General features: G+C 64.7%; 44 protein-coding genes. 10 read left to right on the top strand and 34 right to left on the bottom strand.

Annotated elements, in window-relative coordinates:
- The 19 genes from FNJ47_RS12065 to hutI form a co-directional block, all read right to left on the bottom strand.
- Positions 1-2,398, bottom strand: a 2,398-nt coding sequence (locus FNJ47_RS12065; RefSeq protein WP_235999839.1) for a two-partner secretion domain-containing protein, incomplete at its 3' end; no start/stop codon positions are given.
- 297 nt (positions 2,399-2,695) lie between these two features.
- Entirely contained in the window at positions 2,696-3,691 is a 996-nt protein-coding gene (locus tag FNJ47_RS12060) for a FecR family protein (RefSeq protein ID WP_163153291.1), read from the bottom strand.
- 94 nt (positions 3,692-3,785) lie between these two features.
- The gene (locus FNJ47_RS12055) at positions 3,786-4,289 is read right to left on the bottom strand and encodes an RNA polymerase sigma factor (protein WP_163153290.1); all 504 of its coding nucleotides are present in this window, start codon (positions 4,287-4,289) and stop codon (positions 3,786-3,788) included.
- Positions 4,286-4,975 carry a TonB C-terminal domain-containing protein gene (locus FNJ47_RS12050; protein ID WP_163153289.1) on the bottom strand — a complete coding sequence of 230 codons (690 nt, stop codon included), beginning with the start codon at positions 4,973-4,975 and terminating at the stop codon, positions 4,286-4,288. Before FNJ47_RS12050 ends, FNJ47_RS12055 begins: the two co-directional genes overlap by 4 nt.
- 210 nt (positions 4,976-5,185) lie before the next feature.
- Positions 5,186-7,474, bottom strand: a complete 2,289-nt coding sequence (locus FNJ47_RS53905; RefSeq protein ID WP_163153288.1) for a VWA domain-containing protein — start codon at positions 7,472-7,474, stop codon at positions 5,186-5,188.
- 14 nt (positions 7,475-7,488) lie between these two features.
- Positions 7,489-8,301, bottom strand: a complete 813-nt coding sequence (locus FNJ47_RS12040) for a CbbQ/NirQ/NorQ/GpvN family protein (protein WP_274613199.1) — start codon at positions 8,299-8,301, stop codon at positions 7,489-7,491.
- 49 nt (positions 8,302-8,350) lie between these two features.
- Complete coding sequence (locus FNJ47_RS12035; protein ID WP_163153286.1) at positions 8,351-9,370, bottom strand: alpha/beta fold hydrolase; 1,020 nt, start codon at positions 9,368-9,370, stop codon at positions 8,351-8,353.
- Between the two features lie 34 nt (positions 9,371-9,404).
- On the bottom strand, positions 9,405-10,739 hold the full coding sequence (locus FNJ47_RS12030) for a purine-cytosine permease family protein (protein WP_163153285.1): 1,335 nt from the start codon (positions 10,737-10,739) through the stop codon (positions 9,405-9,407).
- Positions 10,740-10,820: 81 nt separating this feature from the next.
- Entirely contained in the window at positions 10,821-11,858 is a 1,038-nt protein-coding gene (locus FNJ47_RS12025; RefSeq protein WP_163153284.1) for an aliphatic amidase, read from the bottom strand.
- Between the two features lie 29 nt (positions 11,859-11,887).
- Positions 11,888-12,580 (bottom strand): urea ABC transporter ATP-binding subunit UrtE, encoded by a 693-nt coding sequence (gene urtE, locus FNJ47_RS12020; RefSeq protein WP_163153283.1) that lies wholly within the window; start codon positions 12,578-12,580, stop codon positions 11,888-11,890.
- Complete coding sequence (urtD, locus tag FNJ47_RS12015) at positions 12,573-13,325, bottom strand: urea ABC transporter ATP-binding protein UrtD (RefSeq protein WP_163153282.1); 753 nt, start codon at positions 13,323-13,325, stop codon at positions 12,573-12,575. The genes urtE (FNJ47_RS12020) and urtD (FNJ47_RS12015) overlap by 8 nt, the downstream gene beginning before the upstream one ends.
- Positions 13,322-14,461, bottom strand: coding sequence for an urea ABC transporter permease subunit UrtC (urtC, locus tag FNJ47_RS12010; protein WP_163153281.1), 1,140 nt, complete (start codon positions 14,459-14,461; stop codon positions 13,322-13,324). Before urtC (FNJ47_RS12010) ends, urtD (FNJ47_RS12015) begins: the two co-directional genes overlap by 4 nt.
- Positions 14,462-14,477: 16 nt before the next feature.
- Positions 14,478-15,347, bottom strand: a complete 870-nt coding sequence (urtB, locus tag FNJ47_RS12005; protein WP_076866843.1) for an urea ABC transporter permease subunit UrtB — start codon at positions 15,345-15,347, stop codon at positions 14,478-14,480.
- A gap of 127 nt (positions 15,348-15,474) precedes the next feature.
- Positions 15,475-16,725 (bottom strand): transporter substrate-binding domain-containing protein, encoded by a 1,251-nt coding sequence (locus FNJ47_RS12000; protein ID WP_175068368.1) that lies wholly within the window; start codon positions 16,723-16,725, stop codon positions 15,475-15,477.
- A 128-nt stretch (positions 16,726-16,853) separates the two neighbouring features.
- Complete coding sequence (locus FNJ47_RS11995) at positions 16,854-17,495, bottom strand: ANTAR domain-containing response regulator (protein WP_163153280.1); 642 nt, start codon at positions 17,493-17,495, stop codon at positions 16,854-16,856.
- On the bottom strand, positions 17,492-18,646 hold the full coding sequence (locus FNJ47_RS11990) for a transporter substrate-binding domain-containing protein (protein WP_206685311.1): 1,155 nt from the start codon (positions 18,644-18,646) through the stop codon (positions 17,492-17,494). Before FNJ47_RS11990 ends, FNJ47_RS11995 begins: the two co-directional genes overlap by 4 nt.
- Positions 18,647-19,018: 372 nt before the next feature.
- Positions 19,019-20,686, bottom strand: coding sequence for a urocanate hydratase (gene hutU, locus FNJ47_RS11985; protein WP_163153278.1), 1,668 nt, complete (start codon positions 20,684-20,686; stop codon positions 19,019-19,021).
- Between the two features lie 17 nt (positions 20,687-20,703).
- Positions 20,704-22,263, bottom strand: a complete 1,560-nt coding sequence (hutH, locus tag FNJ47_RS11980) for a histidine ammonia-lyase (RefSeq protein ID WP_163153277.1) — start codon at positions 22,261-22,263, stop codon at positions 20,704-20,706.
- Positions 22,260-23,474 carry an imidazolonepropionase gene (hutI, locus tag FNJ47_RS11975; protein WP_163153276.1) on the bottom strand — a complete coding sequence of 405 codons (1,215 nt, stop codon included), beginning with the start codon at positions 23,472-23,474 and terminating at the stop codon, positions 22,260-22,262. Before hutI ends, hutH begins: the two co-directional genes overlap by 4 nt.
- 85 nt (positions 23,475-23,559) lie before the next feature.
- On the opposite strand from hutI, the gene FNJ47_RS11970 reads away from it, so the two are divergent.
- The 5 genes from FNJ47_RS11970 (at position 23,560) to FNJ47_RS11950 (ending at position 28,388) form a co-directional block, all read left to right on the top strand.
- The gene (locus FNJ47_RS11970) at positions 23,560-24,918 is read left to right on the top strand and encodes a formimidoylglutamate deiminase (RefSeq protein ID WP_163153275.1); all 1,359 of its coding nucleotides are present in this window, start codon (positions 23,560-23,562) and stop codon (positions 24,916-24,918) included.
- Positions 24,915-25,658 (top strand): histidine utilization transcriptional repressor HutC, encoded by a 744-nt coding sequence (gene hutC, locus FNJ47_RS11965; RefSeq protein ID WP_163153274.1) that lies wholly within the window; start codon positions 24,915-24,917, stop codon positions 25,656-25,658. The genes FNJ47_RS11970 and hutC overlap by 4 nt, the downstream gene beginning before the upstream one ends.
- Positions 25,659-25,809: 151 nt before the next feature.
- Positions 25,810-26,754 (top strand): ABC transporter substrate-binding protein, encoded by a 945-nt coding sequence (locus FNJ47_RS11960; protein WP_163153273.1) that lies wholly within the window; start codon positions 25,810-25,812, stop codon positions 26,752-26,754.
- A 78-nt stretch (positions 26,755-26,832) separates the two neighbouring features.
- The gene (locus FNJ47_RS11955) at positions 26,833-27,606 is read left to right on the top strand and encodes an ABC transporter permease (protein WP_163153272.1); all 774 of its coding nucleotides are present in this window, start codon (positions 26,833-26,835) and stop codon (positions 27,604-27,606) included.
- Positions 27,603-28,388 (top strand): ABC transporter ATP-binding protein, encoded by a 786-nt coding sequence (locus FNJ47_RS11950; protein WP_163153271.1) that lies wholly within the window; start codon positions 27,603-27,605, stop codon positions 28,386-28,388. The genes FNJ47_RS11955 and FNJ47_RS11950 overlap by 4 nt, the downstream gene beginning before the upstream one ends.
- Positions 28,389-28,403: 15 nt before the next feature.
- Here FNJ47_RS11950 and FNJ47_RS11945 read toward each other — a convergent pair whose 3' ends face one another.
- The 7 genes from FNJ47_RS11945 to urtA all read right to left on the bottom strand — a co-directional run bounded on the left by FNJ47_RS11945 (position 28,404) and on the right by urtA (position 35,023).
- Positions 28,404-28,754, bottom strand: coding sequence for an FmdB family zinc ribbon protein (locus FNJ47_RS11945; RefSeq protein WP_163153270.1), 351 nt, complete (start codon positions 28,752-28,754; stop codon positions 28,404-28,406).
- 86 nt (positions 28,755-28,840) lie between these two features.
- Positions 28,841-30,070, bottom strand: coding sequence for a formamidase (fmdA, locus tag FNJ47_RS11940; protein WP_163153269.1), 1,230 nt, complete (start codon positions 30,068-30,070; stop codon positions 28,841-28,843).
- Positions 30,071-30,096: 26 nt separating this feature from the next.
- The gene (gene urtE, locus FNJ47_RS11935; RefSeq protein ID WP_163153268.1) at positions 30,097-30,786 is read right to left on the bottom strand and encodes an urea ABC transporter ATP-binding subunit UrtE; all 690 of its coding nucleotides are present in this window, start codon (positions 30,784-30,786) and stop codon (positions 30,097-30,099) included.
- Between the two features lie 11 nt (positions 30,787-30,797).
- Positions 30,798-31,553 (bottom strand): urea ABC transporter ATP-binding protein UrtD, encoded by a 756-nt coding sequence (urtD, locus tag FNJ47_RS11930; RefSeq protein WP_163153267.1) that lies wholly within the window; start codon positions 31,551-31,553, stop codon positions 30,798-30,800.
- A gap of 12 nt (positions 31,554-31,565) precedes the next feature.
- Entirely contained in the window at positions 31,566-32,699 is a 1,134-nt protein-coding gene (gene urtC, locus FNJ47_RS11925) for an urea ABC transporter permease subunit UrtC (protein WP_163153266.1), read from the bottom strand.
- Between the two features lie 17 nt (positions 32,700-32,716).
- The gene (gene urtB / locus FNJ47_RS11920) at positions 32,717-33,643 is read right to left on the bottom strand and encodes an urea ABC transporter permease subunit UrtB (protein WP_163153265.1); all 927 of its coding nucleotides are present in this window, start codon (positions 33,641-33,643) and stop codon (positions 32,717-32,719) included.
- Between the two features lie 117 nt (positions 33,644-33,760).
- Positions 33,761-35,023 (bottom strand): urea ABC transporter substrate-binding protein, encoded by a 1,263-nt coding sequence (gene urtA / locus FNJ47_RS11915; protein ID WP_163153264.1) that lies wholly within the window; start codon positions 35,021-35,023, stop codon positions 33,761-33,763.
- Between the two features lie 169 nt (positions 35,024-35,192).
- Between urtA and FNJ47_RS11910 the strand changes: the two genes are divergently transcribed.
- Entirely contained in the window at positions 35,193-38,561 is a 3,369-nt protein-coding gene (locus FNJ47_RS11910; RefSeq protein ID WP_163153263.1) for an ATP-binding protein, read from the top strand.
- A complete protein-coding gene (locus tag FNJ47_RS11905; RefSeq protein WP_163153262.1) occupies positions 38,551-39,477 on the top strand; it encodes a response regulator transcription factor in 927 nt (308 codons plus the stop codon). Before FNJ47_RS11910 ends, FNJ47_RS11905 begins: the two co-directional genes overlap by 11 nt.
- 66 nt (positions 39,478-39,543) lie before the next feature.
- On the opposite strand, the gene FNJ47_RS11900 is transcribed toward FNJ47_RS11905, so the two are convergent.
- On the bottom strand, positions 39,544-40,536 hold the full coding sequence (locus FNJ47_RS11900; RefSeq protein ID WP_163153261.1) for an AraC family transcriptional regulator: 993 nt from the start codon (positions 40,534-40,536) through the stop codon (positions 39,544-39,546).
- 130 nt (positions 40,537-40,666) lie between these two features.
- On the opposite strand from FNJ47_RS11900, the gene FNJ47_RS11895 reads away from it, so the two are divergent.
- Positions 40,667-41,203, top strand: a complete 537-nt coding sequence (locus FNJ47_RS11895; RefSeq protein WP_163153260.1) for a carboxymuconolactone decarboxylase family protein — start codon at positions 40,667-40,669, stop codon at positions 41,201-41,203.
- A gap of 334 nt (positions 41,204-41,537) precedes the next feature.
- Positions 41,538-41,795, top strand: a complete 258-nt coding sequence (locus FNJ47_RS11890; RefSeq protein ID WP_235999838.1) for a hypothetical protein — start codon at positions 41,538-41,540, stop codon at positions 41,793-41,795.
- Between the two features lie 36 nt (positions 41,796-41,831).
- On the opposite strand, the gene cobF is transcribed toward FNJ47_RS11890, so the two are convergent.
- The 6 genes from cobF to cbiE are packed head-to-tail and all read right to left on the bottom strand — an operon-like array spanning position 41,832 to position 46,952.
- Complete coding sequence (cobF, locus tag FNJ47_RS11885; RefSeq protein WP_163153259.1) at positions 41,832-42,578, bottom strand: precorrin-6A synthase (deacetylating); 747 nt, start codon at positions 42,576-42,578, stop codon at positions 41,832-41,834.
- Positions 42,579-42,585: 7 nt separating this feature from the next.
- On the bottom strand, positions 42,586-43,314 hold the full coding sequence (gene cobA / locus FNJ47_RS11880) for a uroporphyrinogen-III C-methyltransferase (protein ID WP_163153258.1): 729 nt from the start codon (positions 43,312-43,314) through the stop codon (positions 42,586-42,588).
- The gene (locus FNJ47_RS11875) at positions 43,311-44,621 is read right to left on the bottom strand and encodes a cobyrinic acid a,c-diamide synthase CobB (protein WP_163153257.1); all 1,311 of its coding nucleotides are present in this window, start codon (positions 44,619-44,621) and stop codon (positions 43,311-43,313) included. Before FNJ47_RS11875 ends, cobA begins: the two co-directional genes overlap by 4 nt.
- The gene (gene cobM / locus FNJ47_RS11870; RefSeq protein ID WP_163153256.1) at positions 44,618-45,409 is read right to left on the bottom strand and encodes a precorrin-4 C(11)-methyltransferase; all 792 of its coding nucleotides are present in this window, start codon (positions 45,407-45,409) and stop codon (positions 44,618-44,620) included. Before cobM ends, FNJ47_RS11875 begins: the two co-directional genes overlap by 4 nt.
- Complete coding sequence (locus tag FNJ47_RS11865) at positions 45,406-45,774, bottom strand: cobalamin biosynthesis protein (RefSeq protein ID WP_163153255.1); 369 nt, start codon at positions 45,772-45,774, stop codon at positions 45,406-45,408. Before FNJ47_RS11865 ends, cobM begins: the two co-directional genes overlap by 4 nt.
- A complete protein-coding gene (gene cbiE, locus FNJ47_RS11860; protein WP_163153254.1) occupies positions 45,771-46,952 on the bottom strand; it encodes a precorrin-6y C5,15-methyltransferase (decarboxylating) subunit CbiE in 1,182 nt (393 codons plus the stop codon). Before cbiE ends, FNJ47_RS11865 begins: the two co-directional genes overlap by 4 nt.
- Between cbiE and FNJ47_RS11855 the strand changes: the two genes are divergently transcribed.
- Positions 46,951-47,700 carry a cobalt-precorrin-6A reductase gene (locus FNJ47_RS11855; RefSeq protein WP_163153253.1) on the top strand — a complete coding sequence of 250 codons (750 nt, stop codon included), beginning with the start codon at positions 46,951-46,953 and terminating at the stop codon, positions 47,698-47,700. The genes cbiE and FNJ47_RS11855 overlap by 2 nt on opposite strands.
- Here the strand turns inward: FNJ47_RS11855 and cobJ are convergent.
- Positions 47,676-48,431 (bottom strand): precorrin-3B C(17)-methyltransferase, encoded by a 756-nt coding sequence (gene cobJ / locus FNJ47_RS11850; protein WP_163153252.1) that lies wholly within the window; start codon positions 48,429-48,431, stop codon positions 47,676-47,678. The two genes, FNJ47_RS11855 and cobJ, sit on opposite strands and share 25 nt — an antisense overlap.
- Between the last annotated feature and the right edge of the window lie 63 nt (positions 48,432-48,494).

Genomic DNA, 48,494 nt, shown 5'->3' with positions numbered 1-48,494 from the left:
CCGGTACAGCCAGGTTCAACGGCGCCAAGGGCGGCGTCGACGGCACGCGGGCGGTCAGGCCGTCGACTCTCGATTCGTCGATCGTCGCGCTCGACATCACGGCGCCAGGCGCAAGCTCCAGCGGCGCCTCGACCAGAATTTCCTTGCTGCTCGCAAAGTTGAGACCGCCCAGCCTGGCGGCATTGAGCGCGTCGGAATTGAAGAATGCAGTCCCGATGCGATCGTCGGGCAGGACCGACGTGGCGTTCAGCGCCTCGGTGATCTCAGGCGTCTGGCCGAAGACGACCCGCGCGGTGGATGCAGCGGTGAGGCCAAGCCCGGAATAGCCCCCCAGCGCGAGCTTGCCCTGGAGCGGCGCAACATACTGCGACAGCTTGTAGCCGTCGGTGACGCCGTCCGGCCGAGCCGTCGTCTGGCGTGAGCCGGTGACGACGTCGGCAACGATGTTGGCCTCGAACGCCGCCGTCGGCGTCGACAGAATCAGAGAGCCGGCGTCGCGGCCGATGGTGTAGCCATCCTCCCAGCGGCTCGTCACGCGGCCCTTGCCGAACGGGCTGGTCCAGATTTCAGTCAGATTCGACGCAACCTTGCCGCCGAGCTTGTGCTCGTGAACAAAACCGCCGCCGAAGCCGTAGAACTGCACGTCGGCGCGTGCCTGCCCGACACCGTAGACCCGGCCGTCCGCCCCAAGGAAATTGGTGGTGCGGATATAGCCGCCTTGATAGCTCACCGAGCCGCCGGAGACGTCGAACACCGCCCCCTTCTGCGCCACGACTTCCTGTGCTGACAGCGCGACCGTGCCGCCAACCGCGGCCCATTCGCCGATCCGGTGGGCGGTATTGGCGAGATATCCCGAGATCTCGAGCAGGCCGCCCGGCGTGTAGTAGCGATCGGTCGCATAACCGCCGGTGCCTGCCGGCACCAGCACTAGGTCGCGCGCGTCGATCCAGACATCCGCGTTCTTCAGATTGCCCTGATCACGATTGGCGGGCGAGTCGCGCAGCTCATTGCCTTGTACGTTGATCAGCAGGTTATTGGCCGACATCGGCAGCAGCACGCCGCGCACGCCCGAGACGTCGACGATGGATCCACTCTCGGCGAAGACGCGATGGCTGGCGCTGACCGCCACCTGGCCGCCTTGCGCCTGCGTGGTCGAGCTATCCTTGAAGTTGACGGTGCCGCCGCTGACGATCTCGATCCGTCCCTGGTCGAGCCGGTCGGCGAGCTGTGATAGGTTATCGAACTGGGCGTTGGCGACCGGGGCGTGGATGAAGGCCTTGGAATCGGCGACCAGCTGGCTGCGCTGGCTGTCGAGCGCGGTGTCGCTGCTGTCGAGCTCGGGCAGGATTGCGGTCAGGCTGCCGCTGCCGAGCGTGATGTTGCCGGCAGAATCGGAGGCTGAGTTCAGCAGGTGGATCGTGCCGCGGGTGTTGACCGAGGTCGTGGCGACAAGCAGCCCGCCCTGGGTGATGCTGCGGCCCGCGAGCGTGATGTCGCCTTGCTGGGTGAAGATCAAACCTGAGTTGCCGACAGCCGCGATCGCGTCGCGGACGATCGGCGAGATTTCGTTGCCGCGCGTGGTCGAGGCCTGGTTGGCGTCGGTGCTATAGCCCGGGCGCAGCAGGAAGTCGTTGCCGGCGGCGAGTTGCACCTGGCCGCGCGGTGCGCTGATCGAGCCGGCGTTGCTGACCTCGGTTCCCATCAGCAGGACGAAGCCGCCGCCCTGCGTCACCGAGGATGGCGCGTTGGTCGCGATCAGCGCGCCAGCCTCGACCGTCACGGCACCGCGGGCCCCGGTGAAGCTCGGCACATATTGGCCGCCGGCTTGCTGCGCGTAGATGCCGTTGGTGAGGAACTGGGTATCGGCGATGTTTGCAGTCGAGGCGATCAGGGAGCCGACATTCACCTGGCTCGCGCCGCCGAAGATGATGCCGTTCTGGTTGATCACATAGACCGAGCCGTCGGCCTTGATATTGCCGAGGATCTGGCTCGGCGCCGTGCTGCCGACCACGCGGTTGAGCGCTACCCAATTCGCATTGCCTTGCTGGTCGAAGGTCAGCGTGGTGCGCGCGCCGACGCTGAACGAATTCCAGTTGAGGATCGCCTGCGCCCTGGTCTGCCGGATGCCGACCTGGGTCTGGCCGGCGGCATCGACCGCCTGCGTCGGCGCATTGGCGCCCTGCCATCCCGGCGCCGCCTGGAGGCCGCCGGGCGTGAGACCGTTGGGTACGGCGACCTGCGGCAGCGTCGCCGAGCGCTGCGAGGCCTGCGCGGAGCTCCGCGCCGCATTCTGCAAGGCCTGCATCGCCTGGATGGCGCGTGTGGCGCGCGCCATCGCATCCTGACCTTGCTTGGCCGCTGCTGCCGCATCCTGCGCAGCCGATTGCGAAGCTGCCATCGCCGCAGCCGATGGTGATGCTGTCCAGGCCGATCCAAACGGGCGCGCGGCGACCGGCGCATTGGCAAGAAGTGCCGCGACGCTGACGCTGCCAAACAATGCAGCGCGAACGGTTGCGCTGGATAGAGACCTGGAGAAGCGGGGAACCATGGAATCGCTTTCTTGCGCGGGGCGATGTCGAGCCGAACATTCGTGTCCCGGTGCCGGCACCGAGACCCTTGCGGCTGTGACGATCCCGAACGGGTCGACCCGCACGCCGGACTCGAACTTTTTTCGCAACCCTCGTTGGCCGCCTCCTCAGCTCAGCAGCACAATGCCGCCGGGCAGTGTTTTGGCTTTCACGCCAAAGGCTTGCTCGAGCTGTAGGAGAATCTCGTCGATCCGATCGATATGGAAGCGGCCGTTGATCAGATGCGCGTTCAGCTCGGCATTGACGATGAAGATCCGGCCCGATCGGTACCGGTTCACCTCTTCCACCACCTTGGGCAGCGGCGTGTAACGGAAGACGAGCAAGCCCTCTTGCCAGGCCGCTTCGACCGCCGGATCGATTGCGACGATGTCGCTCAAACGCCTCTCGTCATAGGCAATCTGCTGCCTCTCACGAACAGTGCGGGCATTCCCCTGATGCTCGACGCGAACCTCGCCCCCCAGACAGGTGACACGCACCTCGGCGCCGAGGTAACGCACGTCGAACGAGGCTTGCGTCGCAACCGTTTGACCGCTGGACGCGATCACAGTCACAGGTCTCGACAGCTGCGGAGTTGTCGCGATCGATGCCTGTCCGGTGATCAACTCGATCCGGCTGGTGTCACCGTGGTCCGGCCGCAGCGCGATGCTGGTTCGCGAGTCGAGGTTGATCGAGACGCTGTCGCTCAAGGCAAGCTTGCGCTGCTCTCCCGCACCCGTCCGGTAATCTGCCGCAAGCTCGGACCATGACGGCCAGAGCTCGAGCGGGGGACGCAGCGCGACTGCCCCGGCAGCTACCGCCGCGGTCGCAAGTCCGCCGCGAAGGACCAGCCTGCGGGTCATCACGCGCCTTGCTTCGCCATCAAGCAACGCGCCGAGCGATGCAGGGTCGTACCGGAGGTTATGACCGGCGTTGCCAACCGTCTCCCAAAGCTTGCTTGCGTTCGCAAAAGCAATCGCGTGGGCTGCGCTCTGCCGGCGCCACAGCTGGAACGTATCGGCGTCCTCGACCGTCGCGTCTCCGGACGTCAAGCGCCTCACCCAGGCGTGTGCTTCCCGCTCCATCGCGCCGAGCCCCATGGTCGATTTGCTGCCTTCGCTGGTCATTCGGACTTGCCTCGCAGCGCGCGCCATCGGCGGCCTCCGCAGCCGGGTCGTCCGCTTGTCCATTTGACGTTCGCCATAGCCACAAACCGCACAACTATTTTCCCAGCCTCAGCGCGCAGTGTTCCTGGGCGAGGCGGAGCTCCTTCTCGACCAGACGCAACGAGACCCCCAGCCGGCTGGCAATTTCCCGCTGCGGCATCCCCTGAAGCCGCGCCGCCAACAGGATGACCCGGCGCCGTGGCGTCAGTTCCGCAATCGCCTTCTCCAAGGCCTCGATCTCGAAGCGGGCCTCCGTAATCTGACCCGGCCCCGGCGCTTCGTCCACGATATGCAGCAGATCCTGGACCTCGTTGCGGGCCAGGCGCCGCTTCTCTGCCCGCTGCCGATCGATTGCAACATTGAAGGCCATGCGGAACAGATACGCGGCCGGGCTTTGGACCGAACCCACCACCTCCGCACGTCCGAGACGCACATAGGTGTCCTGCAACGCATCACTGGCCAGCTCCGCCGATCCCAGACGACGGCTAAGCCGCAGCTTGAGATCATCGTAACGGGCAGCCAGGAAGCTGCGGAGCATGGTCCGGGTTGCGTCACTCATTGCGGCACGCTCAGTTCGCCTGGCCGCTGGTACGGATTGCGTCGATGCCGGCGCAATCCTGCGCCTGTTCCGACAGGCGCGGCGCAACAACCATGGTGAGGGGCTGCGAGATTCCCCGACGGAGGCGCCTCCTTCATTCTCAATCCGCGAAGCGTGCTCTCGATCGCGCTATCGACGCGTCCATCGCCGGTCTTGCTCAGAAGCCTGGTCTGCTGGACGGTTCCGGTTGGAGCGATCCAGAACTGCACGGCGATCCGGTACCTGCCCGGCCTCAGCACAGCGTCCCTGCAGAAGGCCTCGCGAATTCGCTCCTGCACCACGGCGTAGTAACGCGCACGAACGACTGGATTGCCTTTTTGCGCATCAACTTCAGATGGGCTCGACTGCCCTGCGGACGGAGACGAGGGCACAATCACCACTGCATTCTCAGACGTCAGACGGCCGACAAGGCCGGTCCCATCGAGCAGGATCTGCAAGGCTTCAGATGGCGCGAAGACTCCCCTCACCTCGCCCGAGAGCCGGCCGGTCGCAAGCCGCGCATCATAAAGCACCTCGCGCTTCGATGTGACGCCATAGCTTTCCAGCGCGGACGTCAGGGACTGCGAGGGAATATCGAACGTGATGCGCGTTGCAGAGGCGCCTGGCTCCTCTTGTCCCACGGCGACATCGGTGCCGGCGCCCAGCATGCAAAGGCAGATCAAGACGCACAATCGACGAGGAGCGTCTGAGGGGCCTCCCGCCAAGCCCCTCGAAAGATATCGAATGCTCATCGTATCCGCGTCGATTGTTTCCCAAGCGGGCCGCTGTGTCCAATCTGCAACGTTAGCGCCGAAGTGTGACAGCGGTGCGTAGGCTCGCGGAGGAGGATCTGAACCGTCCCGGGGCGGCAGCACCCTCTATTTCTTCAGTTCGGCGTAAAGCTGCATCACCCTTTGCGGCAGCACCTCGATCCGCGGCACGCGGAGGGCACACCGTTCACCGAAAATGCGATCGAGCTGGGGAAACCTGTCCTCGCCGATACCAAAGGCGAAAATATCGGTGCCGCGCCGCCGCAGCTGCTGCGCGGCACGGCGTGCGTCCTCCACGAGATATTGCGGATCGGGCACGTCGACATCGGAAGGCTCGCCGTCGGTGAGGACCAGCAGCACCTTCCGGAACGCGCGCCGGCCTGCGAGGTAGCCGCCGGCATGGCGCAACGCCGCCCCAAGCCGGGTGGAATGGCTGCTGCCAAGCCCCGCGAGACGCGCACGAACGACGGCGTCCATCGGCTCCTCAAAGCCCTTGATGCGCAGATAGCGCACGCGCTCGCGGCCGTCGGAGCTGAAGCCATGCACCGCGATCGCGTCATTGGCAGCGTCGACCGCCGTCGCCAAGATCGCGGCCGCCTTGCGCTCGACATCGAGAACCGTCCGACCACGGCGATCACGATCGGCGGTTGATTGCGACAAGTCGAGCAGCAGCAGAATCGCGAGATCGCGCGGTCCCGGCGCATCACGTTGGTAGACCCTGGGCTCGCTGATGCTGCCGGCGCGCCGCTCGATCGTCAGCGCGATCGCCGCGTCGATGTCGAGCGCATCGCCATCACGCTGGCCTTTGTGGCGGACGCGGCGACCAATCGACGCGTCGCGGGTCAGCTCGGTGATCCAGCGCATCGCCTCGGTGTCCGTCGAAGGATCGAACGGCTGCGCGGAAACGTCGGCATCGGCTTCCAGAATCGTGGTCCAGTCCGCCCGTTCGGTACGCGCCGCATAATCCCATTCCGGGTAGGTCGCGACTGGAAATCCGTCCAGCAGCGTCACCGCGCTGGCCTTCGCGCGCAGCGTCTCGTCCGGCCTTGCGTTGTCGTCGGTGGATTGTCCGCTCGGATCGTCACGTCGTTCGATCCGCACCGAATCGATCGCAAGTTCGATCGTCTCGGTCGGGCTGTCCGGCTGGTCGCCGAAATCCCACAGTGCCAGATTGTCGTCGCGGTACGCGGGTTCGACGACGTAGCTCTTGGCGTTGAATTGCAGCCGCATCTGCCCGATGTCGTTGCCGAGCAATCCGCCGATCTCGCGGCTGATGGCCGGATCGGTCGAGCGGCCGGCGGCATCGGCAAACAGCTGACGTCCCTTGGTCACCCACGCATCCGGATCCTGATAATCCGGATCGATCAGCGCCCGCGCCAGCCGCACCATCAGTCCGGCTGCGGTTGCCTGGCCGGATGACGTCACAGTGTGGAACGGCAGCCACAGCCGGCGCAGGCCGGGCATCTCGCGCAGCGCCAGGGTCTCGACCCTGGCATCCTCGATCAGCGAGACCAGCGCAATCTGCAGCGCCTTCAGTCGCCCGACAGGAAAGCGGACGGTGGAATGCGCCAGATGCGCACCGGCATGCGCGACCGCCGCAAGATAGATGGCGTCCGCCGCCTCACCCTCGAAGCCGGGAAAGGTCTCGGGAAGGCCGATGAGTCCGGCGGCGAGCGACGTGCGCCGCGGTACCGGCGTCGGTGCAATGGCTAGCTTGCGGAAGCGTAGCTTCCTGTTCCACAAGGCGATCATTGTGGCAGCAAGGCGTTTCTCCAGCCGTGCGAAATCGTCGCCGGTCCGGCCGACGGCGAACAGCCGCGCCGAGAGCGGATCGTCGAGCGCGAAATAAGTGCGCCGCCGCGCCGCGCGGCCACCGCTTGCGCGCAAGCCGGCGGAAACCCAGGCGGAGAAATCCTCGCCGCCGGCATGCGCAAGCAGTTGCCCAAGGCGGCCGATCGCAAGGCCGACCGATTCCGGCCCCACATCGGCGAGCTCGCCAAGCGCGGCAAGAACGGTGGAGAGCTCTCCAGCCCCCGAGAGCCGGGGTAGCACCTTGGACATTTCGGCCAGCAGCGCATGGGCAGCGCGGCTGCCGGCGTTGCGGCCGATATCCCCAGCGGCGCGGCCGATCGCGATTAGGTCATAGGTCGATCGCGGCGCTCGCCATTGCTGCGACAGTTGCAGAAAGCCCAACAGCACGGCCTTGCCGAGATTGGCCTCGAACAGGTCGTGCACAGCCTCGTCCCAGGCCGCGAGATGATCGGGCGGAGCCATCCGGTACAATGCGGCCCGGGCCGCCTGCACGGCCGCGCCGACGTCATCGTGGCCACGCAAGAGCGCCGCAAGCCGGCGTCCGGATCGGAAGCTATCGAGCGAACTGATTTGCGCGACCGCCACCTCCGAGTTTCCATTCACGCACAGGCCGAGATCACGTCGCGCAACGTGTTCCTGGTGTCGGCGTCATCGGTCAGGGGAACGACGATCGTGGTCTCGCATGCCTTCTCGAGGCTAATGCCGCATCCGATCAAGCGGCCGGCATTGACCAGCATCCGGGTCGAGGCGCCCTCGTCGAGACCTTGGCCCTTCAGGTTGCGGCTGTGCTGGGCGATCTTCACCAGGAGATCGGCGAGGTTGGGTTCGATGCCGGCCTCGCGCGACACCACCTCGGTTTCGGCCGGCCGGTCGGGATAGCCGAAATCCAGCGCCGCGAAGCGCTGCTTGGTGGATTCCTTGAGGTCCTTGATCGCGCTCTGGTAGCCGGGATTGTAGGAAATCACGAGCTGGAAGTCGGAATGCGCATGGATCAGCTCGCCACGCTTTTCCAGCGGCAGCACGCGCCGATCATCCGTCAACGGATGGATCACGACCGTCGTGTCCTGCCGCGCCTCGACGATCTCGTCGAGATAGCAGATCGCGCCAAGACGTACCGCCGTCGTGAGCGGCCCGTCGCTCCACACCGTGCCCTCTGCGTCGAGCAGCCACCGCCCCACCAGGTCAGCCGCCGTCATGTCCTCGTGACAGGCCACCGTGATCAGCGGCCGGCCGAGCCGCCAGGCCATGTATTCGATGAAGCGGGTCTTGCCGCAGCCGGTGGGACCTTTCAGCATCACCGGCATGCGGTTCGCATAGGCTGCGCCGAACAGTTCGACCTCATCCTTGAGCGGCCGGTAATACGGCTCCTCGCGGATGCGGTACTGGTCGAGCAGCAAAGCGGGATTGGACAAGCTCACGCCTCCCATGATCGCGCAGGCAGTCGTTCGCAATCGTTTGAGATCACGATGCGAGCAATTCCTTGAGCTTGGTGTCGATGAAGGCGACATCGACCGGATTGGTGCCCGGCCCGCCCGCGAAGTGGCCCCAGATCGACGGCACCGGCACGAACTTGGCGTTCGGTATGTTCGCGACCTCGTTCTCGCTGTCCTCCGGCGGGAAGTAGAGATCTGTCTGACCCGGCATGACGTAGGTCTTGGCCTTGATTGCCCGCAGCGCCGCCTTGAAATCGCCGTTGTAGATCTCGTTGGCGCTGATGTCGCCATTCTGCCAGGTCCACAGCATGGTGAGCAGGTTATTGGCGTCCTTCGGCAGGAAGAAGCCCTCCCAGAACGCCACCAGGAAATCCTCCAGCGACGAATAGCCCATCGTCTTGATGTCGAGCTGCTCGCGATAGAACGCCTGCGAAAAGCCCCAGCCGGCATAGACCCGCGCGGCGGCGCGCAGGCCGCGGGCCGGCTTGTCGGTGTACCAGCCCTCCTTCCAGGCGGCATCTGCCGTGAGAGCGGCCTTGACGCCTTCGAGGAACACATAATTGTGCCGCGAGCATTTGGCCGAGCCGCAGAACGGCGCCAAGAGATCCATCATGTCGGGATAGAGCGCGCCCCAATGGAACGTCTGCAAGGCGCCCATCGACCAACCGACCACCAGGCGGATGTGCTTGATGCCGAACTTCTCGGTCACCAGCCGGTGCTGGGCGCGCACATTGTCATAGGCCGTCACCTGCGGAAACCGCGGCCCATTATACGGCTCAGGCGTGTTGCTCGGCGACGACGACAGACCATTGCCCAGCATGTTGGGAATGATGATGAAGTACTTCGCCGGATCGAGCGCCATGCCCGGCCCGATCAGCCATTCATTGTCGTAGTGCTGGCCCGAGTACCAGGTCGGATAGACGATCACATTGTCCTTGGCCGCGTTGAGCTGGCCAAACGTCTTGTAGGCGAGCTTGCAGTCGCGGATGGTCGCGCCGCGCTGCAAGGTCAGATTGCCGAGATCATAGATCTGATAGTCGACGCTCATTGATGTACCCTTCTTGCTTGATTGAGCTGATCGCTTACGCGGGACGCGCCACCTTCTCTGTCGACGACTCCACCCGCGCGATCGCCCCGTACACGATACCGGCGACCAGCGCGGCTGATATCGCAGTGGACAGCGCCGGCATGAGATTTTCAACCGCAAAGGCGCACAGCGACCCGATGCCCCAGGCAATGAACGGCTTCGCACGCCAGTCCACGTCCGCTCGCGCTCCGGCACGCAACAGATACTGATCGACCAGGATGATCGCGCCGATCGGCGGCACGAGGATGCCGAGCAGCGACAGGCACTGGATGAAGAACGCCCAGACATTGCCCGCGGCGACAACGATGCCGATGGCGCCGAGGATCACGGCCATCAGGCGCATATTGGTGCCGAGGATGCGCGACCAGCCGGTGGCCGCGTTGTACAGGCAGTGCGAGCAGACCGAGCCGAGATTGGCGTAGAGGAAGATGAACGCGAGGATGCTGAGCCAGGTGAGCTGCTTGCCGTTCATGTAACCGAACATGTTATCGACGCCGAACGGATTGGCGTTCGGCACCGCGAGCGCGGCCGTCATCACGCCGCCAACCAGCATCGCCACCAGATTGGCGAACGGAAACGCGCTGAACGTGGCGACCAGCGATGCCCGTGGACTCGGTGCCCAGCGGTTGAAGTCCGCAGTCACCGTGCCGGCGTCGATGAACAAAGCGAGCACCACCGTGAGACCGACACCCATCGACATGCTGGCTACGCCGTTATTGCCGGCATAACCGAAGATGGCCGCGGCTGTCGTAGTTGAGGCGGCATCTGCCGCGACCCAGAGGCCGAGAACGACGAACAGCGGAACCGACGCCAACCCGATATAGTGCAATCCCTTCACACCGACGAAGGTGATGGCGATATAGAGCACGCCTGCGACGATGGTCATCGCCACATAGTTGAGGCCGTAAGTCGAGGAGATCAGAGCGCCGGTGATGCCGGTCTGCACCGCGTACCAGCCCAGCAGCAAGGTCGACAGCAGACCCGACGCCAGCACATAGCCCTTCTTTCCGAACACGATGCTGGCGATCAGCGCGAAGTTCATGCCGCGCCGCGTGCCGATCAGGCCGAGCGCGCCGACATAGGCGAACATGATCAAATTGCCGACGATCATCGCCACCAGCGCATTCTTGAAGCCCATGCCGAGCACCAGCAGTGATCCGGTCATCGCGCCGGTAATGATCATGGGAAAGCCCAGCCATACCATCATGACCGAGAAGGCGCTGCGCCGGGCGCTGATCGGCACCGGCTCGTGTTCGAATTCATGGCCGAGAAGATCGTCGATCTGCCCCTCGGTCTGCTGAACCAGTCCGTTGTCCGTTTGGCTGCTCATGGTAACCCCCGTTTCCCTTTGCAACAGTTTCAGAGCCACGCCGGCGCAAACGATCGCGCCGGCGCAGCCCGGTTTTTCCGATCAGCGATGCGCGACCTTCTGGTTCGGAATGCCCTCGATCGGACATTCGTCGGTTCCGACGGTCGGCCGGGTCATGGCTTCGACCATCTCCCGCGTGCCCTCAGGGTCCGTGATCCAGTTCTTGTAGAATGTGTAGGGGCAAACCGCGTGACCGCGATCGCCTTCGCCTGAGTTGATCAGGCCGGTATAGCCGCGGTGCATCAGCTTGAAGAGATGGTTCTGCGACTGCATGTTGCGGCGGGCGTCGCGGATCAGCGACACCGAGAGCTGGGCGTACTGGATGCCGTTCTCCTCGGTGCCGCACTCGCCGAGCGTGCGGCCGTCGAAGCCGATCAGCGCGGAATGGCCGAAGTAGGAATAGACCCCGTCGAAACCCGAGGCGTTGGCGACCGCCACGTAGCAGTTGTTGGCCCAGGCCATCGACTTCGAGATCTGGATCTGCTGCTCCTTCGCCGGATACATGTAGCCTTGGCAACGGACGATCAATTCGGCGCCGCGCATCGCGCAGTCACGCCAGATCTCCGGATAATTGCCGTCGTCGCAGATGATCAGGCTGATCTTCAGCCCCTTCGGGCCATCAGAGACGTAGGTGCAATCGCCGGGATACCAGCCCTCGATCGGCACCCACGGCATGATCTTGCGATACTTCTGAACGATCTCGCCCTTGTCGTTCATCAGGATCAGGGTGTTGTACGGCGCCTTGTTCGGATGCTCCTCATGGCGCTCGCCGGTCAGCGAGAACACGCCCCAGACCTTGGCCTTGCGGCAGGCGTCGGCGAAGATGCGGGTTTCCTCGCCCGGCACGGACGAAGCCGTCTCGTACATTTCCTTGGAGTCGTACATGATGCCGTGGGTCGAGTATTCCGGGAAGATCACGAGATCCATGCCCGGCAGGCCGAGCTTCATGCCCTCGACCATCTTGGCGATGTTGCGCGCGTTATCCAGCACCTCGGCCTTGGTGTGCAGACGCGGCATCTTGTAATTGACCACGGCGACGCCGACCGTGTCCTTGCTGCTCGATATGTCTCCATGCAACATGTCTCGACTCCCTTTCTTGAATATTCCCGCTACACGGCCATGTGCAGCTGGATGAGATCATCGGTGAGCTCACCGATCGCACCCTTGGCGACGACGCGTCCCTTTTCGAGCAACGCGAAGCGGTGAGAGGCGCGCCGCGCGAACGCGACATTCTGTTCGACCAGCACGACCGTGATGCCGCGCTCGCGGTTGAGGCGGGTAATCACGTCCTCGATCTGCTCGACGATGTTGGGCTGGATGCCCTCGGTCGGCTCGTCCAGCAGGATGACCTTGGGCTGGGCGAGCAGCGCACGGGCGATCGCAAGCTGCTGCTGCTGGCCGCCGGAGAGATTGCCGCCGTAGCGATTGAGAAAATCCTTGAGCACCGGAAACAACTCGAGCACCCACTCCTCGATGCCGTTGGCCGATTTCGCGGCGAAGGTTCCGAGCGTCAGATTCTCCCGCACAGTGAAGCGCGGCAGGATTCCACGCCCCTGCGGCACGTAGGCGATACCGGCCTTGGCGCGCTGATGGGTGCGCAGCGGCGAGATGTCGGCGCCGTCGAGCGACAGCCGTCCCGTGCACCGGTCCATCAGGCCGAGGATGCTGCGCATCAGCGTGGTCTTACCGACGCCGTTACGGCCGAGCACCGCGAGGAATTCGCCGTTGCCAACCATCAGGTTGATGCCCTGCAGGGCGCGGCTGTTGCCGTAGAAGGCGTCGACGTCGGTCAGCTCAAGCATGGCTGATGCCTCCCGATCCCAAATAGGCGCGGCGGACTTCGGGGTGCGCCTCCACCTCCGCGGCGGTGCCTTCGGCGAGCATCTGGCCCATATGCATCACCGAGATGACGTCGCCGATCGCCTTGACGAAGCCCATGTCGTGCTCGACAACGATCAGCGTGTGCTTGCCCTTCAGCCGCGCGAACAGTTCGGCGGTCTTGCGGGTCTCCTGCGCCGTCATGCCCGCAGTGGGCTCATCCATCAGGATCAGCTCGGCGTCCTGGGCGACCAGCATGCCGATTTCGAGCCACTGGGTCTGGCCGTGCGACAGATAGGCGGCCGGGCGGTCGAGCTGGTCGGTGAGCCCGACCAGCTCTGCAAGACGTTCGACATCAGCGCGACCGGAATTGCCGATATTCCAGCGCAGATTGCCGAGCACGGAGGTGCGACGCGCCCGTGCCACTTCGAAATTCTCGCTCACCGAAAGCTCGCGGAATACGCTCGGCACCTGGAACTTGCGGCCGACGCCGGCGCGGGCGATCTCGTATTCCTCGAGATCCTGCAGCGCAGTGCCGTCAAAGCTGACGGTGCCCGCGCTCGGCTTGACCTTGCCGCAGATGATGTCCAGCGCCGTGGTCTTGCCGGCGCCGTTCGGGCCGATCAGGCAGCGCAGCTCGCCCTTGCGCACGCTCATGTTGAGCGCGTTGAGCGCCTTGAAGCCGTTGAAGCTGACCGAGACGTCGCGAAGATCTAGATGGGAGCTCATGTGCTGCCCTCCGTCTGGCCGACGCCTTGCGCAACGCCGCGACCGGCAGCATGGCGGCGCTGCACGATCCAGCGCAGGACGACCTGCGCTAGGCCGGCGAGCCCCTTCGGCAGGAACAGCACCACGAGCACGAACAGCGCGCCCATCACCAGTGTCCAGGTTTCCAGGAACGCTGCGGATTCCGACAGCGCGCCCTGCATGCCCGCCACCAGCACCGCGCCGAGGAATGCACCGACCAGGCTCTGCCTGCCGCCGACCGCACACCACACCACCACCGAAAGCGAAAGCTGCACGCCGAGGAAGGTCGGCGAGGCAAATTCCATCACCACCGTGTAGAGCATGCCGGCGAGGCCTGCGATCGCCGCCGACAGCGCGAACACGAAGATCTGGTAGAGCGCAACGTCGTAGCCGAAGTAACGCACCCTGCTCTCGTGGTCGCGGATCGCCTGCACGATCAGGCCGGCCTTGGTCCTTGTGAAGGCAAAGGCCACCAGCAGGCTGAGCAGGACACAACCGGCGACGAGATAGTAGGTAGCGCGGCCATAGGCATCGAACGCGACGCCGAAAATCTCGAGCTGGGCCAGATCGGTGATGCCGTTGAAGCCACCCGTGTAGCTCTGCTGATCGATGATCACGAGATTGATCACCACCATGGTGGCGAGCGTGATGATCGAGACATAGACGCCGGTGACACGTCCGCGAAACATGAACCAGCCGAGTGCCGCCGCGACCAGCGCCGGCACGATGAGGCCCGCGGCGATGGCGAAGGACAGCGAGCGGAACGGCTCCCAGAACCACGGCAGATGCTGGACGTTGTTCCAGACCATGAAGTCCGGCAGCCCGCTCGCGCCCGTATGCACAGGCACGGTCTTGAGCTTCAGCGCCATCGCCATGGCGTAGGAGCCGAGCCCGAAGCTCATCGCCTGGCCGAGGTTCAAGATGCCGCCGAAGCCCCAGGACATGCCGAGCGACACCGTGAGGATGCCGAGCACCAGATAGCGCGCGACCTTGTTGAGCAGAAAATCATTGTTGAGCAGCACCGGGAGCGCGAACACCACGGCGCAGACGATCAGCAACGGTGCAAGCTGCGCGATCAGGCGCTGCAATCCGCTGGAGTGAGGAACATGCGACGGCATAGATGAGCGATCTGTCTCAGGCCCGCACGCGTGCGGTGAAAAGCCCTTCGGGGCGGAAACGGATGAGGACGACGATGGCGAGCAGCACGATCGCCTTGGCCACCGTGTCGTTTTGAAGGAAGGCGATGCCGCCGGAGAGCTCGCCGAGGATGAAGGCGCTCGCGACGGTGCCAGCGAGGCTCTGCACGCCGCCGAGCACCACCACCATGAAGGCATCGACCACGTAGCCGGTGCCCATGTCGGGAGAGACGCTCTTCAGCGGCGACACCAGTGCACCGGCAAGTCCCGCAAGACCCGCGCCGTAAGCAAAAGTCAGCGCATAGACCCGTTTGGCGTTGATGCCGAAGGAAGCTGCGACCGAACGGTCCTGGATGATGGCGCGGAGCTTCATCCCCACTGTCGTGCGATTCATCAGCAACCAGGTCGCCCCGAACAGCGCGATCGACACCACGAACAGGAACACGCGATAGGACGACACCGGGATGCCGAACACGCTCATGCTGTCGGACAGCGCCGGCGGCAGCTGCACGTAGCGCAGCTCGCTGCCGACCATCAGCCGCACCGCCTGTTGCAGCATGATGCCGACGCCCCAGGTCGCAAGAATCGTATCCAGCGGCCGGTTGTTGAGCAGGCTCAGGACGTAGCGTTCGATAACCCAGCCGAATGCGGCCACCACGAGGAAGATCGGAACGAGGCTCGCCAGCAGGCCGAGCCCGAGATAGGTGTGAAACACCCAGGCCGCGTAAGCGCCGAGCATCACGAACTCGCCATGGGCGAGATTGATGATGCCCATCGAGCCGTAGATGATCGACAGGCCCAGCGCGACCAGCAGCAGGATCGATCCGATGCTGAGGCCGGTGACGATTTGTTCGATGAATTGGTCCACGTCGGGATCCGCTTTCGATATTCGTTGGTACGCCCTGCCCCTCGCGCGCATCTTTACGAGGGGCCGTATTCGTTGCGGGAAGCTGGCCGCCGGCGCCGCACGCCGACGGCCGTTGTCGCCCCCGTCGTCAGCTCTTCTCGACCAGGCCCTTCTCGGTGCAGGACTGCCCGGGATAGGCCGCGTAAGGCACCGGCTTCAGCCAATCCTTGGCCTCGACGAGAATCTCGAACTGGCCGTTCGACTTCGCCTGCGCGATCTTGGGCCACAGCCAGGTGTGCAGATTCTCCGGCTCGATCCGGACCTTGCCCTGCGGCGCAACCATTTCCTGGCCCTTGACCGCGTCGCGAATGTTCGGCGGCGTGAGGTCACTGGTCGCAAGCTTCTCGACCGCCTGCTTGAACAGATAGGTCTGGAAGTAGCAGGCCTCAGACACGAAATGCGTCACCTTGTCGGCGCCCCAGCGCTTCTTGTAGGCCTCGACGAACTTCTCGTTCTCCGGCGACTTGTGCACCATGAAGTAGGGCGCCGACGTGAAGTGACCGGCGGCAGCCTCGCCGCCCATCGCAGCGACCTCGTTCTCGGAGGTCGTGAGGCTCGCCATCGGCATCTTCTCGGGATCGAGGCCGGCAGCCTTGTATTGACGGTGCAGCGCCACCACGGAATCGCCGACCACCGTGGAGAAGATCACGTTCGGCTGGGTCGAGCGGATCTTGTTGATGACGGAAGAGAATTCGGAATGGCCGAGCGGCACATACTCTTCCGCCACGACCTCGCCGCCGAGCTTCTCAAGCAGCTTCTTGCAGTAGTTGTTCTCTTCTTTCGGATAGATGTAGTTCGAGCCGATCAGATAGAACTTCTTGCCGAATTTCTTGACCAGCCAGGGCACGAACTCGTCCTGCTGCTGGTTCGGCACCGCGCCGGTGTAGATCACGTTCTTCGAGCACTCGCGGCCTTCATAGAGCGTCGGATACCAATAGAGATTGTTCTGCCGCTCGAACACCGGAAGCACCGCCTTGCGGCTGGCCGAGGTGTAGGAGCCGAACACGCTGACGCATTTGTCGCCGACGACGAGCTTGCGCGCCTTCTCCGAGAAGGTCGCAGGATCGGACGCAGGATCCTCGACGATCGGCACGATCTTGCTGCCCTTGATGCCGCCCGCGGCATTGATTTCCTCGATCGCAAGCAGCGTCGCCTTGTTGAGCGACTCCTCGATGATCGCGGTCGTTCCCGTCAGCGAGAACAGCACGCCGACCTTGATCTCGCCGCCCGCGGCGTAAGCGAGGTCGGCATTCTTGATCCAGATATGCGGCAGTCCGGCGCCGGCAAACGCGCCAAGCGCCGCGGTATTCCTCAGCAAAGTCCGCCGTGAAATGCTCATCCCTAGCTCCCTTCAGGACTGAAAAAACAAAAAGCCCTCCCGATGCGCGCTTACGCGAGCATTGGGAGGGCTTTGTTGCCGGTTGTGTCGAAGGCGGCGCTGTCGCCGCCGAACCCCGCTATTGGGGCTTACTGTTGATGATCGTAGCCAAGCAGTTCGAACGAGTCAACAATCGCCGCAGCGACTGCGCTTGCCGACACGCGACGATCCATCGCCTGCCGTCGGATGAAGCCATAGGCTTCGGTTTCCGGCATCTGCCGCGTCGCCATCAGAATCGCCTTGGCGCGTTCCACCGTGCGCATCGAGCGCAGATTGTCGTCGAGCTTCTCGATCTTGCTGCGCAGTCGCCGTTCGTAGCTGAACTGGCTGCGCGCCAGCACGAGGCTGGACAGCACTGCGTTCTGCGTGAACGGCCGCGGCAGAACGGCGTTGGGCGTCGCATGACACAGCGCGTCGGCGTGAACCGCTTCCGTCGCCGGCAGGATCACGACCAGCGCCGAACGCGCATCGCCGGGAATCCACGGCAGGCGCCGTGCGAGATCCGGGGAATATTCGCAATACACCACGTCGGCATCGGCCGGCACGCTCTCCGGCATCGGCCAGACCTGACGCACCCGCATCCTGAACCGCTGCAATTCGCGCAGCAACATGCCGACCTGATCGTCGACCGGCGCGACCACGACGGCCGACAGATCGGCGAGCTCCTGAACCATGGTCTTGCGCCCGCCGACGTCTCGGCTCAGCGTCGGCTTACGCGACATCTCGTTCATTGGACGCTTCCTGTTTGCGTTGCGCGACCATATCCGATCAGGAACGGATCGGCATGCACCGGCTCTTTTGACTGACTGACGACATCGAACTGGCCCTGGCGGTTGGCGCGCCCGATGCGGGTCCACAGATCGGTATGCCCCGACATCGGGTTGACGGTGACAGCACCTTGCGGTGCATCAAAGCTGGTGCCGAACACCATCGAGCGGAGCACTTCGGTGTCGAGCGAATTGACCTGCTGAAGCGCTTTCGCGAACAGATGCAGCTGGAAATAGGATGCTTCGGCGCACATGTTGGTGGAGATATCGGCACCGAACCGCTTCTTGAAGCGCTGCACAAACGCGTTGTTGGCGCTGCCCTCGACGCCCTGGAAATACGATGCCGCCGTCACGTGTCCTTCACCGACGTCGAAGCCCATGGCGGCTATTTCGGCTTCCGTCGTCGTCAGACTGGCGATCGGCACCTGCTTTGGATCGAGCCCGACATTCGCGTAGGCCTGATAGAGAAAGACGGTGCCCTCTCCAACGACGGTCGAGAAAATCACGTCTGGCCTGACACGCTTGATGTCCTGGATGATCGGCACGAAGTCCTGCCAGCGTGCATAGACGTTGACGTAGCGTTCGCCGACGACCGAGCCGCCATTGCTCTTGAGCAGTTCCCGCATCACCCGGTTGGATTCGCGCGGATAGATGTAATCCGATCCCACGAAATAGAACCGTGTTCCGAACGTATCCATCAAATAGCGGCACAGTGCGAGGCTGTTCTGGTTCGGCGAAGCGCCGGTGTAGATAACGTTGGGTGACGCCTCGAAGCCTTCATAAAGCGTCGGGTACCAAAGCAGGCCGTTCAGCCGCTCGACCACCGGCAGCACGGCCTTGCGGCTCGACGAGGTGTAGCAGCCGAAGATGGTGCTGACCTGATCCTCGACCATCAACCGCTTGGCGTAGTGGCCATAGGCCGCCGAATCCGATCCGGGGTCATAGGCAACGGGAACCAGCTCGCGGCCGCAGACGCCGCCCGCCTCGTTCACCTCCTCGATCGCGAGTTGCGTGCCCTGATACTGGGTCTCCTCGATCACCGACATGAAGCCGGTGCGCGAGAACAGCACGCCTATCCGCCAAGGAGCGGACGTTGTTTGGGTAGGGTTCGACATGATCAGGCCCTCGACAGAATTGGAGGGACGAGAGGGATTATTGTTCTTGTTGCTCTCGAACAGCATTGCCGGGAGCGGAAGATTGCATGTCATCTGCCGCGAGACAAGGACCCTCGCCGCTCATCCTGTCAGCGACGCTGACGCGAAAGCAGGCAGATGAGGAAAAGTCGCCAGCAATCGATCACAGGTGCAGCGCGCCACGGATCGTCTATCTCCGGTAGCTGTACCACCGGTTGCAAGACAGGTCCGGCCGGTTACCGTGCGTACATCAACCGGAAGGTTGAGAGCCGCAAGGAGATTGCTCGCTAAGCTCCACACCCCAGATCAGGAGATGCAGCCGGCGGCGAGCAACTCCCGAACCATGGACCCGCGTCAGCCCAGGCTCGGCAGGTCGAGCCCGTTGGCGCGCGCGCAGTCGATCGCGGTGTCATAGCCGGCGTCGGCGTGACGCATCACACCTGTCGCCGGGTCGTTCCACAGCACGCGCTCGAGCCGGCGTGCCGCCTCGGGCGTGCCGTCCGCAACGATCACCATGCCGGCATGCTGCGAATAGCCGATACCGACGCCGCCGCCATGGTGCAACGACACCCAGGTGGCGCCGCTCGCACAGTTGAGCAGCGCATTGAGCAGCGGCCAGTCGGACACCGCATCGGAGCCGTCGCGCATCGCCTCGGTCTCGCGGTTCGGGCTTGCCACCGAGCCGCTGTCGAGATGATCGCGGCCGATCACGATCGGCGCCTTGAGCTCGCCGCGCGCCACCATCTCGTTGAAGGCAAGGCCGAGGCGATGCCGGTCGCCGAGACCGACCCAACAGATTCGCGCCGGCAGTCCTTGAAACTTGATACGCGCCTTCGCCATATCGAGCCAGTTGTGCAGATGGCTATCGTTCGGCATCAGCTCCTTGACCTTGGCATCGGTCTTGAAGATGTCCTCGGGATCCCCCGACAGCGCCGCCCAGCGGAACGGACCGACACCGCGGCAAAACAGCGGACGGATATAGGCCGGCACGAAACCCGGAAAATCGAACGCCTGCTTCAGGCCCATGTCCTTGGCCATCTGGCGGATATTGTTGCCGTAATCGAGCGTCGGGATTCCCTGCGCGTGAAAATCCAGCATGGCCTGGACGTGATCGACCATCGAGGTCTTGGCGGCCGTCTCGACCGCCTTCGGGTCGGCGGCACGACGCGCTTCCCAATCGGCGAGCGACCATCCTTTCGGCAGGTAGCCGTTGATCGGATCATGCGCACTTGTTTGGTCGGTGACGATGTCCGGCCGCACGCCGCGGCGCACCAGTTCCGGAAAGATCTCGGCCGCGTTGCCGAGCAAGCCTACCGAAACGGGTTTCCGAGCTACGGCAGCATCGGCAATGATTGCGAGGGCTTCGTCGAGCGTCGTCGCCTGGCGATCGAGATAACCCGTGCGCAGCCGCATCTCGATGCGGCTCGGCTGGCATTCGACGGCGAGCATCGAGGCGCCGGCCATGGTCGCGGCCAGCGGTTGGGCGCCACCCATGCCACCCAGGCCCGCCGTCAGGATCCATTTTCCGGCGAGACTGCCGCCGTAGTGCCGGCGACCGACCTCGACGAACGTCTCGTACGTCCCCTGCACGATCCCCTGGCTGCCGATATAGATCCATGAGCCCGCCGTCATCTGGCCGTACATCATCAGGCCTTGCCGATCGAGTTCGTTGAAATGATCCAGCGTCGCCCAATGCGGCACCAGGTTCGAATTCGCGATCAACACGCGCGGCGCGTCCGCATGCGTGCGAAAGATTCCGACCGGCTTGCCGGACTGCACCAGCAGCGTCTGGTCGCCTTCGAGCTTGCGCAAGGAGGCCGCAATCCGGTCAAAGCTCTCCCAGTCGCGCGCCGCGCGGCCGATGCCGCCATAGACCACGAGCTCGCTGGGACGCTCCGCGACATCAGGGTCTAAATTGTTCATCAGCATGCGCAGCGGCGCTTCGGTCAGCCAGCTCTTCGCGCTGATGTCGGCGCCGCGGGGAGCACGGATGATACGTTCGTTATCCAGTCGGCGATTCATGACGGATGTCCTGTCGGCTAAGCAAGTTTTGGAAATGGATCGGTCGAAAGGGCCGCAATCGCGGCAGCGGGCAACGCGTCGGCCTCGATCAGCCTCGCTGCCCGCGCCAGATCATCGGCCATGTAGCGGTCCGCCGCGAGCGCCGGCACATGCGCACGCAACGCGGCGATAACGGCGGCGAGCGGCGCGCTGGTCGCATGCGGCGCGCGCAGTGAGATGCCCTGCGAAGCCACCAGCAGCTCGATGCCGAGGATGGCGGCAAGATTGTCGGCCATGTCGGACAGCCGGCGCGCGGCATGCGCGGCCATCGAGACGTGATCCTCCTGATTGGCGCTGGTCGGCGTGGAATCGATCGAACACGGCATCGCACGCTGCTTGTTCTCGGCATAGAGCGCGGCCGCGGTGACCTCAGCGATCATGAACCCGGAATTGATGCCGGGCTCCGGCGTCAGGAACGGCGGCAGGCCGAAGTTCAGGGCGGGGTCGACAAGGGTCGCGATCCGCCGTTCGCTGGTCGCACCGATCTCCGAGAGCGCCAGCGCGATCTGGTCGGCGGCGAACGCCACCGGCTCGGCATGGAAATTGCCGCCTGAGACAATCTCGCCGGTCTCGACCAGAACCAGCGGATTGTCGGTCACGGCATTGGCTTCAATGGTCAGTCCGCGCGCGGCTTGCGCGAGCAGATCGAGCACGGCGCCCGCGACCTGAGGCTGGCAGCGCAGGCAATATGGGTCCTGCACGCGCTCGTCGCCTTCGAGATGCGATTGCCTGATGTCGCTGCCGTCGAGCAGCGCGGTCAGGGCCGCAGCCGCGGCGATCTGCCCGTCATGGCCGCGCAGGGATTGAATCTCGGGACGAAACGGCACCGTAGAGGCCATCGCCGCGTCGACCGATAGCGCACCAGTCACCAGCGCGGCACAGGCCAGACGATGCGCGCGCAGCAGGCCGGAGATGGCGTAGGCGGTGGAAAACTGCGTGCCGTTGATCAGCGCGAGTCCTTCCTTGGGACCGAGCGTCAACGGCGCAAGGCCGGCGGCGGCCAGCGCTTCGCCACCCGGCACGATCTTGCCATCAAGGAATGCCTGCCCTTCCCCGATCATGACCGCAGTCATATGCGCCAGCGGCGCCAGATCGCCGGAGGCGCCGACCGAGCCCTGCTGCGGCACCAGCGGTGAGACGCCGTGGGCCAACATGCCCTGCAACTGCTCGATGACATCACGCCGCACGCCGGATGCGCCGCGGCCGAGCGAAATCACCTTCAACGCCATCATCAGGCGCACGATCGGCTCCGGTGTGGCAGGGCCTACCCCGCAGCAATGCGACAGGATCAGGTTGCGCTGAAGCAGTGCGGTCTGATCGGGCGCGATGCGCGTCGACGCCAGCTTTCCGAAACCGGTATTGATGCCGTAGACGGGAACGTCGATCTGCGCGGCCTTCGCCACGATCGTTGCAGCCGCCTCGACGCGCGGCCAGAACGATGGATCGAGCACGATGGGTGCGCCGGCGAGCACACGCGCCAGCACGTCGAGGCCAACTGTTCCGGGGGTTACGACATCAGGCGCGACCGGATCGCTCATTGCCCCCTCCACACCCGGCGGTGCAGCGGATTGAATCCGATGCGGTAAACCAGTTCGGCCGGACGCTCGATGTCCCAGATCGCCAGGTCACACCATTTGCCGGCATCTAACGTGCCGGTCTCGGCGAGCACGCCGAGCGCGCGCGCACCTTCCCGCGTCACGCCTGTGAGGCATTCCGCGACGGTCATCCGGAACAGGGTTGCACTCATGTTCATCGCCAGCAACAGCGAGGTCAGCGGCGAGCTGCCGGGATTGCAGTCGGTCGCCAGCGCCATGTGCACGCCGTGCTTCCGGAACAGCTCGACCGGCGGCTTCTGCGTCTCGCGAATGAAATAGAACGCGCCGGGCAGCAGCACCGCCACGGTCCCCGCCTTCCGCATCGCGACCGCACCGGCTTCATCCGTGTGCTCCAGATGATCGGCCGACAGCGCGGCGAATTTTGCGGCGAGCGCCGCGCCGCCGAGATTCGACAGCTGATCCGCGTGCAGCTTGACGGGCAATCCGAGCGCGCGCGCTGCCTCGAACACCCGCGCCGTCTGCTCGGCAGAAAACGCGATGCCCTCCATGAAACCGTCGACCGCATCGGCAAGACCGGCCTTGGCCACCGCCGGCAGCATCTCGTTGCAGACCAGATCGATGTAGCGGTCCTTGTCGCCATCGGCCTCTGGCGGCAGCGCATGCGCACCGAGAAACGACGTGCGGATGGCAACCGGCCGCTCGCGGCCGAGCCTGCGTGCGGCCGCCAGCTGCCTCATCTCGGTCTCGGCATTGAGGCCATAGCCGGACTTGATCTCGACGGTGGTTGCACCCTCGCCGATCAGCGCGTCGAGCCGCGGCAATGCGCCGGCGACGAGCTCGGCCTCGGTCGCCTTGCGCGTCGCGGCAACGGTCGAGACGATGCCGCCGCCCGCGCGCGCGATCTCCTCATAGCTCGCGCCCTTCAGGCGAAGCTCGAACTCATGCGCGCGATTGCCGCCGAAGACGAGATGGGTGTGGCAATCGACCAGTCCCGGCGTAATCCAGCGGCCGGCACAATCGATCCGTTCAACGGCGTCCGCATCGACGGGAAAATCCGACTGCGTGCCTGCATAGACGATGCGGCCGTCGCGCGCTGCGATCAGACCCTGCTCGATCTCACCGAGATCGGCGCGATCGCCACGCATCGTGGCGACCCGGGCGTTGTGCCAGATGCGGTCGAAACGCTCTGCCATGTGATCGTCCCCTCGAGCTGGGATGCTTGACTTATATGTCTAGACATATAATCGTGCCCGGGTTCTGTCCAGCCGGCATGGAAAAATGACACGCCTGCATTTCGCATTCGCGCTGCTGCCTGCGGGCTGGGCCAATGATGTGCAAGTCGTCATCGCCGACGGCGCGATCGCCTCAGTAACGCCGGGCGTTGCGCCCGCCGTCGATGACGAACGCCACCAATTGGCGGTTCCGGGATTGGCGAGCCTGCACAGCCACGCATTTCAGCGCGGCATGGCCGGCCTTGCCGAATTGCGCGGCGATACGACCGATACGTTCTGGACCTGGCGCGAGACGATGTATCGCTTTGCGCTAGCGATGACGCCGGACGATGTCACAGCCGTTGCGACGCTGCTCTATGTCGAGATGCTCGAGCGCGGCTTTACCCGCGTCGGCGAGTTTCACTATCTCCACCACGATCGCGACGGTTCGCCCTACGCCAATCCTGCCGAGATGGCCGTGCGCATTGCGGAGGCGACTGATGCCTCCGGCATCGGGCTCACGCTGCTGCCGAGCTTTTATGCCCACGGCACCTTCGGCGGCGCAGCACCGCATGCCGGGCAGCGCCGCTTCATCTGCTCGGTCGATCAGTTCGCCGCGCTGATGGCAGCTTCGCGCGAGGCGATCCGGACTCTCCCTGGCGCCAACATCGGCGTTGCCCCGCACAGCCTGCGCGCAGTGGCGCCCGACGAGCTGGCGGCGATCATCCCGCTTGCCGGGGCGGAGCCGATCCACATCCACGCCGCCGAACAGGTGCGTGAGGTCGAAGATTGCATGGCCTGGTCAGGCCAACGGCCGGTGCAATGGCTGCTCGAAAACGCCCCGGTCAATCAGCGCTGGTGCCTGATTCACGCAACCCACATGACGGAGCAGGAAGTCACAGCGCTCGCCCGCAGCGGCGCCGTGGCCGGCCTCTGCCCCGTCACCGAAGCAAGCCTCGGCGACGGCATCTTTTCCGCGCGCGAATTCCTCGCCGCCGGCGGCCGGTTCGGCATCGGGACCGATTCCAACGTGCTGATCGGCGTCGCCGACGAGCTTCGCCAACTCGAATACGGCCAGCGGCTGAAGCACCGCGAGCGCAACGTGCTCTCGGGGCGTCTCGGCGCATCTACCGGCCGCGCTCTGTTCGATCACGCGCTCGCGGGCGGCGCGCAGGCTCTGGCGCAAACCAACGCCGGGCTTGTGTCCGGCGCGCGCGCCGACATCGTCAGCCTCGGCACCACACACCCGTCCCTGGCGGGGCGATTGGGCGATGCCGTCCTCGATGGCTGGCTGTTTGCAGCCGGAGGCGACGCGATCGATTGCGTCTGGGCCGGCGGCGACAAGGTTGTCGCCGGCGGACGGCACCGGTTGCGCGACATGGCACGCGAGCGGTTCAATGCGTGCGTCCGAAGGCTCGTGGCATGAGCCTCGCTTCCGATCAGGCCAGACCGGGCGCCGCCGAAAAACCGACGCTCTACAAGCGGATCCGGCTCGACATCGAGACGCGGATCCTGACCGGCGAATGGCCGCCGGGCCACCGCATTCCCTTCGAGCACCAGTTGATGGCGCGCTATCGCTGCTCGCGCATGACGGTGAACAAGGCGCTGTCGGAACTGGCGCAGGCCGATCTGATCGAGCGGCGGCGGCGCGCCGGCTCATTCGTGCGCCGTCCGCAGCATCTGTCGGCGGTGCTCAAGATCGCCGACATCCGCGCCGAGATCACCGCGCTCGGCCGCAGCTACGGCTATCAACTGATCGATTGCCGGCGACGCACCGCGACCGCAGCCGATCGCGCCCGGCTCGGCGTGAGCACGGCAGGCAAGGTGATCGTGATCGCCTGCCGGCACAGCGCCGACAATGTTCCATTCGCCGTCGAGGACAGGCTGATCGATCTCTCCACGGTTCCGGAGGCCGCAACTGCGGACTTTTCACACGAACCGCCGGGATCGTGGCTGCTGCATCACGTGCCGTGGACCGAGGCCGAACATACGATCAGCGCTGTCGTTGCAGACGATCGCACAGCCAAGGCGCTCCACATCGCTGTCGGCTCGCCCTGTCTCGTGATCGACCGCTACACCTGGCGCAGCGCACGCACGGTGACGGCGGTGCGGCTGCATTATCCAGGCGAGACGCACCGGCTGGTGGCTCGCTTCAAGGGAGGCTGAGGACGCCTTGCGCGGCATATTTCATGCAATGCATCATGGGCCACCATCCGCCGACAGGCTTCGTGCGGCAATCCGCCGCGACTGACGTGAAGACATCACTGACATGACGACATCAACTGGGTTCAATCCATCGTTCAAGGGGTCGACAATCATGCTTTCGTTCAAGCTATTGCCTGCAATCGCAGTGTTGCTCGCGTCCACCGCCGCGTCAGCGGATGACGTCAAGGTCGGCGTCGGCATCTCCGGGTGGACCGGCTTCGCGCCGCTGACGCTCGCCAAGGAAGCCGGCATCTTCAAGAAGAACGGCCTCGACGTGACCTTGAAGAAGATCCCGCAGAAGGACCGCCATCTCGCGATTGCCTCGGGCGACATCCAGTGCGCCGCGACGACGGTGGAGACCTGGATCTCCTGGAACGCCAATGGCGTTGCGACCAAGCAGATCTTCCAGCTTGACAAGAGCTATGGCGCCGACGGCATGGCCGTGCGCAATGACGTCGCCGCGATCAAGGACCTCAAGGGCAAGACCGTTGCGGCATCGGCGCCGGGCACCTCGCCCTATTTCGCGCTGGCCTGGATGCTGAAGAAGAACGGCCTCACGGTAAAGGACGTCACCGTGGTCAACCTGGAGCCTGCTGCTGCGGCGCAGGCTTTCGTCTCCGGCCAGAACGACGCCGCGATGACCTACGAGCCTTACCTATCGACGGTGCGGGCCGCGCCCGACAAGGGCAAGATCATCGCCACCACACTCGACTATCCGATCGTGATGGACACATTCGGCTGCACCCCGAAATTCCTGACCGACAATCCGAAGGCGGCGCAGGCGCTGGCCAACAGCTATTTCGAGGCGCTCGACATGATCGCCAAGGATCAGGCCAAGGCCTACGAGATCATGGGCGCCGACGTGAAGCAGTCCGGCGAGCAGTTCGGCAACTCGGCAAAGTATCTGCGCTGGCAGGACAAGGCCGCCAACCAGAAGTTCTTCGCCGGAGACTTCCTCACCTTCAACAAGGACGCCGCGGAGCTGCTGCTCGAGGTCGGCATCATCAAAGCCGCGCCGAAGATCGAAGACATCTACGACGCGAGCTTCATCAAGTAGCCCAGCAACGAATTTGGCCGATCCCGCCTCGCAACACCGCGGGCGGGATCAGCGCATGAGATACGCCCGGATCAATTGATGCGTCCCCTCGAACCCACCACATCGAAGCGGCGCGTGGCCTATGGTCTCGCCTTCTTCGTGCTGTTCGTCGCCCTCTGGTCGTGGGCAACGTTCGGCGGCCATGTGTCGAAGACCTTCCTCGCCAACCCGCTCACGATGGTGCAGGAGGGCTATGAGCTGCTCGCCAGGCAAGGCTTCCTGTTCGACATCGGAATGACGATCTGGCGCGTGATCGGCGGCTTTGCCCTTGCCGCCGTCATCGCGGTGCCGCTCGGCGTGCTGATGGGGGCCTACAAGCCGGTCGAGGCCTTCCTCGAACCGTTCGTGTCCTTTGCGCGCTATCTGCCGGCCTCGGCCTTCATCCCGCTGCTGATCCTGTGGGCGGGCATCGGCGAGCTGCAAAAGCTGCTGGTGATCTTCATCGGCGCGGTGTTCCAGATCATCCTGATGGTGGCCGTCACTGTCGGCGCCACGCGGCGCGACCTGGTCGAGGCCGCCTACACGCTCGGCGCGCGCGACAGCGGCATCATCCGCCGCGTGCTGCTGCCCTCCGCCGCGCCCGAGATCGCAGAGATCCTCAGGCTGGTGCTCGGCTGGGCCTGGACCTATGTCATCGTCGCCGAGCTGATCGGCTCGTCGTCGGGCATCGGACACATGATCACCGACAGCCAGGCACTGCTCAACACCGGCCAAATCATCTTCGGCATCATCGTCATCGGGCTGATCGGCCTGATCTCCGACTTCCTGTTCAAGGCCTTCAACGCCTGGCTGTTCCCATGGAAGTTCGCATGACCGTGCTCAGGATCGATCAGGTCTCGCGAACCTTCCCCGCCCGCGCCGGCCACGCCCCGACCCGCGCGCTCGAACCGACCACGCTCGATGTCGGCGACAACGACTTCGTCACCATCCTCGGCCCCTCCGGCTGCGGAAAGTCCACCCTGCTGCGGATCATCGCCGGGCTCGACCGGCCGACCAGCGGACGCGTCACCCTCGACGGCCGCGAAGTCACTGGCCCCGGCGCTGATCGCGGCGTGGTGTTTCAGTCCTACACGCTGTTTCCCTGGCTGACCGTGCGCGAGAACATCGCCTTCGGCCTGCGCGAGCGCGGCGTTCCGCAGGCCGAGCGCCACGATATCGCCGACGCCTTCATCCGGCGGGTCGGACTGTCGGGCTTCGAAAATCACTGGCCCAAGCAGCTGTCGGGCGGCATGCAGCAGCGCACGGCGATTGCCCGGGCGCTGGCCAACGATCCCAAGATCCTGCTGCTCGACGAGCCGTTCGGCGCGCTCGACAACCAGACGCGGGCGCTGATGCAGGAGATGCTGCTCGGGATCTGGGAACGCGACCAGAAGACGGTGCTGTTCGTCACCCACGACATCGAGGAAGCGATCTTCCTCGGCAGCCGCGTCATCGTCATGAGCGCGCGCCCCGGCCGCATCAAGGCGGAGATCGCGGTCGACCTGCCGCATCCCCGCTCCTACAAGATCAAGACCACGCCGGAATTCGTCGCGCTCAAGGAGCGGCTGGTCGAGGAAATCCGCACCGAAGCCTTGAAGGTTGCCGAACAGGCCTGACGACCAGCCTCGCCGTCAGTGACTGATCATCCAGGGGCGCGCGGTTGGAAAGCCCTTGGCGCCGCTCTTGGACTTAGTCATCAGCCGCGCCGGCTTCTTCTTTCCCGATGGGGAGCAGCAGCCGCAGCCCGGGCCGTGCGCGGCCTTGTACTGATCGAGCGTCTTCGGCGCGTGCCGGCTCTGCTCGTTGGTGGCGTGCGCCTTGCGCTTCTCCGAGGGCATGCAGAAGAACGCCGGCGCTGTCAGGATCACGCGCGGCGACGTCGCCTCGCATTGCGGACAGTGCTGCGGCAGGTCGCATTCCGCCATCGGCCGCATGTCGGTGAAGGGCCCGCAGTCGTTGCAGAGATATTCGTAGATCGGCATTTCACTCATCCTTGCGCTGTCGTGAGATCCGGCGATGGATGCGGGGCGGCCAATACGCGACCGTCCCGCACCCTTCGCGCAGGGATTCACTTGTCGGGCGAGATCGGCATCTGGACGTCGCCCTTGATGTGCTTGATCGGTCCCGCCGCCGACGGCATCACGTCGAAGTCGAAGATCTCCGTCGGCAGCCACAGCGTCGCGCAGGCATTAGGCACGTCGACCACACCGGAGATGTGGCCCTGGCACGGCGCGGTGCCGAGGATCGAGTAGGCCTGGGCGCCGGAATAGCCGAACTTCTTCAGATACTCGATCGCGTTCAGACAGGCCTGGCGATAGGCGATGTGGACGTCGAGATAATGCTGCTTGCCGGCCTCGTCGACCGAGATGCCCTCGAAGATCAGATAGTCCTTGTAGTTCGGCGTGATCGGCGACGGCTTGAACACGGGGTTCTTGATGCCGTATTTCGAAACGCCGTCCTTGATGACGTCGACCTTGATGTGCAGCCAGCCGGCCATTTCGATCGCGCCGCAGAAGGTGATCTCGCCGTCGCCCTGGCTGAAATGCAGATCGCCCATCGAGAGCCCGCCGCCCGGCACATAGACCGGGAAGTAGATCTTCGAGCCGCGCGACAGATCCTTGATGTCGCAATTGCCGCCATGCTCGCGCGGCGGCACGGTGCGGGCGCCCTCAAGCCCGATCTTGGCCTTGACGTCGCCCTTGGCCTGGCCGGCATGCGCGGTCGGCGCGAACGGCGGATTGGCGAGGCCCGGCACGCGGGTCGGGTTGGTCGCGATCAGCTCGGCCTCGCGCTTGTTCCAGGCCGCCAGCATCTTGGCATCGGGCAGACAGCCGATCAGGCCGGGATGGATCAGGCCGGCGAAGTTCACGCCGGGGACGTGACGCGACGAGGTGTGGAGGCCTTTGATGTCCCAGATCGACTTCTGCGCCAGCGGGAAATGATCGGTGAGGAAACCGCCGCCATTTTGCTTGGAGAAGAAGCCGTTGAAGCCCCACAGGCTCTCCTTCAACGGACCGACGTCGAGCAGGTCGACGACCAGGAGATCACCGGGCTCGGCGCCCTCGACGCCGATCGGGCCGGACAGGAAGTGCACGATCGACAGATCGATGTCGCGCACGTCATCGGCGGAATCGTTGTTCTTGATGAAGCCGCCGGTCCAGTCGACGGTCTCGATGATGAAGTCGTCGCCGGGGCTGACCCACTCGACGATCGGAACCTCCGGATGCCAGCGGTTATGGATCTTGTCGTTCTCATAGGCCGACTTGCTGAGATCGACCTTGATCAGTGTATCTGGCATCGCAATGCTCCCCTTGAGGTTAGTGGTTAGACAGACAGGTATTTTGATATCTGTGCGGCATCGACGCTGGCGCGCGGATCGTCGCGGACGATCTCGCCGTTCTCGATGACGAGGACGCGGTCGGCGATGTCGAGCGCGAAGCTCAGGACCTGCTCGGAGACGACGATCGACAGCCCGCGCTCATCCCGGATCCGCTTCAGGGTCCGCGCCATGTCCTTGATGATCGACGGCTGGATGCCTTCGGTCGGCTCGTCGAGCAGCAGCACCTTCGGCTTGGTCGCGAGCGCACGGGCGATCGCAAGCTGCTGCTGTTGTCCACCCGAGAGATTGCCGCCGCGCCGGCCCTTCATCTCGAGCAGCACCGGGAACAACTCGTAGATATCACCGGGCACCTCGGAGCCACCTGACACCACGAGCCCGGTCTCGATGTTCTCCCTGACCGTCATGGTGGAGAAGATCATGCGGCCCTGCGGCACATAGGCGAGACCCTTCGCCACCCGCTCGTAGCTCTTCATCGCACCGAGTTCGGTGCCATCCATGGTCACCTTGCCGCTCTTGGCCGGCAGGATGCCCATCAGCGACTTCATCAGCGTGGTTTTGCCCATGCCGTTGCGGCCCATGATCGCAACGATCTCGTTGGGCGCGACCGAGACGTTAAGGCCGTGCAGCACCTCGCTCTGGCCGTAGGCGACGTGAAGATCATTGATTGCCAGCATCGTTCCAGTCCTCAGTGACCCAGGTAAACTTCAATGACCTTCGGATCGTTCTTGACGTGCTCCATCGTCCCCTCGGACAGGATCTGTCCCTGGTGCAGCACCGTGACCTTGTGGGCGATGTCCTCGACGAACTTCATGTCGTGCTCGATCACCAGCACCGAGCGGTCCTTGATGATGCGGTTGAGCAGCTCGGCGGTCTTGGCGCGCTCGGAGACGCTCATGCCGGCGACAGGTTCGTCCAGCATCAGCAGGTCCGGGTCCTGGATCAGCAGCATGCCGATCTCCAGCCACTGCTTCTGGCCGTGGCTGAGCTGGTCGGCATAGGTATTGAGCCGATCCTTCAGGAAGATCATCTCGGCGACCTCCTCGACCCGCTGCTTGACGGTGTCGTCGCGCTGGAAGGTCAGCGAGCCGAACACGGTGCGGCCGCGCGGGAAGGAAATCTCGAGGTTCTCGAACACGGTGAGATCCTCGAACACCGACGGCGTCTGGAATTTGCGCCCCACCCCGGCCTGCACGATCTCGTTCTCGCGCAATCTCGTCAGCTCCTGGCCGCGGAACTGGATCGAGCCTGACGTCGCCTTTGTCTTGCCGCAGATCAGGTCCAGCACCGTGGTCTTGCCGGCGCCGTTCGGGCCGATGATGACGCGGATCTCGTTCTCCTCGACATAGAAGGAGAGATCGTTCACGGCCTTGAAGCCGTCAAAGGACACGGTGAGACCGGAAACCGCGAGCAGGAATTCCTTGGGCTGATGGCCGACGAGCATGATGGTCCCTCCTCACTCGGCCGGTGCGCCGTCGGCGATCATGCCGGCCGCCGATTTCGATTTGCGCGATGACAGCAGGCGATCGATGCGGGGCTGGATGTGATCCGCCCAGATCCCGGACAGCCCGTTGGGGAAGGCCAGCACGACCGCGATGAACAGCGCGCCAAGGCCGAACAGCCAGAGCTGCGGGAAGGATTCCGAAAGGCTGGTCTTGGCGAAATTGACCAGCAGCGCGCCCCACACCGCGCCGAAGATCGACATCCGGCCGCCGACCGCGGTGTAGATCACCATCTCGATCGACGGCACGATGCCGACGAAGGACGGCGACATGAAGCCGACTTCGAGCGTGAACATGGCGCCGCCGATCGCAGCGAACACCGCCGCGGCGCAGAACGCGAAGATCTTGAAGTTGGCGACGCTGTAACCGGAGAAGCGCACGCGATCCTCCTGCTCCCTCATCGCCACCAGGATGCGCCCGAGTTTTGTCAGCCGGATGAATTGCGCGGCGACGATGCATCCGAACAGCAGCACAACCTCGACGAAATACAGAATGAACTTGGCGTGATCGGTGCGGATGTCCCAGCCGTGCAGTGTGCGCAGGTCGGTGATGCCGTTGATGCCGCCGGTGTAGCCCTGTTGCCCCACGATCAGGATGGTGAGGATCGCGGCGATCGCTTGCGTGATGATCGCAAAGTAAACGCCGCCGACCCGACGCTTGAACATCGCGGCGCCGATGATCAGCGCGAAGAACGCGGGAACCAGCAAGATCGCCAGCAGCGTGACCGGAAAACTGTGGAACGGCTTCCAGAAGAAAGGCAGCGAGGTGAGCTGGTTCCAGTCCATGAAGTCGGGGATGCCCGGCGTCGACTGGATCTTGGTGTTCGCAACCGAGGACGCCTCGAGCTTGAGATACATCGCCATGCAGTAGCCACCGAGGCCGAAGAACACGCCCTGGCCCAGGCTCAGGATGCCGCCATAGCCCCAGCACAGCACGAGGCCGATGCCGACGAAGGCATAGGTCAGGTATTTGGCAACGAGGTTGAGGCGGAAGATATCCAGCGACAGCGGCAGGATGAGAAGCAGCAGCACCGCGAGCGCAAGGAAGCCGAGCAGTTCAGAGCGATTGAAAAAGCGCGAGTTGATCATGACCAGCCTGCTTGTTCTTATTTGCGGACCTTGAGCGCGAAGAGCCCCTGCGGACGCACCATCAGGATCCCGACGATGGTCAGCAGCGTGATCACCTTGGCCATCGATCCCGACAGGAAGAACTCCAGCGTCGACTGGGTCTGCGAGATCGAGAAGGCGGAGGCGATGGTGCCGAACAGCGAAGCGGCGCCGCCGAACACGACGACCAGGAAGGTGTCGACGATGTAGAGCTGGCCGGCGGTCGGCCCGGTCGAGCCGATCATGGTGAAGGCCGAGCCCGCAATGCCGGCAATGCCGCAACCCAGCCCAAAGGTGTAGCGATCGACCTTCTCGGTGTTGATGCCGACGGCCCCCGCCATCACGCGGTTCTGCACCACGGCGCGCACCTGCTTGCCCCAGCTCGACCAGAACAGGATGTAGAAGACGACGGTCGTGATCAGGATCGTCAACGCCATCACGAACATGCCGTTGATCGGGATCTGGATGGAGTCGGTCGCCTGCCAGGAGCCCATCATCCATTCCGGCAGCTCAACGCCGACCTCACGCGCGCCGAAGATCGAGCGATAGGCCTGCTGCAGGATCAGGCTGAGGCCCCAGGTCGCCAGCAGCGTGTCGAGCGGACGCTTGTAGAGATGACGTATCAGCGCCCACTCGACCAGCATGCCGAGCGCGCCGGAGGTGATGAACGCCAGGATCATCGCGATGAAGAAGTAACCGGGGAACAGCCAGGGCGCGACGTGCTGCACGGCGTTCGACGTCATCCAGGTGACGTAGGCACCCAGGATCATGAACTCGCCATGCGCCATGTTGATGACGCCCATCTGGCCGAAGATGATGGCAAGCCCCAGTGCCATCAGCACATAGACGGAGAACAGGATGAGCCCGGCAAATCCCTGCATCGCAAGGATGGCGCCGAGATCGCTGATCGAATAGTCGCCGAACATCTATCGTCCTCCAATCCAGGGCATGCGCCGCGACAAAACGGCGCCCGATCGGCGGCGTGGGCGGTGACGTCCACGCCGCGATGCGTTGAGGTGAAGTTGCGCTTTAGGCGCGCAGCCTCACTGGTAGCCCTTGGGGAACGGATCCGGCTCGACGAGATCGGCGGTCTCGTAGATCAGCTCATACTGGCCATCGGCCTTGGCGCGTCCGACGCGGGTCTTCGACCAGAGGTGATGGTTCTCGTGGATCCGGACATAACCCTCCGGAGCGCCCTTGAACTCGACGCCGGGCGATGCGGCCGCGATCTTGTCGATGTCGAAGGAGCCCGCCTTCTCCACCGTCAATTTCCACAGCCACGGGCCGAGATAGGCAGCCTGGGTGACGTCTCCGATCACAGTCTTCTCGCCCCACATCTTCTTGAACGCGGGCACGAAGGCCTTGTTGTTCGGATTGTCGAGCGACTGGAAGTACTTCATGCAGGCATAGGCGCCCGCGATGTTCTCGCCGCCGATGCCGTCGATCTCGTCCTCGGTGACCGAGATCGTGAGCAGCGTCTGCTTCGACAGGTCGATGCCGGCCGCCTTGAGCTGCTTGTAGAACGCGACGTTCGAGCCACCGACGATGATCGCGTAGATCACGTCGGGCTTGGTCAGCTTGATCTTGTTGATGACCGAGTTGAACTGGGTCGAGCCGAGCGGGAAGTATTCCTCGCCGACCACCTTGCAGCCCTGCAGATGGTTCTCGATGTGCTTGCGCGCGATCTTGTTCGAGGTGCGCGGCCAGATGTAATCCGAGCCGAGCAGATAGAAGCTCTTGGCGCCCTTGGTCTTGTTGACCCAGTCGAGGCCGGCGATGATCTGCTGGGTTGCTTCCTGACCGGTGTAGATCACGTTCTTGGACTGCTCGAGGCCTTCATAGAAGGTCGGGTAGTACAGCATGCCGTTGTACTGCTCGAACACCGGCAGCACCGCCTTGCGCGAGGCCGAGGTCCAGCAGCCCATCACGGCCGCGCATTTGTCGTTGACCAGGAGCTTCTTGGCCTTTTCCGCGAAGGTCGGCCAGTCGCTCGCGCCGTCCTCCTGGATGAACTTGATCTTGCGGCCGAGCACGCCGCCGGCGGCGTTGATCTGCTCGATCGCGAGCTTCTCGGCCTCGACCGACCCGGTCTCGGAAATCGCCATGGTGCCGGTCACCGAATGCAGGATGCCGACCGTGACTTCGCTATCGGTGACTGCAAGGCCGGTAGTGTTGACCGCAGAGGTTGCAGGAACTTCGGCAAAAGCGGGACGGCCCAGCATCGAAACGGCCGGCAATGCGGCCATTCCCATCAAGAGCTTGCGCCGGAGCGGAGACTTCAGGCCTGGTTTGGTTTCGTCTGACATGAGCACCCCATCTGGTTCGAGAACGCTTATTGATCGGGCGAGGATTGCTCACTTTTGTGCAGCGCACTGATACGTGAGATCGCGTATACTGCACCGCAAAATAGCGACGTAGGTTTTTGGTACGGGATTTGCCCGCGATCAGCGCATCGTGGACCAGGAGTTCAAACGAGTGGCAGGGCGGCAGCGGATAGACCGCGTCAGGCGCCAATACAATCAATGGGTCGCCAACCAGACGCTGGAAGACTACGCGCTGCGCTTCACCGCCAAGAGCGCGCGGCGCTGGTCTGCCGCCCGCGTGGCCAACACGGCCCTCGGCGCGATCTCCTTCCTCGCACTGGAGGCAATCGGCGGCACCATCACGCTGAACTACGGCGCAATGAACGCCTCCGCCGCGATCCTGGTCGTCAGCGTCATCATCTTCCTCTGCGGACTGCCGATCGCCTACCATGCCGCGAAAAGCGGCATCGACATCGACTTGCTGACCCGCGGCGCCGGCTTCGGCTATATCGGCTCGACCATCACCTCGCTGATCTACGCCTCCTTCACTTTCATCTTCTTCGCGATCGAGGCGGTGATCCTGGCCAGCGCGCTGGACATGTGCTTCGGCATCCCACGGCCGATCGGTTACCTGATCAGCGCGGTCGTGATCATTCCGCTCGTCGTCTACGGCATCACGCTGATCAGCCGCTTCCAGCTCTGGACCCAGCCGCTGTGGGTGATCCTCCACATCATGCCGTTCGCGGCGATCGCCTGGGCTAACCCGCATTCGTTCACCGAGTGGCGCAAGTTCGCCGGCGAGCACGGCGATCCCGCAGGGAATCTCGACCTGCTGCTGTTCGGCACGGCGGCCTCCGTCGTGTTCGCGCTGGTGGCGCAGATCGGCGAGCAGGTCGACTTCCTGCGCTTCCTGCCGCGGGACCGGCGTACCTCGCGCAAGGCCTGGTGGATCGCACTGCTCTCTGCCGGTCCCGGCTGGATCGTGCTCGGCGCGCTCAAGCTGCTGGCCGGTTCGTTCCTGGCCTTCTTCGCGCTCAGCCACGGCGTCTCGGCCGAGCACGCGGCCGAGCCGGCGAATATGTATCTCGAAGCCTTCCGCTACGTGCTGTCGCAGCCGGATCTCGCGATGGCGCTGACCGGTACCTTCGTGATCCTGTCGCAGGTCAAGATCAACGTCACCAACGCCTATGCCGGCTCGATCGCCTGGTCGAATTTCTTCTCCCGCCTCACCCATTCGCATCCCGGCCGCGTGGTGTGGCTGGTGTTCAATGTCGTGGTCGCGCTGCTGTTGATGGAGATCGGCGTCTACAAGGCGCTGGAGCAGACGCTGGCGCTCTATTCCAATGTCGCGATCGCCTGGGTCGGCGCGCTGGTGGCCGATCTCGTTATCAACAAGCCGCTTGGCTTGCGGCCGCAGCACATTGAGTTCAAGCGCGCCCATCTCTGCGACATCAATCCGGTCGGCGTCGGCGCGATGACGATTGCGACCGTGGTCTCGATCAGCGCGTTCTACGGCCTGTTCGGCCCGACCGCGAAGGCGCTATCCGCCTTCGTGGCGCTCGCCGTCGCCTTCATCACGGCTCCCCTGATTGCCTGGGCGACCAACGGCAAATACTACATCGCGCGCAAGCCGAAGCGGAGCTGGCAGAACCTTGAATCGATCCAGTGCTGTATCTGCGAGCATGCGTTCGAGCCCGAAGACATGGCCGCATGCCCTGCCTATGCCGGCCCGATCTGCTCCCTGTGCTGCTCGCTCGACGCGCGCTGCCACGACCTCTGCAAGCCGCACGGGCGGGTCGGCGCGCAGGTGTCGGAAGCGCTGGGCAAGGTAATGCCGCAACCGATCTACGCCCGGATCAACTCGCAGCTCGGGCATTACCTCGGCGTGTTCGCGGTTTCGGCCGGGCTCGTGGCGCTGGTGCTCGGGCTGATCTACCTGCAGACGACGGCGGCCGTGCATGCCAACGAATTATTGGCCGACGTGCTCTGGAAGGTGTTCTTTGCGCTGACCCTGATCATCGGCGTCGTCGCCTGGCTGTTCGTGCTGGCGCAGCAGAGCCGGCGCGCCGCGGAAGAGGAGACACGCCGGCAGACCACGCTGCTGATCCAGGAAATCGATGCCCACAAGCGCACCGATGCCGAATTGCAGCGCGCCAAGGAAGTCGCCGAGTCGGCCAATCTCGCCAAGAGCCGCTACGTCGTCGGCCTCAGCCACGAGCTTCGCTCGCCGCTCAACGCGATCTCCGGCTACGCGCAATTGCTGGAGCAGGACGATAGCCTGCACGTGCGGCCGCGCGAGCAGGTGCGCGTCGTGCGACGCAGCGCCGATCATCTGTCGGGCTTGATCGACGGCATTCTGGATATCTCCAAGATCGAGGCCGGCCGGCTCTATCTGTCGCGCGACGAGGTGCGGCTGAACGATTTCCTCGAGCAGCTGGTCGGCATGTTCCGCCTGCAAGCCGCCGCCAAGGGCATCGACTTCGTGTTCAGGCGGCCGACTGTGCTGCCGCTCGTGGTCTATGCCGACGAGAAGCGGCTGCGGCAGATCCTGATCAACCTGCTCTCGAATGCGATCAAGTTCACCCAACACGGCGCGGTGCAATTCGTGGTGCACTACCGCAGCCCTGTCGCCGAGTTCGAGGTGATCGATACCGGGCCGGGCATCCAGCCCGACGATCTCGAACGGATCTTCGCGCCCTTCGAACGCGGCGCGCTCGGCGTCACCCAGCCGCAGACCGGCACCGGGCTTGGGCTGACCATCAGCCGCCTGCTCGCGGGCGTGATGGGCGGCGACATCAAGGTGTTGAGCACGGTCGGCACCGGCAGCACATTCCGCGTCAAGCTGCTGCTGTCCGAGGTCACCAATCCGCGCCGCGATGCGCCGGTCGACGCTCCCGTCTACGGCTATCACGGGCCGCGCAAGACCATCCTGATCACCGACGATGATCCGACCCACCGCGACCTCCTGCGCGAAATCCTGGCGCCGCTCGGCTTCATCCTGCTCAGCGCCCCGGACGGACCCGGCTGCCTGGCGCTGGCCCAGCATTGCCGGCCCGACATGTTCCTGCTCGATATCTCGATGGCGGGCATGGACGGCTGGACGGTCGCGGAAACCCTGCGCTCCGAAGGCCATCACCAGGCACGTATCCTGATGATCTCGGCCAGTGCGCTGGAGGCCCATGGTGCGCCGCTGGCGCAACCATTCCACGACGGCTATCTGATGAAGCCGATCGACATCCCGCGGCTGCTCGAGACCATCCGCCAACTGCTCAAGATCGAGTGGCAGTATGAGGCCGAGCAGGCTCCGAGCCCGCAATGGAAGCCCGAGAGTGGCTCGCGCCCGCCGGTGAAATATGTGGAAGAGCTGATCAGCCTTGGCCAACTCGGCTATATCAGGGCGATCCAACTCAAGCTCGACGAGATCGGCAACGAACATCCCGAACATGCCGATTTCGTCGGCCAGATGCGCACGCTGATCGACCGGTTCGATCTCGATCAATATATGGCGACGTTGAAGACATTGCACAGCTATGACCATTGAACAGAGAAAGCGCGACGTCGCGCTCGTCGTCGACGACTCGCCGGAGACGCTGCGTCTGTTGACCGATGCGCTCGACGGCGCCGGGATGACCGTGATGGTCGCGCTCGACGGGGCGTCGGCGATGCGCATCGTCGACCAGATCACCCCCGATATCGTGCTGCTCGACGCCGTGATGCCCGGTATGGACGGCTTCGAGACCTGCCGGCGGCTGAAGCGCGACGCCGGGCTCGACGGCGTGCCGATCATCTTCATGACCGGGCTTGCCGAAACCGAGCACATCGTGCGCGGGCTGGAAGCCGGCGGCGTCGACTATGTCACCAAGCCGATCGTAGTCGAGGAGATGCTGGCGCGGATCCGGGTCCATCTCGCCAATGCGCGGATGACACAGAGCGCCCGCGCAGCGCTCGACGTTTCCGGCCGCTACCTGCTCGCGGTCAACAGCGCCGGCGCACTACTGTGGGCGACGCCGCAGGCACAGCGGCTGCTGTCCGATACGCTGGCCGACGCCGCCGACAATTTCGTGCTGCCGGAGCCGATGCCGCATTGGCTTGAACAGGCGCAGAAAGGTGTGGCGGGAAAGAAGACCGCGACCGTGGCGTCATTCCCCGGCAACGAGCAGCTTCGCCTGCAGTTCATGGGAAAGCTCGGTCCCAACGAGTTCCTGCTGCGGCTGGCCAAGGACACCAGCGGCGATATGCCGGCCGAGTTCTCCAGCGAGCTCGGCCTGACCACCCGCGAGGGCGAGGTGCTGTCCTGGCTCTCCAAGGGCAAGACCAACCGCGACATCGCGCAGATCCTTGGCCTGAGCCCGCGGACGGTCGACAAGCACCTCGAGCAGATCTACGCCAAGCTAGGGGTCGAGAACCGCACCGCCGCCGCCGCGATCGCGGTCAACGCCAGGCATCGCAAGTCCTGATCTGACGCCGGAGCCGCCGCACTCTCCGGCTCGCACGCTGGAAACTGCGCGCAGCGCAGGGACACTCTACGCATCCGCAGTCGGCAAACTCCCGCTTCGATCAGCGGATGCAGCAGGCTCAATCGACAAGTCCGATTCCGGCTGCGCTTTTCGCCACTGCGCCGGCGTTACTCCCATATGACTCTTGAAGGCGCGCTGAAAGGCGGCCTCGGACTGGTAGCCGACCATCTCCGCAACGGCACCGGTCGAAAGCGATGATTTCCTCAACTCGTTTGCCGCAAGCGTCATCCTGATATCGGCAAGCAGATCGCTGGCCGATCGCCCGAGCTTCTCCTGGAACTGCCGCGCCAGCGTGGCGCGCGACATGTTGCAGAGGCGCGCAAGCTCCGGCAGCGACCAGGTACGCTCGGGCGCGTTGAACATGGCGGCCACCGCCGGCGCGAGCCGGGGATCGCCGACCAGGTCGAGAAGCCCCTGTGATGTTGCATCTGTCTCGCTCGCAAGCCGCAGCACCAGCGCGAACATTGCAGTGGACAGCGCGTTCAGCATGGCGTGGCCGCCGAGATGATCGTCGGCCGTTTCGCTGCGCATCAGGGACACCAGTCCGGCGAGCTGCGCCGCCGTCCCCTTTGCCGTGCGCGCGCCGGCATGCACGACAAGACGCGGCGGAAGATAACTGCGCAACAGGCGGTCGTGCGGAGGTGCGATCGCGAAATGCCCGCACAACAGGTCAAGCCGCTCGTCCGACCCGAGGTTTTCGCTGATCGTGAAATTCTGCGCCGCCCGATTGCGCGCGGGCAGCGGTGACGCCCCGCTGCCGTCGTGCATCACGTGCCACGGGTTGCCCGGCAGCAAAAGAATGTCGCCGGGCTTCAGCAGCAGCGAGCGTCCGCCCGCGGGATCGTCCAGGATCGCCGAGCCGGCAAGCACCGCATGATAGGGGATCTCGTTGGTCGCGCCTGGGCCCTGCTCGATTCGCCAGGGGACGCTGTAACTGCAGCGAATATCGAGCCGCCCGCGCACCGGCATCATCTCGAATAGCCGGCTGAGCCAATCCATGGCCAATCCCCCCAAGGCAGTTCATGAGACGATTGAGCATATAATCGAGCAATATGAACATTCAATGTCTCAAATCCGAATCCTATTTTCACTGCGCAATCGTTCACCACCCCAAACACGGAGTTGCACCATGTCTCGTCTCTCAGTCCCCAATCTCGAAACCGATACCGGCCCGTCGGGCCAGATCTACGCCCAGATCAAGAAGGCGGCCGGTAGTGTCCCGAACGCCTATGCGGCCATCGCCGCCCACGGGCCGGCCGCGCTCAAGTCGATCCTCGCCGCCGATGCCGTGCTGGCCGGCGGCAGCCTGTCGAAGCGCGATCGGGAGATCATCAAGCTCGTGATCAGCGCCGCCGGCGGCTGCGATTACTGTGTCGCCGCGCATTCGCATCTCGGCAGGCTCGCCGGCGTGAACGCCGACGCATTGAAGCAGATCCGCGATGGAGCGCCGACCGGCGATGCCAGGCAAGACACGCTGATCGGTTTCGTCCGCAAGCTTGCGCTGTCGGGCGGCACCGTCAGCGACGCGGATTTCGCCGCGATCAAGGCCGCCGGCTACAGCGACGCGCAACTGGTCGAGATCAGCCTCGCGTTTGCGACCATCGTCTTCACCAACGTCTTCAACCGCATCAACGACACCGACATCGACTTCCCCGCAGTCGCGTGAAGCGGCGGGGGCCGGATGTGGTTCGCCTGACCACGCAATAGACGATCTCGGCTGATCGCGATTGATCGCTGGTGTGCCCTTGCGCGCACCGGCGATCGCGCTGCCGAGCGATTGAGCGGCCGCAGCATCTCTCGACCACAGCGACATGGCAGCCATCATTGTCGCCCAGGTCCGACCGTCTATGACCCTCTAAGGCCGTTTCATAACCCATTGCCGGATTTGCGGAATGCGTTGAAATTGGCCACCCGCTCCACGCGATCGGCTACGCCACTTCCCGCTCGCCGAGGACGCATCGTCTATTCCCATGCAGGAATGGTCCGCAGCCCCTCCGGCCATGACCATAGTTCCGCCGCGCGGTCTGGGTTACAAAATACCTACGGTGTTGTTCTGGGGTGAGTTGATGAAGAAGGACGACGTCACGTGTCCGCGCTGCGGGGCCGGATTTCGACGCCTTGAGCTGGCATCCGGATCAGCAAGCAAGGGCGAGTATCGCTGCCCGGTCTGCGAGACGACGCTCGAGCAGTTCGATGGCGACAGTCTCGTTGCCTATCGCCTCACCATCCAGCCTTCCATTCGCGGGTTGAAGACCTGAGAGTCACGACGCATCGCGTGCCGACGCGATCCGCGATCACGCTCGCTTCAGGACATAGCAGTCCATGATCCAGCCGTGCTGCGCACGCGCTTGCTGACGCGCGGCGACGATGCGCGGACCTGTCTCCGCAAGATCCCCCGCCATGATGATCTGATCGGGCATGCCGAGATAGGCGCCCCACCAGATCTTCAGGCCCTCAGGATCCAGCGTCTGGAATGCCGCGCCGCCGTCGAGCATCACGACGATGGTGTCGACGCCGGACGGCCAGCCGCCCTCGCGCAGCCGCCGGCCGGTCGTGACCAGGAACGGCTCGCCGATCTCATTGAGCGGCAGCGCATGCGCCGCGCACAGCGCCTGGATCGAGGTGATGCCCGGGATCATTTCGATCGATGGCCGCGGGTCGAGCCGCTGTGCAATCCGCAGGCTGGAGTCGTAGAGCGAGGGATCGCCCCAGATCAGCAGCGCGACGCGCCCCTCGCCGCCGAGATGACGTGTGATTTCCTGCGACCAGATTGCGGCGATCGCATCATGCCAATCGTCGACGCCCTTGCGGTAGTCCTCCTCGCCGGCGTCGCGCACCGGCAGGTCGAACTCGGCAATGCGCGTGCGGTCGTTGCTCAGCGCTTGCGCGCAAATCGCTCGCCGCAACTCGGCGAGGTCCGACTTCGCGGTGCCCTTGCGCGGGATCAGGATCAGATCAGCGTCATTGATCGCCGCGATCGCAGCAAGGGTGAGCTGCCGCGGATCGCCGCAACCGATACCGATCAGGGAAAGCGTCAACATCGCCGCTTCACTTGTCTTCCGGCGCGAGCGCGCCGAACAAAATGATCGCAGCCGCCGTCGCAGCGCCGGCATGCGTGAGTTGTTCGGCCAGCTCCGCAATCGTGGTGCGGACAAGCCGCTCGTCAGCATGGCCGAGGGACTCTGCCAGGAGTGCAGGCGTCTCGGGAGCGAGGCCATGCGCGATCAGCCTTGCGGCCAGCGCCGGGAACGTGCGCCGCCCCATATAGACGACCGTGGTCGCTTCCGGATCGGCCAGCGCCGCCCAGTTCAAATCCGCAGGCAAGCCGCCGGTGACATCGGCGCCGGTCACGAACTGGACCCGGCGCGACGTCAGCCGTCGCGTCAGCGGGATGCCGGCTTGCGCTGCGGCAACCGAGGCCGAGGTCACGCCGGGAATGATCTCGTAGCGGATGCCGGCCGCGCGCAGCGCCTCGATCTCCTCCTCGAGCCGTCCGAAAATGCCTGCGTCGCCCGACTTCAGCCGGACCACCCGCACGCCGGTCGCCGCATAGTCTACCAGCAGCCGGCTGACATGATGTTGCCTCGCCGACAGCCGCCCGGCGCGCTTGCCGACCGCGACGAGGTTGGCACCGGCGCGCGCGAGATCGAGGATCGCGCCCGAAGCGAGGTCGTCGTAGAGCACGACGTCAGCCTCGCGCAGCCGCGCGGCTCCCTTGATGGTCAAGAGCTCGGGATCGCCCGGACCGGCCGAGACGAAGGAGACAGTTCCGCTCATCGGTCCCCCGCAATCAGATGGAAGAATGTCCCCGTCGCGTTGCCACGCCACGATCCGGTCTCCGCAACGATCGCGCCGGTCGCATCGCGCACCACAGCCAGCGGCGTGTCCGGCTGCGCGATGATCGTCGAATAGTGGAACTCGTGACCGCGCAGCCGTGCCCCGAAACCGTGTCCGGGCATCGGTGCCGCAAGCTCGGCGCGCCGGTAGCCCAAATGCATCCGGCGCTTGGCGTAGCTCGTCTCGAGGCCGAGCAAGCCCGCCATCGCGTGGTGCACGCCTTCGGCATCGGTGAGCGCTGTGCCCAACACCATGTAGCCCCCGCACTCGCCGTGTACCGGCCTCGTCTCGGCAAAGGTGCGCAGCTGCCCAAGAAATCGCCTGTTGGCGGCCAGCCGGCCGGCATGCAGCTCGGGATAGCCACCAGGCAACCAGCACACATCGGCATCCGTATCGGGGCCCTCGTCGGCGAGGGGCGAGAACGTCACGATCTCAGCGCCGGCCGCGCGCCAGGCTTCCAGCATGTGCGGATAAACGAAGGAGAATGCGGCGTCACGCGCCAGCGCGATGCGTTGGCCGGGCGGTGTGATGTCCAGGCTGAGCGCGGCCGATTGCGGCGACCAGACCCGCGCCGATCGCATCACAGAGTCCAGATCGACATGCTCGACGACGAAGCGTGCGGCTTCGTCGATCAGGCCGTCGATCTGAGCCTGCTCTTCGGCCTGCACCAGGCCGAGATGACGCTTCGGAAGTGCGATCTCGGCGTGCCGGGGCAGCGCGCCAAAAACCGGAATGCCTGCGCCTTCCATGGCACTGCGCACCAAGGCTTCATGCCGCGCACTGGCGACACGGTTGAGAACGACGCCTGCCAGCCGCACGCCGGCGCGGAAATCGCGCAGTCCCGCGGCGATCGCCGCCGCCGTCTGCGCCTGACCGGAGGGATCGATCACCAGCAGCACCGGCCATCCCATCATCTCGGCAATATCGGCGGTGGCGCCGGTGCCGGAGACGCCAGGCGCGGCGACACCGTCGAACAATCCCATCGAGCCCTCGGCCAGCACGAGATCCGCATCCGCGCCGCGGCTTGCCAGATGGGCGATCGCTTCGCGCGCCATCGCCCAGCTATCGATGTTGACCGACGCGCGTCCCGTCGCGACCGCGTGAAAGGCAGGATCGATGTAATCAGGCCCGCTCTTGAGGCATTGCACCTTCAGCCCGCGATTGCGACAGGCACGGGCCAACGCCAGGGTCAGCGTCGTCTTGCCGACGCCGGATGCCGGTGCCGAGATCACGAGGCCCGCGGTCATTGCGATGATCCTGTCTCCGGAAAGCGCGGCTCCGCCCCCACCGGCCGATAGCGGCGGTCATAGTCGGCCGCATAGAGCCGGCTTTCGGCGAATTCACCGGCGCCCAGCGTCTTGCCGACCAGGATCAACGCGGTGCGTTCGAGCTCGGCGCCAATGGCGGCATCGAGCGTCGCAAGCGTGGCGCGCACGATGCGCTGGTCCGGCCAGCTCGCGCGCCAGACGATCGCGACCGGACAGTCTGCGCCATAATGCGGCGTCAGCTCGGCGATGACCTTGTCGAGCAGATGGATTGAGAGATGGATCGCGAGCACTGCACCGGTCGCGGCAAAGGCCGCAAGCGTCTCGCCATCAGGCATCGCGCTCGCCCTGCCCGGCGTGCGTGTCAGCACCACCGATTGCGCAAGACCCGGCAGCGTCAGCTCGGACTCCAGCGCCGCCGCAGCCGCCGAGAAGGCCGGCACGCCAGGCGTCACCGAATACGGAATATTCAACGCGCGCAATCGGCGCAGCTGTTCGCCCATCGCCGACCAGATCGAGAGGTCGCCCGAATGCAGCCGCGCGACGTCCTTGCCCTCGGCATGCGCCGCGGCGATCTCGGCGATGATCTCGTCGAGCGAGAGCGGTGCCGTGTTGACGATGCGCGCATCCTTCGGGCAATGCGCCAGAACGCCTGACGGCACCAGCGATCCCGCATAGAGACAGACCGGGCAAGAGGCGATCAGATCGCGGCCGCGCAGGGTCAGGAGGTCGGCGGCGCCGGGCCCTGCGCCGATGAAATGCACCGTCATTCGCCGTCTCCTTCCGCGATCGCCGCGGTGGCCATTCGATCCTGCGACGTCGCCCTGACCGAGATCAGGCGCGCACCGCGCCCTGCTGCCGCGACCGCGGCGGCTTCAGCGACGGAGCCCGTTCCGAACCTGGCCTTGATAAGCTCCGATTGCGTCGCGGTCTTGATCTCAGCCAACGTCGCGGCGGGGATGCCGCGGATCGGCAACCCCAATTCCCGTGCCAGCACTTTCAACGCTACCGCATCGGCCTTGTCACTCACCGTTGCAACCGCCGCAAGCCCTTCGGAGCCGCCGGCGGCGTCGAGTGCTTCGCGCAAGGATGCGACGCTGGCTTTGCCCCGGAATCCCAAGCCCGCGACCTTCATCTGATAGCACTCCATTGCACGATCGGCCGCGCGGCCTTCCAGGAGCGATACCGGCCCAGTGGCTCGGCCTGCGCAATCTCGAGGCGCATCAGTTCGCCGCCATGGCGCCGGCGCAGATCGGAAAGGAGCGCCTCGGTTTCGAGCGTCACCGCATGTGCAACCAGCCGCGTTCCCGGCGCGATGCGCGGCCAGATCGCATCGAACATATCCGCGTCGAGGCCGCCGCCGATGAATACGGCATCGGGCGCCGCAAGGTCCGATAAGGCCCCGGGCGCCTCGCCTTCGATGATGGTCATCCGATGCGTCACGCCGAAGCCCGCAGCATTGCTGCGAATATTGGCGGCGCGTTGGGCGCGTGCCTCGACCGCGATCGCCGTCCCGCCGCAGAGCACCCATTCGATCGAGATCGAGCCCGAGCCCGAGCCGACATCCCACAGCCGTTCGCCGGGCCGTGGCGCAAGCGCCGACAGCGCCAGTGCGCGGACCGGCCGCTTGGTCAGTTGCCCGTCATGTACAAAGAGCGCGTCCGGGAGACCCGAGCTGCGCGCGATTCCCTGCGCTCCCCGCGCCTCCAACGCCACCGCGACCAAGCTGCCGTGGGAATCGCCTGCATAATTGTCGGCGCGATGCTGCGTAATGGATTCACGCGGTCCGCCGAGCGCCGAAAGCGTCCACATCGCTGACGCCCCCCAGCCACGCTCAGTGAGCCAGCTCGAGAGATCGGACGCCGCCTTGCCGTCGCGCACCAGGCAGATGATCCGAGCATCGCGCACGAGGTGCAGTAACAGCCGCTCGAACGGTGCGGCATGAAGCCCGAGACAGATGACATTCTCGAGCCGCCAGCCCAATCGCGCCGCAGCCAGCGAGAACGTCGATGGCGCGGAGTACGCGATCCACTCGTCCGCCTGCAACTTCTCGACGAGACTTCCACCGGCGCCGTGCCAGAACGGATCGCCCGAGGCGAGCACCACCGTCGGACGACCGCGGCATTCAAGCACGATCTCCGCATCGAACGGCACCGGCCAGGCACGGCCACGCCCGGTGATGCCGGCCAGCGCGAGATGCCGTTCGCCGCCGAAAACCACCTCAGCCTCACCAAGCGCCTTTCGGCTTGCATCAGAGAGGCCGGCAAGGCCATCTTCGCCGATACCGATGATGGTCAACCAGGGATTATTCATGACGCGCGCCCTGATCCTGGGCGGAACGGCCGACGCCAATCTCCTTGCCGACGCGATTGCCCGCGCCGGCATCGACGCGGTCTATTCCTATGGCGGCCGCACCGCTGCTCCTGCCGAACAGCCTCTGCCGACCCGGATCGGCGGCTTCGGCGGCGTCAGCGCGCTTGCCGATTATCTGCGTCACGAAGCCATTACGCATGTGATCGACGCGACGCACCCCTTCGCGGCAGAGATGAGCCGGAACGCGATCACCGCCTGCGCGCAAACCGCAACGCCATTGCTCGCGCTCGAGCGCGCGCCTTGGGACAAGATTTCCGGCGATCGCTGGATCGAGGTCGCGGACGTCGTAGCCGCGGTCGCGGCTTTGCCGGACAGCCGCGCCAGCGTATTCCTCGCGATTGGCCGCCAGCACATCGCGCCCTTCGGTGTTCGGCCGCAGCATGCCTATACGCTGCGTTTCGTCGACCCGCCCGAGCAAGCGCTGCCGTTGCCCGATGCCGACGTCATTGTCTCGCGCGGTCCATTCACGCTCGAGGGCGAACTCGAGATGATGCGCGCGCGTCGCATTGCTTGGATCGTCGCCCGCAATTCCGGCGGAGCCGGCGCGCGCGCCAAGATCGACGCCGCCCGCGCGCTCGGCCTTCCCGTCATCATGATCACGCGGCCGCATCTGCCCGACAGGCCGCGGGTGGAAAGCGTGAGCCAGGTGATGGAGTGGCTCGGTCATCGGACCTGCCTCGGCGCATAGACCCAGCGGCCGACCCGCCGCGTCGCTGAATTGCCGACGATCACGAGCGTCCGCATATCGGCCATGTCAGGCCGCGCGTCGCGCAGTTCGACCGTCTCGATCCGCTGATCGGGCGTGCTAACGGCGCGCGCGAAGATCACGATGCGCTCGCCGCAGCCCGCCTCTTTCAAAATCTCCAACGTCCGCGCAAAACCATCGGGCCGGCTGGCCGAGCGCGGATTGTACATCGCGATCGCGAAATCGGCCTCGGCGGCGAGCCGCAGCCGCTTCTCGATCAACGGCCATGGCTTGAGATTGTCGGAAAGGTTGATCGCGCAAAAATCATGGCCGAGCGGCGCGCCGGCGCTCGCCGCCGCCGCCAGCATCGCCGTCACGCCCGGCAGAACGCGAATGGAGAGGTCTTGCCATTGCGGCGCGTCCTCCAACGCTTCGAACACGGCGGATGCCATCGCAAACACCCCGGGATCGCCCGAGGACACCACGACGACATGCCGCCCCTCGGCCGCCAGCCGCAGCGCCTCGCCGGCGCGCTGCAATTCCACGCGGTTGTCCGAGGGATGCAGCGTGAGCCCGTCGCGCGGCTGCACACGGGTCACATAGGGCGCATAGCCGACGATGTCAGTCGCCGTTGCGAGTGCAGCGGAGACCTCCGGCGTGATCAGCGCCTCGTCGCCCGGCTCGCTGACATCGGCGAGGCCGATTGTCCGTATTTTGCGATCGTGCTGGTGCATGGGTTGGGGCGGCGCAGGGAGGCGGCGCGATGACCGGCACGCTGACCATCGCGGGACTGGGGC

Origin of the sequence: Bradyrhizobium uaiense (genome assembly GCF_010811875.1) — a bacterium.
GTDB lineage: Bacteria > Pseudomonadota > Alphaproteobacteria > Rhizobiales > Xanthobacteraceae > Bradyrhizobium > Bradyrhizobium uaiense.
Note: the sequence above shows the minus strand (reverse complement) of the source record. Positions and strands in the feature narration are given on the sequence as shown.

Excerpts from the sequence above, each read along its gene's own strand:
- cobJ (WP_163153252.1), bottom strand. The coding sequence starts at position 48,431 with ATGCACCAGCACGATCGCAAAATACGGACAATCGGCCTCGCCGATGTC.
- urtD (WP_163153282.1), bottom strand. The coding sequence starts at position 13,325 with ATGAGCTCCCATCTAGATCTTCGCGACGTCTCGGTCAGCTTCAACGGC.
- cbiE (WP_163153254.1), bottom strand. The coding sequence starts at position 46,952 with ATGAATAATCCCTGGTTGACCATCATCGGTATCGGCGAAGATGGCCTT.
- FNJ47_RS11855 (WP_163153253.1), top strand. The coding sequence starts at position 46,951 with ATGACGCGCGCCCTGATCCTGGGCGGAACGGCCGACGCCAATCTCCTT.
- FNJ47_RS12030 (WP_163153285.1), bottom strand. The coding sequence starts at position 10,739 with ATGAGCAGCCAAACGGACAACGGACTGGTTCAGCAGACCGAGGGGCAG.
- FNJ47_RS11950 (WP_163153271.1), top strand. The coding sequence starts at position 27,603 with ATGACCGTGCTCAGGATCGATCAGGTCTCGCGAACCTTCCCCGCCCGC.
- FNJ47_RS11990 (WP_206685311.1), bottom strand. The coding sequence starts at position 18,646 with ATGTCGAACCCTACCCAAACAACGTCCGCTCCTTGGCGGATAGGCGTG.
- hutC (WP_163153274.1), top strand. The coding sequence starts at position 24,915 with ATGAGCCTCGCTTCCGATCAGGCCAGACCGGGCGCCGCCGAAAAACCG.
- FNJ47_RS12055 (WP_163153290.1), bottom strand. The coding sequence starts at position 4,289 with ATGAGTGACGCAACCCGGACCATGCTCCGCAGCTTCCTGGCTGCCCGT.
- FNJ47_RS11865 (WP_163153255.1), bottom strand. The coding sequence starts at position 45,774 with ATGAAGGTCGCGGGCTTGGGATTCCGGGGCAAAGCCAGCGTCGCATCC.
- hutH (WP_163153277.1), bottom strand. The coding sequence starts at position 22,263 with ATGAGCGATCCGGTCGCGCCTGATGTCGTAACCCCCGGAACAGTTGGC.
- urtE (WP_163153283.1), bottom strand. The coding sequence starts at position 12,580 with ATGCTTGAGCTGACCGACGTCGACGCCTTCTACGGCAACAGCCGCGCC.
- FNJ47_RS11960 (WP_163153273.1), top strand. The coding sequence starts at position 25,810 with ATGCTTTCGTTCAAGCTATTGCCTGCAATCGCAGTGTTGCTCGCGTCC.
- urtA (WP_163153264.1), bottom strand. The coding sequence starts at position 35,023 with ATGTCAGACGAAACCAAACCAGGCCTGAAGTCTCCGCTCCGGCGCAAG.
- FNJ47_RS11955 (WP_163153272.1), top strand. The coding sequence starts at position 26,833 with ATGCGTCCCCTCGAACCCACCACATCGAAGCGGCGCGTGGCCTATGGT.
- FNJ47_RS11995 (WP_163153280.1), bottom strand. The coding sequence starts at position 17,495 with ATGAACGAGATGTCGCGTAAGCCGACGCTGAGCCGAGACGTCGGCGGG.
- hutI (WP_163153276.1), bottom strand. The coding sequence starts at position 23,474 with ATGGCAGAGCGTTTCGACCGCATCTGGCACAACGCCCGGGTCGCCACG.
- FNJ47_RS12050 (WP_163153289.1), bottom strand. The coding sequence starts at position 4,975 with ATGCTGGGCGCCGGCACCGATGTCGCCGTGGGACAAGAGGAGCCAGGC.
- FNJ47_RS11905 (WP_163153262.1), top strand. The coding sequence starts at position 38,551 with ATGACCATTGAACAGAGAAAGCGCGACGTCGCGCTCGTCGTCGACGAC.
- fmdA (WP_163153269.1), bottom strand. The coding sequence starts at position 30,070 with ATGCCAGATACACTGATCAAGGTCGATCTCAGCAAGTCGGCCTATGAG.
- FNJ47_RS11900 (WP_163153261.1), bottom strand. The coding sequence starts at position 40,536 with ATGGATTGGCTCAGCCGGCTATTCGAGATGATGCCGGTGCGCGGGCGG.
- FNJ47_RS12060 (WP_163153291.1), bottom strand. The coding sequence starts at position 3,691 with ATGACCAGCGAAGGCAGCAAATCGACCATGGGGCTCGGCGCGATGGAG.
- cobF (WP_163153259.1), bottom strand. The coding sequence starts at position 42,578 with ATGTTGACGCTTTCCCTGATCGGTATCGGTTGCGGCGATCCGCGGCAG.
- cobA (WP_163153258.1), bottom strand. The coding sequence starts at position 43,314 with ATGAGCGGAACTGTCTCCTTCGTCTCGGCCGGTCCGGGCGATCCCGAG.
- urtE (WP_163153268.1), bottom strand. The coding sequence starts at position 30,786 with ATGCTGGCAATCAATGATCTTCACGTCGCCTACGGCCAGAGCGAGGTG.
- urtC (WP_163153281.1), bottom strand. The coding sequence starts at position 14,461 with ATGCCGTCGCATGTTCCTCACTCCAGCGGATTGCAGCGCCTGATCGCG.
- cobM (WP_163153256.1), bottom strand. The coding sequence starts at position 45,409 with ATGACGGTGCATTTCATCGGCGCAGGGCCCGGCGCCGCCGACCTCCTG.
- urtB (WP_163153265.1), bottom strand. The coding sequence starts at position 33,643 with ATGTTCGGCGACTATTCGATCAGCGATCTCGGCGCCATCCTTGCGATG.
- FNJ47_RS11970 (WP_163153275.1), top strand. The coding sequence starts at position 23,560 with ATGACACGCCTGCATTTCGCATTCGCGCTGCTGCCTGCGGGCTGGGCC.
- FNJ47_RS12035 (WP_163153286.1), bottom strand. The coding sequence starts at position 9,370 with ATGAGCGTCGACTATCAGATCTATGATCTCGGCAATCTGACCTTGCAG.
- hutU (WP_163153278.1), bottom strand. The coding sequence starts at position 20,686 with ATGAATCGCCGACTGGATAACGAACGTATCATCCGTGCTCCCCGCGGC.
- FNJ47_RS12025 (WP_163153284.1), bottom strand. The coding sequence starts at position 11,858 with ATGTTGCATGGAGACATATCGAGCAGCAAGGACACGGTCGGCGTCGCC.
- FNJ47_RS11890 (WP_235999838.1), top strand. The coding sequence starts at position 41,538 with ATGACCATAGTTCCGCCGCGCGGTCTGGGTTACAAAATACCTACGGTG.
- FNJ47_RS11875 (WP_163153257.1), bottom strand. The coding sequence starts at position 44,621 with ATGACCGCGGGCCTCGTGATCTCGGCACCGGCATCCGGCGTCGGCAAG.
- FNJ47_RS12000 (WP_175068368.1), bottom strand. The coding sequence starts at position 16,725 with ATGAGCATTTCACGGCGGACTTTGCTGAGGAATACCGCGGCGCTTGGC.
- urtC (WP_163153266.1), bottom strand. The coding sequence starts at position 32,699 with ATGATCAACTCGCGCTTTTTCAATCGCTCTGAACTGCTCGGCTTCCTT.
- urtD (WP_163153267.1), bottom strand. The coding sequence starts at position 31,553 with ATGCTCGTCGGCCATCAGCCCAAGGAATTCCTGCTCGCGGTTTCCGGT.
- FNJ47_RS11895 (WP_163153260.1), top strand. The coding sequence starts at position 40,667 with ATGTCTCGTCTCTCAGTCCCCAATCTCGAAACCGATACCGGCCCGTCG.
- FNJ47_RS11945 (WP_163153270.1), bottom strand. The coding sequence starts at position 28,754 with ATGCCGATCTACGAATATCTCTGCAACGACTGCGGGCCCTTCACCGAC.